Below are 57,671 nucleotides of genomic sequence, written 5' to 3'. Positions count from 1 at the left end.
AGTTCTCGCGGCAGCGCGGGCTCGCCGCCGACGGCCGCTGCAAGGCGTACGCGGGGGCCGCCGACGGCACCGGCTGGGCCGAGGGCGTGACCCTGCTCCTCGTCGAACGCCTCGCGGACGCGCGCCGACTCGGCCACGAGGTGCTGGCCGTCGTACGCGGCACGGCGGTCAACCAGGACGGCGCCTCCAACGGGCTGACCGCTCCGAACGGCCCGTCACAGCAGCGGGTGATCCGGCAGGCGCTCGCCAACGCCGGGCTCGCGCCCTCGGAGGTGGACGCCGTCGAGGGGCACGGTACCGGCACCACGCTGGGCGACCCGATCGAGGCACAGGCGCTCATCGCCGCGTACGGCCAGGACAGGCCCGGTGAGCGGCCGTTGTGGCTGGGCTCGCTGAAGTCGAACATCGGGCACACCCAGGCGGCGGCCGGAGCGGCCGGGATCATCAAGATGGTGCAGGCGATCCGGCACGGGGTGTTGCCGAGGACGCTGCACGTGGACGAGCCGTCGCCGCACGTGGACTGGTCGGCCGGAGCGGTCGAGCTGCTCACCGAGGCGCGGGAGTGGCCGGACACGGGCGTGCCACGCCGGGCGGGCGTGTCGGCGTTCGGGGTGAGCGGCACCAACGCCCACGTGATCATCGAACAGGCCCCGCCGGGCGAGACGGCACCCGCCCACCGGATCGAGCCGATTCCTCCGAGCGAGACGGCGCACGTCCGGGCCGAGGGGGACCCGTCGTCGGAGGCGGCGCCCGCAGGAGTGGAGCCGTACGGCGGACCGCTGCTCTGGACGGTGTCCGGCAGGACCCCGGAGGCCCTGCACGCCCAGGCCGCCCGCCTGGCGGCCTTCGTCGGGGACTCGGATGAGGCGAGGATTGTCGAGGACCCGAGTGCCTTGGGCAACCTGAGCAAGACGGGCGTCGTCGAGGGCCCGGACGAGACGGGGGCCGGAGTCGCGGCGGGCCCGGACCGGAAGGTCGCGGCCGACCTGGATCGGAAGGTCGTGGCGGACCCGGATCCGAGGGACGTCGGTCTCTCCCTCGCCACTACGCGCTCGGCCTTCGAGCACCGCGCCGTCGTCCTCGCCACCGACGACAGCAGCGACAGCGAGGGCGATGGCGATGGCGGCGGGCTCGTGGCGGGCCTGCGCGCGCTGGCCGCCGGTACCTCCTCGCCGAGGGTCGTACGCGGTGTCGCGGACGCCGACGGCAAGGTGGTGTTCGTCTTCCCCGGGCAGGGTTCCCAGTGGGCGGGGATGGCGGTCGAGCTGCTCGACACCGCACCCGTGTTCGCCCGGCGGCTGGCGGCCTGCGAGGAGGCGCTCTCCCCGTACGTCGACTGGTCGCCCGCCGAGGTCCTGCGCGGGGTGCCGGGCGCGCCGGAGCGGGACCGGGTGGACGTGGTGCAGCCGTTGCTGTGGGCGGTGATGGTGTCGCTCGCCGCCCTCTGGGAGTCCTACGGCGTCCGCCCCGCGGCCGTCGTCGGGCACAGCCAGGGCGAGATCGCCGCGGCGTGCGTGGCGGGGACCCTGTCGCTGGAGGACGCCGCGCGGGTCGTCGCGCTCCGCAGCCGCGCGATCCTGGCCCTCGCCGGGAGCGGCGCCATGGCGTCGGTCGCGCTGCCGCCGGACGAGGTGGAGGCCCGGATCGCCGGGCCCGCGGGCCGCGTCTCGGTGGCCGCCGTCAACGGCCCCTCCCAGGTGGTGATCTCCGGTGATCCCGACACGGTCGCCGGGCTCGTCGACGACTACAAGGCCGGGGGCGTACGGGCCCGGCTCGTCCCGGTGGACTACGCCTCCCACTCCGCGCACGTCGAGCGGATCCGCGCGGAGCTGGGCGAGGCCCTCGCGCCCGTCCGGCCGCGCGCCGGGGAGGTGCCGATCCTGTCGACCGTCACCGGGGACTGGATCGGCACGACACCGATGGACGCGGACTACTGGTACGCGAACCTCCGCGAGCGGGTCCGGTTCGAGGAGGCCGTCCGCGCGCTGGCCGAGCAGGGACACGACGTGTTCATCGAGATCAGCCCCCACCCGGTGCTGACCTCGGGCATCCAGGAGACCCTCGACACCGCCGCGCCGGGCGCGGTCGTGGCGGGCTCGCTGCGCCGCGACCAGGGCGGCCTCGACCGGTTCCTCACCTCCCTGGCGGAGGTGTACGTACGGGGTGTCCCGGTGGACTGGCGGGCGGTGTATCCCGGTGCCCGCCGGGTGCCGCTGCCGACCTACGCCTTCCGCCGCCGCCGTTTCTGGCTCGACGCCGCGCCCACCGGGGGCAGGCCGGTCCAGGAGGTGCCCGTGGCGGAACCGGTGACCAGCTCGACCAGGTCGATCGCCACGCTGGCCGGAACCGAACTCGACGAGGCCCTGGTCGAGCTGGTCCGCACCGAGTCCGCCGTCGTCCTGGGACACGACGGCGCGAGCGCCATCGACCTCGGGAAGGCGTTCAGGGAGCTCGGCCTGGACTCGCTGACGGCCGTCGACCTGCGCAACCGCCTCGGCGCGGCCACCGGCCTGCGGCTGCCCGCGACCCTGGTCTTCGACTACCCGACACCCGCCGCGATCGCCGGATACCTCAGGAACGAGCTGTCGTCGCCGGGGGAGGCCGTCCGCTTCCCCTCCGCCTCGGCCTCGCTCGACTACCTGGAGACGGTGTTCTCCTCCGGTGCCGGGGACGCCCCCGAGCACGCGGAACTCCTCACCAGGATGCGGTCCCTGCTCGACCGGTGGGGAACGGCCACGCCGCCCCCGGTCGCGGGCGTCGACCTCGACTCCGCGACCGACGAGGAGCTGTTCCGGCTTCTCGATCAAGACATCGACTCCCTGTGACGCTGAGGAGCACATCCGCCATGGCCGACGAGAAACTTCGCGAATACCTGAAACGCGCGATCGCCGACGTCCAGAACCTGCGAGGCCGCCTCCACGAGGTCGAGTCGGGACGCAGGGAGCCGATCGCGATCGTCGGGATGGCGTGCCGCTTCCCCGGTGGTGTGAACTCGCCGCGGGATCTGTGGGACCTGGTCGCCGAGGGGCGGGACGCGGTGTCGGAGTTCCCGTCCGACCGGGGCTGGGACCTGGAGGGCCTGTACGACCCCGACCCGGACCACCCCGGCACGTCGTACACCCGGCACGGCGGGTTCCTGAGCGATGTCGCGGGCTTCGACGCGGAGTTCTTCGGGATCTCGCCGCGTGAGGCGCTGGCGACCGACCCGCAGCAGCGGCTGCTCCTGGAGAGCGCCTGGGAGGCGTTCGAGCACGCCGGAATCGACCCGGCTCCGCTCCGGGGGAGCCGGACGGCGGTGTTCGCGGGGCTCGCGGGCGGCGACTACGGCGCCGGTCCCGGCGCGCCCGAGGAGTTGGAAGGTCACCTGGGCATCGGCACGCTGCGCAGCGTGGCGTCGGGGCGGATCGCGTACTCGTTCGGGTTCGAGGGTCCCGCTGTCACGGTGGACACGGCGTGTTCGTCGTCGCTGGTGGCGTTGCATCTGGCGGTGCAGTCGCTGCGTGCGGGCGAGTCCGACCTGGCTTTGGCCGGAGGCGTCTCGGTGATGGCGTCGCCGCAGGGGTTCGTGGAGTTCTCCCGCCAGCGCGGCCTGTCGGTGGACGGCCGCTGCAAGGCGTTCGCCCAGGCGGCGGACGGCACGAGCTGGGCCGAGGGTGTCGGTTTCCTGTTGGTGGAGCGGTTGTCGGACGCGCGGCGGCTGGGTCATGAGGTGCTGGCTGTTGTCCGGGGTTCGGCGGTGAATCAGGACGGTGCTTCGAACGGTTTGACGGCTCCGAATGGTCCGTCGCAGCAGCGGGTGATCCGTCAGGCGTTGGCGGGTGCGGGGTTGTCGGCGTCGGAGGTGGACCTGGTCGAGGCGCACGGTACCGGTACGACGCTGGGTGACCCGATCGAGGCGCAGGCGATCATCGCGACGTACGGGCAGGGGCGGCCGGTCGATCGGCCGTTGTGGTTGGGGTCGTTGAAGTCGAACATCGGTCATGCGCAGGCGGCGGCCGGGGTGGGGGGTGTGATCAAGCTTGTTCAGGCGATTCGGTATGGGGTGTTGCCCAGGACGTTGCATGTGGACGAGCCGTCGGCGCACGTGGACTGGTCGGCCGGTTCGGTCGAGCTGCTGACCGAGGCGCGGGAGTGGCCGGACACGGGCGTGCCACGTCGGGCGGGGGTGTCGGCGTTCGGGGTGAGCGGCACCAACGCCCACGTGATCATCGAGCAGGCCCCGGAGGAGCCTGTTCCGGCTGTTTCCGGTTCTGTGCCGGCCGGGGTGGTGCCGTGGGTGGTGTCGGGTCGGTCGGTGGCGGGGTTGCGGGGTCAGGCGGCTCGGCTGGCCGAGTTCGTGAAGGCCGATCCTCGTCTCGATGTGGGGGATGTGGGGTATTCGCTGGCGCGTGGTCGGGGGGTGCTGGAGGAGCGGGCGGTGGTCGTGGCCGCTGATGTCGCGGATCTGGTCGCGGGGTTGGAGGCGTTGGCGGCGGGCGAACCGTCGGCAGGGGTGGCCCAGGGTCGGGCCGGGGGTGGGCTGGCGTTCCTGTTCACCGGTCAGGGCAGTCAGCGCGAGGGGATGGGTCGGGAACTGTATGGGCGGTTCCCGGTGTTCGCGGCTGCGTTCGATGAGGTGGTCGCCGAGCTGGATCGTCACCTGGATGGGGTCTCTGTCCGGGAGGTGGTGTTCGGCGAGACCGGGTTGCTGGATCGGACGGTGTTCACCCAGTCGGGGTTGTTCGCGGTGCAGGTGGGGTTGTTCCGTCTGCTGGAGTCGTGGGGTGTTGCCCCTGACCACCTGGCCGGTCATTCGATCGGGGAGGTGTCGGGGGCTTATCTGGCCGGGGTGTGGTCGCTGGAGGATGCGGCGAAGGTGGTGGCGGCTCGTGGTCGGTTGATGCAGGGGTTGCCTGCCGGCGGGGCGATGGCCGCGATCGAGGCCGGTGAGCACGAGGTTCTGGACGCGCTGGCGGGTCTGGACGAGGCGGATGGGCCGGATGCCTCTCATGCCTGGCCGGGCCGGGTGGGGATCGCTGCGGTGAACGGTCCGTCTGCGGTGGTGGTCTCGGGGGACGAAGACCTCGTCTCGACCGTGGCGGATGGGTTCGTCCGGCAGGGGCGGCGGGTTCGGCGGTTGACGGTGAGTCACGCGTTTCACTCGGCGCGGATGGAGCCGATGCTCGACGACTTCCGCCAGGTCCTGGAGAAGGTGACGTTCAACGAGCCGCGGATCCCGCTGGTGTCGACGTTGACCGGGCGGCTCGCGACGGGGCAGGAGCTCAGGGATCCGGAGTATTGGGTGCGGCAAGTTCGGGAGCCGGTCCGGTTCGCCGACGCGGTGAGCGCCCTGGACGCGGCCGGGGTGACGACGTTCCTGGAGCTGGGCCCCGATGGGGTGCTGTCGGCCATGGCTCGGCAGTCCCTTCCCGATTCGCGGGTGGTGGTGCCGGTGTTGCGCAAGGACCGGCCCGAGGAGGTGACCGCGCTCCTGGCCCTCGGACAGGCCCACGTCCACGGCAGCCCGATCGACTGGGAGACGGTCTTCCCCGGCGCGAACAGGGTCGACCTGCCCACCTACGCCTTCCAGCATCGGCGTTACTGGCTCGACCCCGTGTCGCCGGGAGCGGGAGACGTGTCCGGTCTGGGGCTGGCCCCCGCGAATCATCCGCTGCTGGGCGCCACGGTGGCGTTCGCCGACGCCGACGCGACCCTGCTGGCGGGACGGCTCTCGCTGCGGACCCATCCCTGGCTGGCCGACCACGCGGTCATGGGCACCGTCATCGTGCCGGGCACCGCGCTCGTGGAGCTCGCCATCCGGGCCGGTGACGAGGTCGGTCTCGACACCCTGGACGAGCTGGTGATCGAGGCACCCCTCGTGGTCCCCGAACGCGGGGCCGTGCACGTCCAGGTGGCCGTGGGAGCGACCGGCCGTGAGAGCCCGCTCGATCACGCGATCCGCCGCCCCGTGGCCGTGTACTCGCGTCCCGCCGAGGCCGGGGGAGAGGCGGAATGGACGCGGCACGCCGCCGGGTTCCTCACCACACCGTCCCGCGAGGAGGAGAAGGCCCCGCTGGAGGTGTGGCCGCCCGACGGCGCGGTACCCGTCGAGATCGACGACGTCTACCCGGTACTCGCCGAGGCGGGGCTGTCGTACGGGCCCGCCTTCCAGGGGTTGAGAGCGGCCTGGCGCGCGGAGAACGCGTTCTTCGCCGAGGTCGAGCTCCCCGACCCGCAGCGGGCGGACGCCGGGCTGTTCGGGGTCCATCCCGCCCTGCTCGACGCGGCGCTGCACATCGCGGCCCACCACGGGCTGCGCGACAGCCCGCCCGGCCAGAACCGCCTGCCCTTCGCCTACAGCGGCGTACGGCTGCACGCCTCGGGGGCGGCGGCGCTGCGCGTCCGGTTGACGCTGCACAGCGAGGACGAGCTGTCCCTGTACGCCGCCGACGCCTCGGGGGCCCCGGTGGCGAGCGTCGAGTCCCTCAGGGCCCGGCTGATCTCGGCCGGGCAGCTCCGGGCCGTCCGGCCCGCCGAGCGCGACGCGCTGTTCCAGGTGACCTGGGCGGAGACGGACACCGCGACCCCCGGGGCGGGCCGGGAAACCGATGTCGTCCTCGTCTCGGGAACGGAGTTCGAGCCCGCCGACCCGTCCGTCGCCGCGCACGACCAGGTGAACCGGGTGCTCGGCCTGTTGCAGGAGTGGCTCTCTCGAAGCCCCGAAGACCCCGAGCGGCCGGAGTCGTCGCGGCTCGTCGTCGTGACCCGAGACGCGGTCTCCACGTCCGCGGAAGAGAGCCCCGATCCCGCGACGGCGCCGATCTGGGGACTGGTCGGATCGGCCCAGGCCGAGCATCCCGGCCGGATCGTCGTCGTCGACGTCACGGACGTCTCACCGGATGCCGTACGGGAGGCGGTGGCCGCCGCCCTCGGCTCCGGTGAACCGCGGGTGGCCGTACGGAACGGGAAGGTGCTCGTCCCCCGGCTCGCCCGCGTGGCCGCGTCCGAGGGCGAAGGGCGGGAATGGGACCCCGAGGGGACCGTACTGATCACCGGCGGCACGGGTGCCCTGGCGGGCGAGCTCGCCCGGCACCTGGTGGCCGTACGCGGAGTCCGTCATCTGGTGCTCGTGGGCAGGCGGGGCCTGCGGGCTCCCGGGGTCGCCGAGCTCGTCGGGGAACTGACCGGGTTCGGCGCGCGGGTCATCGTCGCGGCGGCCGACGCCGCCGACCGGGACGCCCTCGCCGAGGTGCTGGCCGCGATCCCGGAGGCGCATCCGCTGACGGCGGTCGTGCACACCTCCGGTGTCGTCGACGACGGCGTGGTCACCTCGCTCACACCGGACCGCGTCGACGCCGTGCTGCGGCCCAAGGTCGACGCCGCCTGGAACCTGCACGAGCTGACCCGCGACCACGACCTGGCCGCCTTCGTCCTCTACTCGTCCGTCGCGGGGATCCTCGGCGGGCCTGGGCAGGGGAGTTACGCGGCGGCCAACACCTTCCTGGACGCGCTGGCCGCGCACCGCAGGGTCCTCGGGCTGCCCGCGCTGTCACTGGCCTGGGGCATGTGGGCGCGGCCGAGCGGTGTCACCGCGCACCTGACCGACGCCGACCGCGCCCGCGCGGCGCGCGCCGGGGTCCGCCCCCTGACCACCGCCGACGGGCTGGCCCTGTTCGAGGCGGCGCTGCGGTTCGACCCCGCTCCCACCCCCGGCACCCCCACCTCCTCCGGTCCCGCGCTGCTCGTCCCCGCACCGCTGGACCTCGCCGCTCTGCGGGCGGGCGGAGCGCAGCCGCCCCCGCTGCTGCGCGGCCTGGTCAGGCCACAGCGGCGAGCGGCCAGGACCTCCTCGGCGACCGGTCCCGCGCTGGCGTACCGTCTGGCGAGGCTGCCCGAGGAGCAGCGGGCGGGGGCCGTGCTCGACGTGGTCACGGCGGAGGTGGCGGCGGTCCTGGGCACGTCGGCCGGGTCCGTCGCGCCGGAACGCCCGTTCAACGACCTCGGCCTGGACTCGCTCACCGCCGTCGAGCTGCGCAACCGGCTCGACGCGCTGACCGGCCTGCGGCTGCCCGCGACGGTCACGTTCGACCATCCCACGCCCGAGGCGCTCACCGGCTACCTGCTGCCCGAACTCGCGAACGTCATCAAACCGGGCGAGTCCGGCGAACCTGTCGGTTCCGCCGGTTCCACGGGTTCCACGGGTTCCACGGGTTCCGCGAGGGGCGAGGGGGCCGGGGCGGTACGGCAGGGGCCGCTGTCCGACCTCTACCGCCAGTTGTGCGGCCGAGGCGAGTTCGCCGCCGCGGCCGAGCTGATCGGTGTGGTCTCCCACCTGCGGTCGAGCTTCGGACCGGCGGAGGCCGCCGAGCACGCCGTCGCGCCGATCCGGCTGGCCTCCGGCGACGCGCCGGTCTCGCTGATCTGCTTCCCCGCCGTCAGCGCCATCTCCGGCCCGCACGAGTACGCCCGCTTCGGCCACGCCATGCGCGGTGAGCGGGACGTCCACGTGGTGCCCTCACCCGGGTACGCGCCGGACGACCTCCTCCCGGACAGTGAGGAGACGTTCGTCCGGATGCACGCCGACGCCGTGGAGAAGCTGATCGGAGACGGCCCGTTCGTGATCCTCGGCCGGTCCATGGGCGGCTGCGTCGCGCACTCGGTGGCGGCCGAGCTGGAGAACCGGGGCACCCCGGCGGCCGGGCTGGTGCTGATCGACTCCTACCCGATCGAGAGCCCGACGCTGGAGGGCATGCGGGACTGGTGGCTCGCCGCGATGCTCACCGGGATGGTGGAGCGCATCGAGCGCTACCGGATGGTCTGGAGCGACGCGAGCCTCACCACCATGGGCGCGTACGGCCGGATCCTGGCCGGTTGGCAGCCCAAGCCGATCGACGCCAGGACCCTGGTCGTCCGGGCGCGGGAACCGCTGCGCGGAACCGTCGTGGACCCCACGGGACGGTTCGACTGGCGGGCCTTCTGGCCGTTGCCGCACGAGACCGCCGACGTGCCCGGCGACCATTTCACCGTGCTCGAAGAGCACTCGGAGACGACGGTGGCGGCGGTCCGCGAGTGGATCGACGCGCTCGTCCCGTCCGGGAAATCCACGGAGCCGGCGGAGCCCACGGATTCCACGAACTCCACGGGCTCCACGAATTCCACCGATCCAACAGAACCCACCGATTCCACAGAATCCACCGAGTCCACAGAACCCACAGAACCCACAGAACCCACAGAGAAGAGGGGCGCATGAGTGTTCAGGTCGTGGTCGTCACCGGTGCCGCGTCCGGCATCGGAAGAGCGACCGCGGAGCTGTTCGCCGACAGGGGAGCCAAGGTCGTCGCCGTCGACGTGGCGAGGGAGGGGCTGGAGAAGCTCTCCGCCGTTCACGGCGTCGTCCCGCTCGTCGGCGACGTGTCCACGGAGGAGACCAACGCCGCCATGGTCGACCTCGCCGTCCGCGAGTTCGGGAGGCTGGACGCGGTCGTGCTCAACGCCGGAATCGGCGGCGCCGGACCCCTGGAGTCACCGGGCGCCATCGACCGCTTTGACCGGATCCTCGCTGTCAACGTACGAGGCGTGGCGCTGGGCATCCGGGCCTCGCTGCCGGCCCTGCGGGCGGCGGGCGGCGGCTCGATCGTGGCGACCTCGTCGGTCTCGGGGCTCGGCGGCGACCCGGCCACCTGGGCGTACAACGCGGCCAAGGCGGCGGTGATCAACCTGGTGCGCGGCGCGGCGATCGACTACGCGATCGAGAACATCAGGGTCAACGCCATCGCGCCCGGGGGGACGGCGACCGCGATGACCGCGGGCGTGCTCTCACACCCGACGCTCGGCCCGGCCGTGACCGGCCGCATCCCGCAGCGACGCTGGGCGGATCCGCGCGAGCAGGCCGAGGTCATCTGGTTCCTGGCCTCGCCCGCGGCGTCGTACGTCACCGGCGTCACCGTCCCCGTCGACGGCGGCCTCAGCGCCAACAACGGCATCCTCCTCCCGCCCGCCTTCCCGGGCGACGCCCCCAGATAAGACGCCTCGGATAAGACGCCTCCAGACAAGACGCGCCCGACCCGGACAAGACGCACCCAGACAAGGAGTCCCGTGATGAGCACGGAAACGAACACCGGCACGAGCCCCCGTACGGACACGGAGGCGAACAAGGAGGTCGCCCGGCGCCTCTACGAGGAGCTGATCACCCTGCGGCGCCCGGAGCTGCTGGAGGAGATCATCGCCGAGGACGCCGTCGACGAGACGGTGCCGCCCGGAGCCGGGCCCGGTGGCAGGGAGGACTTCCGCGCTCACATCCAGGGCGTCTGGGAGACCGTCGAGGACGTCAAGGCGACCGTCACCGACCTGATCGCGGAAGGCGACCGGGTGGTGGTCTTCTGGCGGATCGAGGGCGTGCACCGCGCCCCGCTGTTCGGCGCCCCCGCGAGCGGGCGGCATTTCATCGGAAACAGCGTCAGCCGGATAACGTTCAGGGACGGGAAGATCGTACGGTACAACGTTCTCCCGGACCGTCTCGGTATCCTCCAGCAGATTTCCTGAGCGGGCGGCGAGAAATGGATGAATTGTCACTGGAGGATGTCTCCGGAATTCGCGGGACGCTCGCGTTGTTCTCCCACGTCTTCGACAACGCGGAGGTCGCCGACCTCGGCAGGGTGTTCACCGGCGACGCGGTGATCGAGCTGAGGAGGGGGGCGGGGCGTGTCGTGCGCGGGCTGCCCGCCATCGGGGAGTTCGCGCTGAGCCTGCGTCCGCACGGGCCTGACCACCAGACTCTCGACTCGCACATCTTCGTGGACGGCGAGGGCGTCGTCCGTGCGCGGAGCCGCTATCTCGCGGTTCTTCCCGACGGGAGCGTGCACAACGGCGACTACCTCGACGTCCTGCAGCGCACGCCGGAGGGGTGGCGCATCGAGCTGCGCGTGTCCGTTCCCCGGTATCCGCTGGCCGAAGGAGTTTTCCGCTAGGGGTTGACAGGGGTGTTTCCACCGCGACCCCCGGTTTAACCTTTCGGCGAAAGTGAATTCCCTTCATTCTGGTATCAACCCGCCGGAGCGGTGAAATGCACGTGCGCAGAATATTCGGGCTGTCGCGAACCGGAACGCGAACCGAATCGCAATCCGGAATGCGAACCGGATCACGAGCCGGAACGCGAGTCGGAACGCGAGCCGAATCGCGAGTCGGAACGCGGGCCGGCATCGGAGTGATGGCGAGCGCCGTGCTCCTGCTGGCGGCCTGCGGTTCCCCCGCCGCCTCCTCCGGCGGTACGAACGAGGCGGGCGGCGGGAGCGGTGGGAGCGGCTCGGTGGCGGAGGCTCCCGTCAAGGGAGGGTCGCTGACCTTCGCGGCCGACACCGAGCCGGTCTCCTTCGACATCCACGTCAGCTCGCAGGACATCACGGGGGCGATCCTCCGCAACGTCTTCGACTCGCTGGTCGCCGAGGACGCCTCCGGTAAGTTCCACCCGTGGCTCGCCGAGTCGTGGGAGGTGGCGCCCGACCTGAAGAGTTACACCTTCCGGCTGCGCAAGGGGGTCACGTTCCACGACGGCACCCCCTTCGACGCCGAGGCGGTGAAGGTCAACTTCGACCGCATCGCCGACCCCGCGACCAAGTCGCAGCTCGCCTCCAACCTCCTGGGCCCGTACACCGGGACCACGGTCGTCGACCCGCTCACGGTGAAGGTCGGGTTCTCCGCGCCCTTCGCCCCGTTCCTGCAGGCCGCCAGCACGGCCTACCTCGGCTTCTACTCGCCGAAGACGATCGCGGCCAACGCGGCCACGCTCGGCTCGGGCGGGCCGGTCGGCGTCGGTACGGGACCGTTCGTGTTCACCGGCTACACCAAGGGCCAGGAGGCGGTCCTGACCAGGAACACCGCCTACGCCTGGGCGCCGAAGACCGGCGGCCACACCGGGCCCGCCTACCTCGACAAGCTGACCGTGCGCTTCCTGCCGGAGGCCTCGGTCCGGGTCGGCTCGCTGAACAGCCGCCAGATCGACGTCGCCGCCGCGATCCCCCCGGCCAACGCGAAGGCCGTCGAGGCCAACGCCAACCTCGCACTCCTCAAGACCGACTATCCAGGAGGCAACTACAGCATCTACCTGAACACCTCCAAACCTCCCCTCAACGACGAGAAGGTCCGCAAGGCCCTCCAGCGGGGAATCGACGTCGAGACCAACGTCAAGGCGCTCTACTTCGGCCAGTTCAAGAGAGCGTGGAGCCCGCTGGCGCCGACCACCCCCGGCTACAACGCGGCGCTGGAGAACAGCTGGCCCTACGACCAGGCGCTGGCCGGAAAGCTGCTCGACGAGGCCGGCTGGACCGGCCGGGACGCGGACGGCTACCGCACCAAGGACGGCAAGCGCCTCGTCGTCGACTGGCCGCTGCTGCCCGCCCAGTACGTGCGCGACCAGCGCGACATCCTCGGCCAGGCCTTCCAGGCCGACCTCAAGAAGATCGGCGTCGAGGTCGTCCGCCCCCAGGCCGACATCGGCACCTACCTCGACCGGGTCTACGGCGGCAAGGCCGACATGGCCGACTACAGCTGGTCGCGCTTCGAGCCGGACGTGCTGTGGCTCCTGTTCAACGGCGCCAGCAAGCCCCAGAAGGGCGGCCAGAACGCCACGTTCCTCGACGACCGCGACCTGACCGCGTGGACCGACCAGGGCCGGGCCACCCTCGACGAAACTGTCAGGAAGGACGTGTACGGCAAGACCCAGCAGCGCGCCGTCGACCTCGCGCTGGTGATCCCCGTCTACACCCAGTCGCAGGTGCTCGGCCTGGGCAAGCAGGTGCGCGGGCTCACGCTCGACGCCAACGCCTGGCCGCTGTTCTACGACGTGTGGCTCGCCAAGACGGCACAGTGACCACTCCTACAGAGAAAACCGGTCCTACAGAGAAAACCGGAAAAGTCAGGAGGAGCGGGCGGGGCGGCGGCCCGGTGAGAACGCTCGCCGGGCGGCTGGTGGCAGGGCTCGCGGTGCTCTACGGCGCCGCGACCCTCGCCTTCGTCGCCCTCCAGCTCATCCCCGGAGACCCCGTCGCGACCCTGCTGGGACCGGCCACCACCGCGTCGGAGGAGGTCAGGGAGCGCATCAGGACCGAGTTCGGGTTCGACCGTCCGGTGCTCCTGCAGTATCTCGGCTACCTGGGCAGGGTCGTCACCGGCGACCTGGGCTCGTCGTATCAGCTCCAGCGGCCGGTCCGGCAGCTGATCGGCGACCAGCTCGGCGCCACCGTGCAGCTCGCCGTCGCCGCGATCGCCCTCGCCGTCCTGATCGCCCTGGTGTCGGCGGTGACGACGGCCGGGCGGCGTCGCGGGGTGCGGGCCGCGGCGACGGCCTGGGAGCTGGTGGCGGTCTCGCTGCCCTCGTACTGGCTGGGCATCCTGCTGCTGACCGCGTTCTCCTTCCAGCTCCAGCTCTTTCCCGTCGTCGGCGCGCAGGACCTGGCGGCGCTGGTGCTGCCCGCGCTCACGCTGGCCCTGCCGATCGCCGGTGTCCTCGCGCAGGTGCTGCGCGAGGGGCTGGAGGCCGCGCTGGCGCAGCCGTTCGCGGTCACCGCCAGGGCGCGGGGGCTGAGCCAGACGGCGGTCCGGCTGCGTCACGCGCTCCGGCACGCGGCGATACCGCTCGCCACCCTCACCGGGTGGCTCGTCGGGACGCTGCTCGGCGGCGCGGTGCTGGTGGAGACGGTCTTCGGCCGGTCGGGCATCGGCGCGCTCACCCTGCAGGCGGTGGGCAACAAGGACATGCCGGTGGTGATGGGCGTGGTGCTGCTGTCGGCCTTCGTGTTCGTCCTCATCTCCACCGCCGTCGACCTCCTGTACGCGGTCATCGACCCGCGGCTGCGGGCCGGGTGATCGCGTGACCGTGCTCCCCGGCCTTCCCGGACTCCCCGGCCGCGCCCTCGCCCGTCCCCCCGCCCGCTCGCGGTTCGCCGTCCGGCGCTGGTCGCCGGTGGCCGCCTGGGCCGTGCTCGTCCCGATCCTGGTGGCCGCCGTCGTACCGGAGGCGCTGACCGCGTCCTCGCCGATCACCATCGATCCCGTGAACGCCCTGCTGCCGCCCGGTGGCGAGCACTGGTTCGGCACCGACCAGCTCGGCCGTGACCTGTTCACCCGGGTCGTGCACGGCGCGCGGCCGTCGCTACTCCTCGGGCTGGGCGCGACCTGCCTCGCCGTCGCCGGGGGAGCGGTGTTCGGCCTCGCCGCCGCGCTGGGCGGGCGGGTGGCGGACCAGGCCGTCATGCGCGTGGCCGACATCCTGCTCTCGCTGCCCCAGCTCCTGGTCGCGCTGCTCGTGATCACCGTACTGGGCGGCGGGACCGCCAACGTGGTGCTCGCCATCGCCATCGCCTTCACCCCCGGGTACGCGCGGATCGTCCGCGCCGAGGCCTTGGTGGTGCGCCGGTCGGGGTACGTCGAGGCGGCCCGAGGGCTCGGGCTGCGGCGATCGACGCTGGTCGCGCGGCACATCCTGCCCAACGCCCTGGGCCCGCTGCTGGTGCTGGCCACCGTCGGCTTCGGCACGGCGCTCATCGCCGGATCCGGGCTGAGCTTCCTCGGCTTCGGCACCCAGCCGCCCGCGCCGGAATGGGGGGCGATGCTCTCGGAGGGCCGTGACTTCCTGGAGACGGCGTGGTGGATCGGGGTGTTCCCCGGGGCGGCCATCACGGCCACGGTGATCGCGGTGAACGTGATCGGCCGCTCCGCCCAGCGCCGCTTCACCAGGAGGACCCCGTGACCGCCTTTCCGTGCCGTCCCGCGCTGTTCCATCGGGAGGGCGGTGCTCGTCTTCCTGCACTGTTCCACCGGGAGGGCACCGTGATCGCCCCCCGGTTCCGTACCGCGAGGAGGACGCCGTGATCGTGGTCGAGGGCCTCGACGTCGTCTTTCACCTCGACGGCGAGCGGATCCACGCGGTACGGGACGTGTCGTTCACGGTCGCGCCCGGCGAGTGCCTGGCCATCGTGGGGGAGTCGGGCTCCGGCAAGAGCGTCACCGCGCGCACGCTCGTCGGCCTGGCCGGGGACCGGGCGTCGGTCAGCGCCCGCGAGCTCACCTTCGAGGGCGAGGACCTGACGACCCTGACCGAGCCGGGCTGGCGCGCGGTCCGGGGCCGCCGGATCGGCCTGGTGCTCCAGGACGCGCTGGTGTCGCTGGACCCGCTCAGGACCGTCGGAGCCGAGGTCGCCGAGACGCTGCGCGTCCACCGGGTCGTGGACCGGGCCGGTGTCGGCGGGCGGGTGCTCTCGCTGCTGGCCGACGCGGGCATCCCCGACGCGGACCGGCGCGCGCGCCAGTACCCGCACGAGCTCTCCGGCGGCCTCCGGCAGCGGGCGCTCATCGCGTCCGTGCTCGCCGCCGGGCCGCGCCTGCTCGTGGCCGACGAACCCACCACCGCGCTGGACGTCACCGTGCAGGCGCAGATCCTCGCGCTGCTGCGCGGGCTGAAGGAGAGCGGCACCGCCCTCCTGCTGATCAGCCACGACCTGGCCGTCGTGGCCGAACTCGCCGACCGGATCGCCGTCATGTACGACGGGCTCGTCGTCGAGGAGGGCCCCGCCGCCCGGGTCCTCGGCGACCCCCGGCACCCGTACACCCGGGCGCTCATCGCCGCCGTGCCCGCCGCCCACGCGAAGGGCACGCCGCTGTCGGCCGTGGCGGCGGCCCGGCCCGCACCGGGCCCGGACGGGTGTCCGTACGCCGCCCGCTGCGCGCACGCCGACCAGCAGTGCCGCGACAAGCTCCCCGACCCGGTCGAGGTCGGGCCGGTGAGGTCTGGGCCGGTGAGGGCCGGGGCGGTGGGGGGCGGGTCGGGCGGGGCCGGGCCGGTGGAGGTCGGGGGCGGACATCGGGCGCTGTGCTGGTATCCCGAGTCACGCGACCCCGAGCCCGTCAGGGTCGGCGTGACGCGAGAAGAACCCCGCGCGAAGGAGGGGGCCGTGGTGCTCGCGGCCGAAGGCGTCTCCAAGCGGTTCCGCACCCCGGACGGGGGCTGGCACGACGCGGTCAGGGAGGTGTCGTTCCAGCTCAGGGCGGGGGAGACGCTGGGCGTGGTCGGCGAGTCCGGATCGGGCAAGACGACGGCCGCCCGCATCGCGCTCGGCCTGCTGGAACCCGACGAGGGCGTCGTACGGCTCGGCGGCGAGCCGTGGAGCGGCGTGCCCGAGCGCGTGCGCAGGACGAGGCGGCGCCGGATCCAGGCCGTCTACCAGGATCCGCTCGGCTCGTTCGACCCCCGCCACACGGTCGGCCGCGTCGTCGGCGAGGCGGTGGCCCTGACCGGGGCCCGGCGCGAGGAGCGCCGCCGCCGGGTCGCCGAGCTGCTCGACCAGGTCGGGCTGCCGGTGACGACGCTGGGACGGTATCCGCGCGAGCTGTCCGGCGGCCAGCGGCAGCGGGTCGCCATCGCCCGCGCGCTGGCCCCGTCCCCCGAGGTGATCGTCTGCGACGAGCCGGTTTCGGCGCTCGACGTCTCGATCCAGGCGCAGATCCTCGACCTGCTCGCCGACCTGCGGCGCGACCTGGCGGTGGCCATGCTGTTCATCTCGCACGACCTGGGCGTCATCCACCACGTCAGTGACCGGATCGCGGTGATGAAGGACGGGCGGATCGTCGAGACGGGAGACGTCGCGGACGTCTTCGCGGCCCCCGCCGAGCCGTACACCAGAGAACTGCTCGCCGCGGTTCCCACCCTCGCACCGGAGGGGAACCGACGCTGACGATCACCATCGAGGTAGCGCCGGACCTCCGATCCCCGCTGCTGCGACCGGCCCGGCTGCCGGACGAGGGATCGGCGGTCCCGGCGCGCGAACCCGGCGGCAACGGCGTCACTGCGGCGTACGAATTCGACGGCGGGGGCGTCACCGTGGCGCGCGAATCCGACGGCGGTGGTGTCATCGTGGCGCGTGGCCGGATCGGTGGGTCGCCGGTGTCGGCGTGTGGCCATGACGGACCGGGGAGGCGAGTTCACCGGGACTCTCGCGGTGCCGTGGCCATCGCCGACTCCCGTCAGCTCGACGGCACCCTCCGGTAGGCGCTGAGCACCTGGAGGGCCCGCAGGGTCTCGACCCCCCGGTACTCCAGGCTGGCGGCCGCGCCGGGAGGCTCCCAGGTGATGGCCCATCCTCCGTCGGGCCGCTGGTCGGCCGCCAGCCGGTCGAGGTGGCCCTCGATCACCTCGTCGGAGAACAACCGGCGCCAGCGGCTGTCGGGGTGGGGAGCGAGGTGCAGGGGAGTGATCCCGTACCCCGGATCGGCGGGGTCGCTCCGGTACATCCGCAGCTGAGGGAGCCACTCGCCCACCCGCTCGGCGAGGCGTTCGGCCCGATCGCGATCCGGGACGTGTTCGAGGAACACGAGCGTCTCGGACATGGCGTGCGCGTCGTCGGGGAAGCCCTTCTCCAGGGCCGACCAGCACCAGTCGGTGGCCAGGGTGAGCCACGGATGCTCCACGCCCATCCGGTGCAGCAGCCCGGCCAGCCCGGCGGTCGGGTTCAGCCCCGGCGTGTAGGTCCACTCCGACCAGTGCGCGGCCCTCGGGTAGGCCTCCATGACCGGCAGCGAGAGCGGCACCGCCCCGTCGGACGTGGCGACCGTCGCCAGCCAGTCGCACGCCTCCGGAACCAGCGGGCCGGTCGCCGGCACACCGGCCGCCAGCAGTGTCTGGAACGCGACCTCCACGTCGATGGGCAGGCTGTCGGAGCAGCGCTTGTCGGGTTCGAGACCGTGGCCGAAGCCGCCGTCCGCGTTGCGGTAGCCGCGCAGGGCGTCCACCACCCCGGTGGCGGGCGCCCCCTGGAAGAGGGTGGCGAACAGGCGGCGTTCGAGCAGGCGCCCCTCGCGAAGGATGAAGGCCCGAGCGGTGTCGAGAATGCTGTCACTCATGGTGTCCCATGCTGCTGGACACTCGTCCCGGTTGTCTTGCAGGAATCAGACACCGCCCCCGAGCCCGGATCCGCCCCCAGCGCTGGCCCTGGCTCGTCCAGAACCGATCGGGGCGGGTCGGAGCGGGCAGGGGCCGGGCCCCGAGGGCCGGGCCCCGAGGGTCGGGGCTCGGGGTCGAGACCGGTCACACGTTCGCCGCCGTCGTTCCCGGCCCCGCTGCCGTTCTCGGGCCTGCGGTCGTATCCGGACCCGCTGCCGTCTCCGGGCCCGCTGCCGTTTCCCGGTCCGATGCCGTACGCGGCGGTGGCGGCGGGGCCGTCACTGTGCGCGGCGCGGCCGGTCCGGCTGCCAGAGGGGTTCGCCGGACTCCCGGACCTCCCCGTCGGCGCCGAAGATCAGGAACCGGTCGAAGTCGTCGGCGAACCACCGGTCGTGGGTGACGGCGAGGACGGTGCCGGAGAAGGAGGCGAGGCCGTCCTGGAGGGCCTGCGCGCTGGCCAGGTCGAGGTTGTCGGTCGGCTCGTCGAGCAGCAGCATGGTGGCCCCTGACAGTTCGAGCAGCAGGATCTGCAGGCGTGCCTGCTGGCCGCCGGAGAGGGTCTCGAAGGGCTGGCGGCCGGCCGGGGCGAGCTCGTAGCGGGCGAGGGAGGCCATGGCGTCGTTGAGCGTGAGCGACCCGGCGGCCGTGACGATGTCGGCCGGAGCCCGCCCGGCCAGGTCGGGCCGGGCGTGCGTCTGGACGAAGTGGCCGGGCACGACCCTGGCCCCGAGCTCCACGGTGCCCCGGTGGCGTACCGGCGCGGGCGACCCGGGGGCCGGAGAGAGCGCGCCGCTCCCCGATTCGGCCAGCAGCCGCAGGAAGTGGGACTTGCCGGAACCGTTCGGGCCGAGGATCGCCACCCGCTCCCCGTAGTGGATCTCAAGGTCGAACGGCTCCGTCAGGCCGGTCAGCTCCAGGCCGGTGCAGGTGAGCGCGCGCTTGCCGGTACGGCCACCGCTGAGGCGCATCCGGACGTTCTGCTCCTTGGGCGCGCTCTCGGGCGGGCCCGCCTCCTCGAACCTGCCCAGCCGGGTCTGCGCGGCCCGGTAGGCGGAGGCGACGGAGTCGTTGTTGGTGGCCTTCTGGCGCAGGGTGTGGACCAGCTTCCTGAGGCGGGCGTGCTCCTCGTCCCAGCGGCGGCGGCGTTCGTGCAGGCGCTCGTTGCGGTCGAGGCGGGCCTGGGCGTAGGTGGCGAAGCTCCCGCCGTGGGTCCACACCCCGCGTGACTCCACGGTGATGACGCGGGTGGCCGTGTTGGCGATCAGCCGTCGGTCGTGGGAGACGAGCAGGACGGTCTTGCGGGTGGCCTCCAACTGCTCCTCCAGCCACTGCTTGCCGGAGACGTCCAGGTAGTTGTCGGGCTCGTCGAGCAGCAGGACCTGGTCGGGGCCGCGCAGGAGCGCCTCCAGCGCGAGCCTTTTCTGCTCGCCGCCCGACAGCGTGCCGACGTCACGGCCCGCCACCCGCTCGTATCCGGCACCCATGGCCGAGGTGGTGCAGGCGCTCCAGGTGACCTCGATGTCGTAGCCGCCCGCGTCGGCGTAGTCGCCGAGGGCGCGGGCGTAGGCGAGCTGGGTCTCCTCCAGGTCGCGTTCCCCCATCGCGCGCTCGGCCCGCTCCAGCTCGGCGGTCGCGGCGCGTACGCGTTCCGGGGCGACCGCCAGCAGCAGCTCGCGTACGGTCAGGCCCCCGCGGAGGCCCCCGATGAACTGGCGCATCACGCCGAGCCCGCCGGACGCGGTGATCCGCCCGGAGGAGGGGGAGAGGTCACCGGCGATCAGCCGTATCAGGGTGGTCTTTCCCGCGCCGTTGGGGCCGACCAGTGCCGCGACGACGCCGTCGCCGACGCGGAAGGACACCTCGTTGAGCAGCAGCCGCCCGTCCGGCAGCACGTAGGTCAGCTCGTCGGCCTCGACATGTCCCACGGTGGGGTCCCCTCGAAAGTGGCGGTCCTCTCGCGTTGCCGAGAAACCGCAGCTAGAACATTGGTCATACACTATGAACATTGATCGGACCGTTTCTCAAGCCATTAGGATCTCCGGAGTGGGAGAGACGGGGGTCGGAGGATCGTGAGCGCTACGCCGGGCAGGAGAACGCGGCGCCAGAGCGGTGAGGCGGCGCCGGGGGTGTGGCTGCGCCCCCCGCGCGCGGGCCGGGCCGAGCCGGTCGTCACCCTCGGGCGGATCGTGGCGGCGGCCGTGGAGCTGCTGGACGAGGAGGGGGCCGGCCGGCTGACCATGCGCCGCCTCGCCGAGCGGCTGGAGACGGCCGCGACCACGCTCTACCTGCACGTCGAGACCAAGGACGACGTGCTGGACCTCGCGCTCGACGCCGTGTTCGGCGAGGTGCCCGTCCCGCCGGGAGCCGGGAGCGCGTGGCGCGACGACGCGATGTCCGGGAAGGTACCGCCCGGGAAGGTGTCCGGGAAGGTGGCCGCCCGGCCGGGAGCGGGGTGCGCGTGGCGTGACGACGCCGTCGCCCTGATCACCGGCTGGCGCGCCACCATGCTGCGCCACCCGTGGTCGGTGACGGTGCTGGACCGTCCCCTGCTGGGCCCCAACGCCCTGGCCCGCACCGAGTACCTGCACGCCGTGCTGGCGGGCGCGGGTCTCACCGGTCCCCGTCTGACCGCCGCCGCGTACGCCCTGGCCAACTACGTCATCGGTTCCGCGACGATGCAGGTCGCCGGTGCCGGGTACGGCGAGGCCGAGTGGAAGCGGGCCGCCGACCTGCACGTGCGGACCCGCCGCGAGCTGTATCCGACGCTCGCCGCGCACGGGTCCCCGATCGGCAACGACTGGGACCCGGTGTTCGCCGCCGGGCTGGACTACCTGCTGGACGGCATCGAGTCGCGGATCCGGTGAGGGCGGGTCTCACGCCACAAAGTCGTTAATCTACAATGTAAAGGCATCTGTCCGGATTTAGGATCATTCGACAGACGAACCCCTCAACCCCCTCGACAGCGCCCTCGCGCGGATTCCCGTTCATCTCGCGGAGAGAGCCGGCACCCGCAGCCGGTACACGCGCCGGTACGCGTGGTCGGCACCCGCAGCCGGCCGCGCGGGCCGGTACGCTCGCGGCCGGGAAGGGAGGCGGGATGCTCTTCGCCGTCGCGGCCGTGTTCGGGCTCACCTGGTGGCTCGGGTGTTACGTGATCGCGCGGGACCCCCGGGAGCGCGGGCCGAGGCGGGCCGGGCTGGGGCTGCTGGCCTACGCCGCCGCGCTCGCGATCGCCCAGGTGCTCACCGACGTGCCGGGTCCCGCGACGGAGGTGCTGGGCGCCGTCGAGACCACGCTGGTCCACCTGCCTGCGCTGCTCTGGACGGGGGCCGTGCTGACCCTCGTTCCCGGAGGCGAACGGCTGGACCGGGTCTGGTCCAGAGGGCTCGTACCCCTCACGCTCGTGGCGTTCGCATGGCTTCTGGTGTCCGGCCTGGGGCCGGGGGTGAGCCTCGCGGCGCGGGTGGTGACCGGGGTGTTGCTGCTGGGGCCGCTGGCCGGGGTGCTGGTGCTGCTCGTGCGGGCCAGGCCGCCGAGGGTCGGTTGGCTGGCGGCGGTCGCCACGCTGTTCTTCGGGCTGGGGGCCGCGCTGCTCATGTTCCCGCTGTTCGGCCCGCCCGGCCTGCTCTCCGTCGTCGCCGTGGACGTGGACATGGTCCTGCTGGGGGTGGCGATCGCGATGTCCAGCGCGTTCCAGGCGGGTGAGGCGCTCTGGCGCGACATGCTGCGCTCCCTGCTGGGGGCGGCGGCCGTGGCCGTCGCGTCCGGCGGCCAGGTCGTGCTGGCCGTCGTGCTCGGCGAGCCCACGCCCGCCCTGTCGGCGCTGCTGTTCGGGGTGATCGCGGTGGCCGTCGCCGTGCAGACGCTGGCCGGTCCGGTGCACCGGGCGCTGGACCGGATCGCCTTTCCCGGTGATCCGGGGATCCGCCGCGAGCGGGCCGAGCTGCGCGAGACGTCCGAGGCGTTGCCGCGCCGTGAGCAGGGTCCGCCGCCGCCGGACGAGGCGGAGTTCGTCCGGCTGACGCGGCGTGCCCTGGCCGGTTACGGCGATCTGGGCAAGCTCGCGGGCAGCCCGCTCGCGAACCTGCCGGTGATCGAGGCGCGGATCACCGGTGACATCCCGCTGGAGCGGGCGGCCGAGCTGAAGCACCTGCTGCTGGAGAGTATCCAGCGGCTCAAGCCTCGCGACGGTGAGTTCGGCACCAGCGAGGAGTGGCGGTTCTACAACGTGTTGTATTTCCCGTATGTCCGGGGGCTGCGTCCTTACCGGCGCGGGGCGGGGCGTGACGGGCTCACGGCCGCCGAGCGGCAGGCGTTCGACTGGTTCGTCCGGGAGGTTCCCGAACGTACGCTCTACAACTGGCAGAACGCGGCGGCCAAGCTCGTCGCCGACGATCTCCGCAGGGAGAACTGGCAGTGAATGGCAGTGCCATGTCTGCAGATGGCAGTGGGTGAGGCGGTGTGCTGGGTGCGTCGGAGCCCCCGACGCCTTCCGTGAAGCCGGAAGCCGGTCTATACGGTTTTCCGCCGATCGGGATTCGACGCCTTTGGCTTCCGTGAAGCGGAAACCGGCATCTTCAGAATTCAGAAGGAGACACCGATGAGCACGACCACTCTCGCCGCCCGCCGTACCCCCCTGCTGACCCGTGTGCTGTGGGCGGACGCCTTCCTCACCGGAGGGTTCGCGCTCGTCCTCGCGGTCGCGGCGACGCCGCTCGCCGAGTTGTTCGCCCTCCCTGAGCCGTTGGTCCGCTGGGCCGGGATCGGTTTGCTGCCGGTCGCGGCGTTCATCGCCTACCTGGTCACCCGCCCGGTCCCGCCCCGGGGAGGTGTCTGGGCGCTGATCGTCCTCAACGCGCTGTGGACCGTGGACAGCGTCTTCCTGCTGTTCACCGGCTGGGTGGACCCCAACCCGCTGGGCGTCGCCTTCGTCCTGGCCCAGGCCCTCCTGGTCGGTGTCCTCGCCGAGCTCCAGTACGTCGGGCTGCGCCGCGCCTGACCTCGCGCCTGACCTCACGCCGTCGAGGAGTCCAGTCGTCGAGGGTCCCGCCGTCCTGGGTACGGGCGGCGGGGCCTTTTCGGCTCACCCGATGCGGATGACGTGTTTGCCGCGTACGCCGCCGGCCTCCAGTGCCCGGTGGGCCTCGGCGATGTCGGCGAGGGGGTGGATCGTGTCGACGACCGGCCGCAGGGCGCCGTTCTCCGCCAGCCGGGTCAGGTCGGCGAGGAGCCGGTGGGTGGGGTTGCCGCTGAAGAACCGCACGCGTCGCGTGCCGAAGACGGTGGACGCGAGGATGTACGACAGGGACGAGAGCATGTGCCGGGAGTCGAAGGTGATCGACACCATCCGTCCTCCCGGTGCCAGGAGCCTGCGGAAGGCGCCGAGCTCGGTGCCGATCGCGGTGTCGAGGACGACGTCGAAGGGGCCGAGGTCGGCCGGGCCGGTGGTCGCGTAGTCGAAGACCTCGTGGGCGCCGAGGTCCCGTACGAAGCCGAGGTTCCGCGCCCCGGCGAGCGCGGTGACGTGCGCGCCGTACGCCCGCCCGAGCTGGACGGCGACGCTGCCGACCCCGCCGCTCGCGCCCCGCACGAGCAGCCGCTCGCCCGCCCTGAGGCGGGCCTTGTCGCGCAGGGCGGTGATCGACGTCGTGCCTCCGGCGAGCAGGCTCACGGCCTGGGCCGGGTCGAGCCCCGCCGGGGCGAGGGCGAGCTGCCGGGGGCGGACGGCCACGAACTCGGCGATGCTCCCGAAGGACGCCCTGGGCAGCAGTCCCCACACCCGGTCGCCCACCATGAGGCCGGGCATGGGGGAGCCCAGGGCGGCGACCTCGCCGGCGAAGTCGATCCCCGTGCCCTGCGGGAAGCGCCGCCCCGTGATCAGCCGGACCTTCCCCGCCCGGCCGAGGAGCTCTCCTCCGTTCACGCTGGCGGCGTGAACGCGGACCAGGACCTCACCCGGTCCCGCGACCGGCTTGGGCAACGTGCCCTCGTACAGCACCTCCGGCGGGCCGTACCTGTCGTACCGGGCCGCGCGCATCTCGCTCACTGTCCTCGTCGTCCAATCCGCCCGGCCGGTCGCCGGGCTTCCGTATGGTCGTGATGTCGGTCGGGTCCCCCGGCGGCGCGTCGCGAAGGCGGGCGGGCAGGCGTCCGGGCGCCTCGCCGATCGGGTGAGGGCGCGGGCCGTGCCCACCGTCGTGCTCCCGTGGCACGCGCCGGCCGTCGTCCTCCCGTGGCCGCGATGGCCGTCATCGCCCGGGGCGGGCTCCGCACTCCTGGGAAAAGCAGGCGGTTGTTTCCACGTATCGCCAGGTTAACCCGCTAAACGGAGAGGACGCTCCATTTGAGCTAATGTGAGAGACATGTCGATTCGTTCCTCTCGGATACCGCGTCCCGCGGACACGTCCGGGCTCCGCGTGGACGCGCTGCACAACCGCGACCGCATCCTCAGGGCCGCCCGGGAGGCGTTCGCCACGCTCGGGATCGGCGTGCCGATGGCCGCCGTCGCCCGCCGGGCCGGTGTCGGGGTGGCCACGCTCTACCGGCGCTTTCCGACCCGGGAGTCGCTGATCACCGAGGTGTTCGCCGACCAGATGGAGGCGTGCGTGTCGGTCGTCGACGACGCCCTCGCCGACCCCGACCCGTGGCGCGGATTCCGTACGGTCATCGAGAAGGTGTGCGCCATGCAGGCCGCCGACCGGGGATTCACCGCGGCGTTCCTGACGGCCTTCCCCGACGCGGTCGACCACGAGCGGGAGCGCGTCCGCGCCGAGCGGGGCTTCGCCGAGCTGACACGGCGGGCCAAGGCCGCCGGACGCCTGCGCGCCGACTTCGAGCAGGCGGACCTCACGCTGGTGCTCATGGCCAACGGCGGCATCGTCGCCGAATCCGCCGAGGACGCGCTCACGGCGTCGCGCAGGCTCGTCGCCTACCTGCTCCGGTCGTTCCAGGCCGATCCCCTCGACGGGGACGTTCCCCTGCCACCGGCGCCCCCGTTCGGGCTACGCCACATGCGCGGCTTCCCACCGGCGCGTTCGGCCGGATAGCAGGCGTTCCGCCAGGTGGGTGGCGGGTACGCGAAGCCGTACTGCGACGGGCTCTGCGTCACGAGGGGATCACCCGGCGTCCCCTTCCCCCGGCCGTCGGCCACCTATCGTCGCAGGACCGGTTGTCCGCGGAAGTGCCCCTGGCTCATCGATCGCTCACCGTCTCCGAAACCATCGCCGCCAGGACGAGCGTCTGGCGTACTCCGCCCAGTGGGCGTGCTCGGAGCGGGCGGCCAGCGTGTCGGGGTGTTCGGGTCCCAGGAGCCGCTCGATCACCGGCACCAGCACCGCCAACTGGTCCCGGGCGTCGACCGTGCTCCCCGTCTGACCCGTCAAGGAGGCGAAGGAGAAACGGGCGGCCAGCGTAGTGGGGTGTTCGGGGCCCAGGACCCGTTCGACCACCGGCACCAGCACCGCCAGCTGGTCCATCCCGCCGGCCGGATCGCCCGCCTCGCTCATCCGCACGGCCAGATGGAGGCGACCGTTCAGCGTGGACAGGTGCTCATGGCCCAGCACCCGCTTGAGCACCGGTATCAGCATCGTGAACCGGTATCGGGCGCCGGCCGCGTCTCCGGCCTCTCCCGTCCAGCGGGCCAGGCTGAAGCGGGTGCCCAGCGTGGCGGGGTGCTCAGGGCCCATGACCTGCTCGAGTACCGGTACCAGTGTCGCTGATCGGTCCCGGGCGCCGGGCGCGTCCCCCGCTTCTCCCACCCAGTCGGCGAGAGCACCGCGGACCTCCAGGGCGGCGGGGTGCTCGGGGCCCCGTGCTCGTTCGACCAGGGGGAGCAGCGCCGTGAACCGGTTTCGGGCGTCGGCCGGGTCACCGCTTTCTCCGCTCCAGCGGGCAAGGTTGACGCGGGCGTTCAAGGTGGTGAGGTGCTCGCGGCCCAGAGCTCGCTCCAGCACCGGTATCAGCGCCGTGAAGCGGTCCCGGGTCTCGGTGGCCGGGGCCCCCGCCTCCCCCGTCCACACGACGAGGTTGGCGCGGGCGTTCAGGGTGATGGAGTGCTCAGGGCCCAGGGTCCGCTCCAGCATCGGTATCAGCGCCGTGGACCGGTCCCGGGCCTCGGTGGCGTTTCCCGCTGATCCGACCAGGCTGGCGAGGTTGACGCGGACGTCCAGCGTGGTGGGGTGGTCCGGTCCCAGCAGCCGTTCGATCGTCGGTTCCAGTTCCGTCAATCGGGTTCGGGCTTCGGCGATGTCTCCTGTCGCTCCGACCAGGGAGGCGAGGTCGGCGTGGGCGGTCAAGGTGTCGGCGTGTTCGGGGCCCAGGGTGTCGAGCGTGACGGCGTGGCGCCGGTGTTGCAGGGAAAGGGCCGTGCGGTATTCCCCCCTGTCGTGCAGGTACTCGATGACAGAGCCCATGGCGGGGGAGTCGGGCGCCAGGACGGCGTGGGCGTGCGCGAGCAGGCTCGCGTAGACCGGCCAGGAGGAGGGGTGGCCGGAGTCGGAGGGGAGTGCCGCCCGCAGCAGGGCGGCGGCGGTGGCTTGGCAGGCGGAGTGCTCGTCCTCGGTCAGTCCGGCCACGATGACGGCTTGGACCTGGCGGTGCACCCTCACCAGCAGCCCATCCGGCGACCGATCGATCACGCCGTAGGAGACCAGCCGGTCGAGTGCGCCGTCCAGGGCGTTCTCCTCGGCGTCCTGGAGCCCGTTCAGCACCGAGCGCGGCAGGTCCTCGGGCGCGTAGCAGGCCAGTACTCTCAGCGCCCGCATCGCCAGAGGCGAGGTGTGCTCGATCCGTGGGCACGTCAGCGCCCATACCCGGGCCACCGCTCCGCCGGCTTCCGGGCTTCCTCCCGCGGGGGCGCGCAGCAGGTGCAGGTAGCCGGCCAGGCTCACACCGGGGGTGTTGACGATGTAGGCACCGGCCTGCCGGAGCGCCGGCTGTGATCCTTCCAGCTCCGCGGCCAGTTGCTCGGCCTGTTCCTCGGCCTGGGCGCGGTCGGGGCCGGCCGCGGCACCGATCGTGGACAGCACCAGTTTCACCGCGTCCGCGGGGGACAAGGAAGTCAGCACCCTGCAACCTTGTCGCCCAAGGACGACAGCCCACCACGATGTCGCATATCCGTTATCTCCCTCGCCCCACTCGCCGGTGTGAACCGGGCCGACGTGGTGGCCCGCCGTCCCGCCGCCGCAGCCAAGGCGGTCCGCGACGTCACGCACACCCGGGCGGTCGCATATCCGCAGCCGTCGGCGAAGACGACGTGGACCACTCCACCCGACGCGGTGATCGAGCAGCCCCCGGGCACCTGGTTCCCGCCTCTTCCGTCACGCATCCGAACGCGCCGGGTCCGGCCGCACCGGGACCGCTTGGCGCGACTTTTTCTCGCGGACGCTCATCATGGACGCATGGATCGAGTCCTGGCCCAAGACGCGAAGGGGAACGCGTTGACGGCGTTCCTGCCGGTCGCACGCGTTACCGATGTGCCGGCCGCACATGTCGCCGACCTGCCGGCCGCGCGCGGTGCCGGGGTGCCGGACGACGTGCCGATGCCCGCGGCTTTGGTCGCGGTCTGGTGCGGGCGGCACCTGCTGCTGGTCTTCGACCGCTTCCGCGGGGAGTGGGAGCTGCCGGGCGGCAGGATCGATCCCGGCGAGACACCTGTCCAGGCCGCCGTACGGGAACTCCACGAGGAGAGCGGCCTGCACCTGCCCACCCTCACCCTCGCCGGGTACGCGCGCTTCCGGCTTGTCGACCCACCACGCGACGAGTACGCCGCGATCTACACCGCTCACGTCCCCGCCCTCCACCACGCCTTCACCCCCAACCAGGAGATCAGCGCCATCTGCTGGTGGGACACCGCCGAGGCTCCGCCCGGCGGCACCCAGATCATCGACGCGACCCTGGCACGACACACCTACCTCCGGCACGCGGGCGACTGACTCACCACAGCAAGACGTAAGACGTAATAGGAGGGGCCGCCCCCTCGCGTCGACCGGCCGGGCATTCCCGGACCCGCGCGAAGGCCCGGGATCGGCCCGGGTGAAACGGCGGGTCCGGCTGCCGAAACACCTGTTGACACCGTGGTTCGGGAAGATCAGCCTTGTGGCGTGGATTCTGACGGTGTGATCTCCCTGCGACCCGATCTCGAGCTGCCCGGTGCCGGGATCGACGATCCGCCCCCGGTGTCACCGGCGCGGTCGCCGGCCGGTCCGGGAGCGGGGGTGGACGATCTGCCACGGCGTTCGGTTGTGGTGGAGTTCTGCGGTGCGCGGGGTGGGGTGGCGCCGCTGACGTGGGGGCAGGCGTCGATCTGGCGGTTGACGTCGTGGCGGGGGGAGGGGGATCCGTATTTCAACATGCCGTGGGTGTTGCCGGTGTACGGCAGGCGTGATCTTGACGCGGTGCTGGGGGTGGTACGGCGGCTGCTGGAGCGGCATGAGACGTTGCGGACGAACTTCCGGCCGGGGGCCGGGGGCATGGAGCAGCATGTGGCACGTTCCGGGCGGCTGGTGGTGGGGGTCGTCGAGGGCGGGGATGCCAGGCCGATGACGCTGGCGCGGCGGGTGGCGGTGGGGTTGGCGGGGGAGGTGTTCGATTACGCCGGGGAGCTGCCGGTGCGGTGTGCGGTGGTGATGGTGGGGGGCAGGCCGCGGGCGGTGGCGTTCGGGCTGTCGCACCTGGCCGCTGACGGGGGTGCGCTGGATCTGCTGGCGGCCGATTGGCGGGACCTTCTGGCCGGGGTGGCGGGGCCGGGGCCGGGGTGGCAGCCGATGGATCAGGCGCGGTTCGAGCGGGAGGGGCCGGGAGCGGAGCGGGGGGAGCGGGCGTTTAAGCATTGGCGGGGGGTGCTGGAGGAGGCGCCGCGGTCGATGTTCGACTACCCGCCAGCGGTGGGGGAGGTGCCGCGGTTTGTGCGGGTGGGGATGGAGTCGGTGGCGCTGGGGGTGGCCGCTCAGGTGCTGGCGGTGCGGTGGGGGGTGAGCTCGGCCAGTGTGCTGACGGTCGCGAGCGCGGTGTTGTTGTCGGTGCTGACCGGGCATCGTCGGGTGGTGATGCAGTTGATCGCGGCCAACCGGCACGACGCGCGGATCGGCGGGCTGGTGGGCCCGGCCGCCCAGGACGGCGTCTTCCTGCTGGAGCTGCCTGCCGACGGCACCCTGGCCGAGACCACCCGGGTCGGGCACCGCCAGGCGCTCACCGCCTACCGGCACGCGCTCTACGAACCGCTGAGGCTGATGGCGATGCGCGAGGAGCTCGGCCGCGAGCGAGGCGGGCCCATCGACCTGTCGGCCTACTTCAACGACACGCGAGGCGGCGGCGACTGGCCGGATCTGCCCGCGGTGGAGCCGCCGGGGGACCCGGCCGCGATCGCGGCCCTCACCGCGCGGACCACCTTCTCCGTGGTCGGCTCCTGGGAGCACGTCGACGCCACCACGGCGCAATTCATCACCGGTCAGGCCAGGGACGCCTGCGAGCTTCACTTGCTGGCCGACACGGCGTACCTGCCCCGGAGCACGGTGTACGCGTTGCTGCGCGGGATGGAGACCCTGCTGGTGCGCGCCGTCGCCGAGGACGTCCCGCTCGACGCCGTTGCCGGGCTGTGCGGCATCACCCCGGCCGAGCGGCCCCCGGCCGGGAACGTTCCCGGACCGGGCCACGGCTCGTCGTCCGGTCGGGAGCCCCTGCCCTCCCCGGCCACACCGGCCTGAAAGGGGCCGCGCATACGCCGGGGTACGCCGGGTCAGGGGCCGCACATACGCCGGGGTACGCCGGGTCAGGCGATGGCGACGGCGGGAGGGAAGCGTTCCCAGACCCGGTGCTGCCCCAGCAGCCGGACGATCCCCTCCAGCGCCCTGTCACCACCGCCGTTACCGTCACCGTCGCCGTCGTCGCCGGTGACGAGCACGCCGGGCGCCGAGGTGTCGATTCCCGCGGCGCCGAGCGCCCGCCCGGCGTCCCCCCACCCGCCGAGCGGCTTGGCGTGGCGGAACGCCTCGGCGAGCATCAGCAGCACCCGCGGGTCGACGCCCGCCGCGACGGGCAGGCCACCGCCCGCCTTGGCGTCCCGGGCGCCGTAGGCGTCCTTGCCCGGCGCGGGCGCACCGGCCAGCAGCAGGGCGTCGAACTCGACGGAGCGGGCCGTGGCGAAGGTGCGCTGCACGGTGACGGGATCGGCGCCTCCCGCTCCGAGCAGGCCGCCCGCCGGGGCGATGACCAGCGGCACCATGCCGCCGTCCAGGATCGTCCGGCGTACGGCGCGTACGGCGTCCAGGTCGCTGTTCTCGTCGGCGACGATGCCGATGACCCGGCCGACGGTGGGCCAGGTCCGCCCGAGCTGGGAGAGCGCGATGCTGGGCTCGACCGGCGGCAGCGGTCCCGCTGGAGCCGGTGCCGGCAGGCCCAGCCCTTGGGCCACCTGCCCGCACAGGTACGGGTCGATCTCGGCCAGCACCGTCAGGACGCGCTCCTTGATCGGCTGCTCGTAGACCTTGCCGAGCTCGAAGGTGTACGCGGCGATGACGTGCTCGCGCTCCACCGGCGTCAGGCTCAGCCAGAACTGGCGGGGCTGGCTGAAGTGGTCGGCGAACGACGCCGGAGCCTCACGCACCTTCCTCGCAGCGGGCACCTGGACGGGCGTTTCCACATATCCGCCCTCGCCTGCCCCGGCGAAGAAGGGGCAGCCGCCGTCCAGGGAGTTGGGCTTGTAGGGGGCGACGCCGGAGTGCACCGCCGTCTGGTGCCGGCCGTCACGCAGCATGTCGTTGACCGGGGCGTGCGGGCGGTTGATCGGGATCTGCGCGAAGTTGGGACCGCCCAGTCGGCTGATCTGGGTGTCCAGGTACGAGAACATGCGCCCCGCGAGCAGCGGGTCGTCGGTGGCGTCGATGCCGGGCACCAGGTGGCCGGTGTGGAAGGCGACCTGCTCGGTCTCGGCGAAGTAGTTGCCCGGGTTGGCGTTCAGGGTGAGCAGGCCGACCGGCTGGACCGGGGCCAGCTCCTCGGGCACGATCTTCGTGGCGTCCAGCAGGTCGATCCCCTCGAAGGTCTGCTCGGGGGTGTCGGGGAAGACCTGGATGCCCAGCTCCCACTGCGGGTAGGCGCCCGACTCGATCGCGTCGGCCAGGTCGCGCCGGTGGAAGTCCGGGTCCACGCCGCTGATCAGCTGCGCCTCCTCCCACACCAGCGAGTGCACCCCGGCCTTGGGCTTCCAGTGGAACTTCACCAGCGTGGTGGCGCCTTCGGCGTCGACCAGCCGGAAGGTGTGGACGCCGAAGCCCTCCATCGTCCGGTACGAGCGCGGGATGCCCCGGTCGGACATGTTCCAGATGGTGTGGTGGGTGGCCTCGGTGTGCAGGGAGACGAAGTCCCAGAAGGTGTCGTGCGCGCTCTGGGCCTGGGGGATCTCCCGGTCCGGGTGCGGCTTGGCCGCGTGGATGACGTCGGGGAACTTGATCGCGTCCTGGATGAAGAACACCGGGATGTTGTTGCCCACCAGGTCGAAGACGCCCTCATCGGTGTAGAACTTCGTGGCGAAGCCCCGCGTGTCGCGTACCGTGTCCGCCGATCCCCGCGACCCGAGCACGGTCGAGAAACGCACGAAGACGGGGGTCTCGGCACCTTGGGCGAGGAACGCCGCCCTGGTCACCGCGGAGGCCGTGCCGTAGGCGTGGAAGACGCCGTGCGCGGCGGCGCCGCGGGCGTGCACGACGCGCTCGGGGATACGCTCGTGGTCGAAGTGCGTGATCTTCTCGCGCAGGTGGTGGTCCTGCAGCAGCACCGGACCCCGGGGACCTGCCTTGAGCGAGTGGTCGGTGTCGGGCAGCCGTGTTCCCTGGGCCGTCGTCAGATACTCGCCGCCCTGCGCCAGCGCCGCCTGCGGCACGTCGGTGGGCTGCCCGGTGGGGGTGAACGGATCCGGCCCCCTCTGGTCGTGGCCGGGCGGCGCGGGAGGCCGGGGCTCGGTCGGCTCCTCCAGCGACGGTGTCACGCTTCCCGGCTTGCCGGGGATCACGCCGGACGGCCTGCCGGACACGGCGTCGGTCAGCCTGTCGATGATCTTCTCGACCGTTTCCTTCACCGGGTGGGACTCCTTCATCGTTTCTCCCCCTTGAGGCACGGCGACGGCGGACCCGTCACCGTCGTCAAGAGCCGGAACCGGGCACGGGCGGCCGGAACGCCGGCGGCCGTCGGTGGCCCTCGGTGGCGCCGCGCCGTGTCACCGCCGTGTCTCCGCCGTGTCCCCACTGCACCACGCGGGACGGCGGGCGACCCGGCTCCGCCTCACCTGTTGATCATCACGTCAAAATCTCTTGGGCAACCGGTGGGGCTTGAGGGGGAGCGTCCAGGACGGGGTCAGGGGACGACGGCGGCCACGGCGGCCACGATCGACTGGGGGTCCGTCGGCACGGGTCTCCCCTCGACGAGGACGGTCGGCGTGGCGCTCACCCCCCGCTCGACGGCCTTCCGCGTCACGTACGCGGTCCAGTCGAGGTAGGTGCCGCCGCGCACGCACTCGCCGAACGCCGGGCCGGTGAGCCCGGCCGGGCCGCCGAGCTCGACCAGCTCGTCGTCGGTGAGTCCCGGCCCTCCCTCGGGAGGCTGGCCGGCGAAGAGAGCGCGGGCGTACTCGACGAACCTCCCGCCGTCCGAGGCGCAACCGGAGGCCGCCGACGCGCGGGTGGAGTACTCGTCGGCCGACAGCCTGTCCAGGAAGCCCATCGGGTGACATACCAGGCTGATCGTCCGGTCCTTCACCATCCCGTTCAGCGCCGGTCCGGACGCCTGCTCGAACGACTTGCAGAACGGGCACAGGAAGTCGACGTAGACGTCGACGGTGACCGGGCCCGTACCGACGATGATGCCGTCCCCGTCGGCGGAGGCACCGGCCGGCACCCGGACGGGCGCCGTCGCCCGCTGTGGTCGCGCGCTCATGAGGTCCTCCTCGCGATACCCGGGGAGAGACCCGGACCCGTGCGCCCGAGAACTCCCCTGTTCCTACCCACCCCCTGGTCGCGGCAGCTTAAGAACGGTCAAAGCCGGGATCACGGATCGGGCTTCGCGGCGCTCCCGGCACCGGCCGCCCCACCGGCCCTCTCCGCCCTCCTCGGCCCTCCTCGGCCTTCTCCGGCTCTCTTCGGCCCGGGAACCTTGAGCCCCTCTCCGGCCCCTCCGGCTTCTCCGGTTCTCTCCGGCCTAGGGATCCTTGGGCTCCTCTCCGGCCCGGAACCCCGCCCAGGCCGCACCGTCTTGAAAGCCCGCCCAGCCTGAAGACCCAACCGTCTTGAAGACCCACCCGGCTTGAGAACCTGCGCGGCCTGAAAACCCGTGCGGCCTGAAAACCCGTGCGAACCCTCCGGCTCGGAAACCCGTTTGTCATCGGCACCGTCCTCCCGGGAGGATCAGGTTCCCATGAGCCGTCCCGTCATCTCCGAGATCCCGGCCGGCCCCGTGGCCGTCCCCGCCGTCGTCGCGGCGCTCGCCGGCGGCGACACCGTCACCCCGGTGTGGCGCAACGAGCTCGGCGGCCTGACGTTCCGCCTCGAAGACGGGCACGGTGTCACCAGATACGCCAAATGGGTCCCCACCGGCACCCCGGAGATCGACCTCCCCGGCGAGGCGGAGCGCTTGATCTGGGCGCGGCGATGGGCGGCCGTCCCGAGGGTCGTCGAGCACGGCACGGACGCCGACGGCGCGTGGCTGGTCACGGCGGCGGTTCCCGGCCGCTCGGCGGTGGACCCCCGGTGGAGCGCCGACCCGGCGACCGCGGCGGCCGCGATCGGCCGGGGGCTGCGCCTGCTCCACGACGCCCTGCCCGTCGACCTGTGCCCGTACGACTGGAGTGTCGGCCGGCGGCTCGTCCGTGCCGACGAGCGCATCGCCGACGGCGAGGGGCCTGCCGAGTGGTTCCCCGAGCACCGGCACCTGGGGGTCGCGGAGGCGCGGGCCCGCATCGGCGAGCCGCCCCCCGTCGACCGCCTCGTCGTCTGTCACGGGGACGCGTGCGTCCCCAACACCCTGCTGCACGACGACGGCACGTTCGCCGCGCACGTCGACCTGGGGTCGCTCGGGGTGGCCGACCGGTGGGCGGACCTCGCGGTCGCGGCGTGGAGCATGGACTGGAACTACGGCCCGGGATACGACGGCGTCGTGTACGACGCGTACGGGATCGTCCCGGACCCGGAGCGCCTCGCCTACTACCGCCTGCTCTGGGACATGGCCTGAGCGGCTGACCGGTCGCCCCGGTGGGCGCCCGTGCGCTCCGCCGTCCGCGACGGGCCGGGAGCGCCGGACCCGCGCGGCCGGGGGAGCGGAGGTCGTGGACAACCCGTGAGGCGGATGAACGGCACGCCCGAGTACGTCGCCTCGGCCACCCCGCGGGACCCCGAGCGGAACGCCGCCGCCTCACGCGCCCGCGGACCACCAGGCATGGATCAACCGGCGTCGGTCCGCGCGGATCACGTGCCCGCGCGGGCGCGGGCCATCAGGCATGGATCAACCGGCGTCGGTCCGCGCGGATCACGTGCCCGCGCGGGCGCGGGCCATCAGGCATGGATCAACCGGCGTCGGTCCGCGCGGATCACGTGCCCGCGCGGGCGCGGGCCACCAGGTCGCGGGCGGCCTCCGGCCAGCCGGGGAGGTCGAACACGAAGCCCGCGCCGAGCAGCCGGCCCGGCACGACCCGGCGGCTCTTCAGCAGCAGCTCGGTGTCGCCGCGCAGCGCGAACGCGCCGAGCTCGGCCATCCATCTCGTGGCGGGCAGCCCCACCCGCACGCCCGCCGCGTCGCGCAGGCCCGCCATGAACGCGCGGTACGGCAGCGGGTCGGGCGAGGCGAGGTTGACCGGTCCCGCGAGCCCGTCGTGGGCCAGCAGGAACTCGACCGCCCGGACGAAGTCGCGGTCGTGGATCCAGGACATGTACTGCCGGCCACCGGCGACCGGCCCGCCGAGGCCCCACCTGGTCATGCGCCACAGCTGGTCGAACGCGCCGCCCCGGCCGGGGGCCATCACCATGCTCGTGCGCAGCGCGACCCTGCGGGTGTCCGGGACCGGCGCCTCGGACAGCGCGCGTTCCCACTCGCGCGCGATGTCGACGCTGAAGGCCCAGTAGGCCGGTACGCCGTCCTCGGTGCCGCCGATGACCCCCGTCGCCTCGTCGTTGGCCCGGTCGTGGCTGTGCGCGTAGATCGTGGCGGTGCTCATCTGCAGCCACACCCGCGGCGGCCTGGCCGCCCCGGCGATCGCCGTCCCCACGGCGGTGGCGGAGTCCACCCGCGAGGCCATCATCTCCCGCAGGTTGGACGCGGTGTAGCGGCAGTTCACGCTGCGCCCGGCCAGATTGATCACCGCGTCGGCGCCGTCGACCTCGGCCGCCCACTCCCCGGCGGACCGCCCGTCCCACGGCACCGTACGGGCACCGGGCACCCGGGTGTCCGCGCGCCGGCTGACGACGACCACCTCGTGGCCCGCGCGCCCGAGGGCGCCGGCGAGCAGGAGTCCCAGATGCCCTGTGCCACCCGGTATGACGATCTTCACGGTGCCCCCCGCTCCCGGCCGGTCGTCCACGTCGATCGTCGTCAGCTTCGCACGCGGCGGAACGCCGCCCGCCACCGGGTGCCACCGGCGTCGTGACCCGTCACATCGCCTAGCGGACGGAGCAGATCGCGGACCCGATCACCGCCGTCACCGCCTCCGGGTGCGATATCAGGGTCAGGTGCGAGCCGCCGCGGAACTCGGTGACCTTCGAGCGCGCCCGGTGGGCCATGAGCCGCTGCGAGGACGGGGTGATGATCCGGTCACCGGTGCTGATGAAATACCAGGAGGGGATCGTCTTCCACGCCGCGGCCCTCGACGGCGTCGAGAACGCGCTGGTCGAGGCGGGACGCTGGGAGGCCCACAGGCGTACGGCGGTGTCCCGGGGCAGGTCCGAGGCGAACGAGCGGACGAAGGTGTCCCGCTTGAGGTAGAGGTCCGTCGCTCCCCGGGGCGCTCCCGGGTAGGACACCGTGTCGTAGAGGGAGGCGGGGTCCGCGGAGAGGGCGGAGCCTCGGCCGCTGAGTCCGCCGGTGGTCTCCCCGGTGTCGGGCGCCGCCGCGTCGACGTACACCAGGGCCTTGACGTTCGGGACGTCCGCCGCGGCGTTCGTGATCACCGAGCCCCCGTAGGAGTGCCCGACGAGCACGATCGGGCCGGAGACGGTTCGCAGGAAGTCGGCGACGAACGCGGCGTCGCCGACGAGGTCCCGGAGCGGGTTGGCGACGGCCCGCGCGACGTAGCCCGCCCGGTGCAGGGAGTCCACCTCGCCGGCCCAGCTGGAGGTGCCGGCCCAGGCGCCGTGCACCATGACGACCGTGGGCTTGACGTGGCCCGGCGACCGGCAGGGCAACGGGTCGGCCGCGAGCGCCGCCTTGCTCGTTGTGGCCGCCGTAGCCGTAGCCGTAGCCGTAGCCGCTGTGGTCGTCGCGGCCGTCGTGGTCGTCCAGGCGCCGGTCTCCGGCGGCGCTGGCGCGGACGCGGTGACGGCGGCGAGTGCCACCGCGGGCGCGATCCCCCTGAACCGTCGGCGGATGCGTGCGGATCTCATCTCTCTCCCCCTTGGCGTGACGAGTGATCTTCAGGTTCCGGCGGGCGGCACCCGGCGTCCCCCCGCCGTGTCCCGGCCCCGCCGGGAAAGGGGGGCCGGTCTCGCCGGGGCGCCCGTTCCGTCCCCCGGGCCCGGCGGGTGAGCAGCGCCGCGTCGGCGACGCCGGTGTCGGCGAGAGCGACGACCCGGGTACGGGGGTGGGCGGCTTGGGCGATCCCGGCGAGGACGTCCCCGGGAGGCGTCTGGACGAACAGGGTCGTGCCGAGCTCCCCGAGCAGGGCGATGACGTCACGCCACCTCACCGTGGTGGCGACGCCCCGGGCGAGGTCGTCGAGGACGGCGCCGGGGTCGCGCAGGAGACGTCCCGTGGCGCCGCCCAGATAGGGGACGTCGAGAGGGCGCCGGGGGATCCCGGCGAGGTGGTCCGCCATGGCGTCGGCGACGTGGCCGAGCAGCGGGCAGTGCGAGGGGACGGCGATGTCCAGGCGCCGCACGCGCCGGGCCCCCGCCCGGCCGGCCGCCGCGCCGAGGCGTTCCAGGGCGCGGTCGCCGCCGGCGACCACGACCTGCTCGTCGGTGTCGACGACGGCGAGGTAGACCGGGTCGTCGCCGGTGGTGACCGACTCGATCACCCGCCGGGCCTGGGGCACGGTCAGCCCGAGAACGGCCGCCATGCCGTACCCGCGAGGATGGGCGTCGCGCATCAGCTCGCCGCGACGGCGTACGGCCGTGAGGGCCTCGGCGAAGGTGAGGACCCCGGCCGCGACGGCGGCCGGGAACGCCCCGGCGGAGTGCCCGGCCACGGCGTCGGGAACGGCGCCCGCACAGGCGAGGGCGCGGGTCGCGGCGACCCCGGCGACGCAGAGCGCGACCTGCGTGGTGACCGTGGACGCCAGCGCCCGCGCGCCGTCCCGCCGGGACGAGCCGGGCAGGATCCGCTCGGCCTCGGCGCGGGTCGCGGCGACGGCCGGATGATCGGGCAGGTCGCGGAGCATCCCGGGCCGCTGGGTGCCCTGGCCGGGGTAGAGGAACGCGACGCTCATACGAGGATCCACGGGTCGTCCACCAGGCGGGGGCCGTGGTCGGTACGGGCCATGACGGGGCCTCCGGTGCGCGCCCACTCGACGAGGCCGACCCCGCCGGACGGCGTCTCCAGCTGGCAGTCGACCCTGCCGGGGAGCGCGCCGAAAACGGCCGTCAGCCGGGCCGCCAGGGCCCGGTCCAGCCTGCGCGGTGCCCGGATCAGCAGGTCCAGGTCGCTTCCGGGGTGGGTGGCGGGCTTCCCGGTGGCCAGCTCGAAGCCGACCCCGCCGATCGGGCCCCAGGCGGCGTCGGCCTCCAGCTCACCGGCGAGCAGGAGGGTGACGGCGGAGAGGGTGACGGCGAGCAGGGGGAGCCAGGGCCGCCGCTCCCTCAGTGCCTCGGGCGGTACGGAGCGGGTGACCGCGTCGCGGGGCACGAGGGCGGCGTGGCGCTGCCACCGCTCGGGCCCGCGGATGCCCACCGGGACCAGGCCGGGCGGGTGCGGTGCCCGCCGTACGACACCCCAGGGGCAGGCGGCGATCGACGCGGGCACCCACCCCGGGGGCGTGTCCCCGAGCGCGGTTCCGGAGAGGGGCGTGTCCCCGAGCGCGGTTCCGGAGAGGGGCGCGTTCCCGCGTGCGGCTCCGGAGAGGGACGTGTCCCCGAGTGCGGCGGCTCCGGAGAGCCGCAGCAGGTCGTGCGGGCGCGCGGTCACCTCCATTGTGTGGCGAGCGCCTCGTGGACGCGGCGGGAGGCCGCGCGGGTGCGCCGCGCGGCGGGCGAGGTGAGCCGGTCGCTCAGGTCACGGGGACCGTGACGGGCCCGTCCGACGGCGGCGGTGAGCGCGTCCCGCACCTTCCCCGCGTCCGCGCGGGTCGGGTCGGCGGCGTTCTCGACGTCCAGGAGCTCGTCGCACAGGCCGAGTTTCGCCCAGTCGGTGATGTCGTACGACAGCGGGGGGACGCGCCGTGCCAGCTCGTCGAGCTCGTCGACGGTCCGGCGGGTCACCCGCGCGGCGGCCTTCCTGTGCATGGCGTGCACCACCACGCCGGGGTCGTCGAGCGCCAGGATGCGGCCGGCCTGCGCGCCGTGCGCCAGGAACCCGCCGGACAGCGCCGTGCCCACGATGAGGGTGACCAGAGGGTGCCCCGCCGTGCGGGCGCGGACGTAGGCGTCCACCGCGACGGCGAGGGCGTGGTGGAGGCCGAGCACCTCCTCGACGCGCCCGTACGCCTGGCTGGGCACGTCGACGACGGCGACGATCGGGCGGCGGCGGTCGTCGGGCAGGTGTTCGTCGGCGGTGACGACCTCGGTCACCGCCTCGGCGAGGGCGAGCCCCTCACGGAGGCCGACCTCGCCCTCGCGGGCCCGGTGGTACGGGCTCCGGGGGTCCGGCACGACGGCGATCAGGCGGGCGACGTCGTCCCCCAGGGTGGCGTCCGCCGTGATCACGGACGGGACCACGTCGCTCACGTCGCCGTCGGCGAGCGCCCGCGTCCAGCTCCGGCCCCGGCTCGCTCCCCGTCCCTCCCCGGCGTCACGGTCTTCTTCCCGCGGCACGGCCCCCCGAGGCGCGGCTCCCTGAACTGCGGGCTCCTGGGGTCTGGCTTCCTGGGATCCGGTCTCCTGGGATCCGGCTTCTTGAGACGCGGCCCTTGGCGGTGCGGCCTCCGACGGTGTGGTCCTCGGTGATACGGCCTCCCGCGACACCGCCTCCCGCGGCACCGTCTTTTGCGGCACGGCACTCTCGGGCGCGGCCTCGTGCGTCGTTGTCTCGTGCGCCAGGGCTTTCGCCCAGACGGCCGCGAGGTCGGCGGGTTCCGGCGGGTCGGCCGGGTCGACGGCCCGGAGGCGGGCCCGCAGCTCGCCGATCCGCTGGGAGCGGTGCTCGGCGGGCACGCCCCGCCCCACCGCGTCGATCACGGCGGACCGCACGGCGGTGACGTCGTCGAGGACGAGCGCGTCGGCCAGCGCGGTCCCGGTGCGCTGCGTGCCACCGTCGATCGACCAGATCAGCGGGTGGTCGGAGGCGTCGAACTCGGCGACACCGGCCTCCGACTCGATCACCTCGGGACCGTCGAGCCCGAGACGGCCCTCCCTGGTCATGATCAGCCTCGTGCACAGCCCGGCGGCGATGCTCATGCCGCCGAAGCAGCCCAGCGCTCCGGCGATGACGCCGACGACGGGCTGGAGGGCGCGCAGCTCCAGCAGCGCGGAGCACACCTCCGCGATCGTGGCCAGGCCCAGATTGGCCTCCTGCAGGCGTACGCCCCCGGTCTCCAGCAGCAGGATCGCGGCCGTCGGGGTGCCGTCGCGGCTGTCGGCGGCGGCGAGGGAGAGCGCGGCGGCGATCTTCGCGCCGGAGACCTCGCCGATGCCGCCGCCCTGGAAGGCCTGCTCGACGCCGATCACGACCGCGGGCCGCCCGCCGAGCCTCCCCTTGACCACGACGACGCCGTCGTCGGCCTGCGGGACGACACCCTGGGGTTCCAGCCAGGGTGACTCGATCCGGTCGAAGGGACCGCACAGCTCGCGGGCGGTCCCGGTGTCCAGCAGCGCGACGGCGCGCGCCCGCGCGTCCAGCTCTATGAAGCCGGTACGGGCGAGCAGCGCGTTCCAATCCGGCGGGTCCGGCGGGTCCGGCGGGTCCGGTCGGTCCGGCCGGATGCCCTGTGACGACGTCATGCCCTGCCCTCCTCGATGGCCTGCCGCAGACGCAGGGTGACCACGCCGGGTGTCGCCCCGAAGTCGTTGAGCTCGAAGCTCGCGGCGACCCCGTGGCGGGCGAAGAACCGCTCCAGCACGGTCCGCCACACCGTGTCGAACCCGTCGACGCTGGTGCGCACGCGCACCCGGGCGACGGCGGACGGCTCCGGGGTCATCAGGACCTCCAGATCCCCCGAACCGACCACCCCGACGTGCGCCCGCCGGGCGGGCGGCCGGTCGGCGGGGAACTCGTAGTTCAGCGTCTGCACGTGAGCACCTTCCGTTCGGCCCGGGTGACGGGATCCGGCCACGGCACCATGTCGAGGAAGAGCGCGGCGGCCAGCAGGTCGGCGCTCCCGCCCGGCGACAGCCGCCGCGCGGCGCACCGCTCGTCCAGCTCGGCGAGGGCCGCGCGGCCGCGCGCCGTACCCGAGCCTCCCTCGGCCAGGACGCGCTCGGCACCGGACCGCACGACGCGCAGGCCGTCGAGGCCGCCCCGGTGCAGGACGCAGGTGTCGTCCAGGAGGCTCATCACCGCCAGCAACGCGTCCAGCCGGGCCACCTCCTCGGCGGCCCCGGCCGCCCTGGCCCGGCGCAGCCACGGCAGGGCGACCCCGACGACGTGCGGGAAGGCGGCCTCGGCCTCCCCGCGGGCACCGCTCGCCCCGTACCGCCGCCGGGCCCGCTCACCGTGGGAGGGCGCTCCCGCAGGGAGGTGCCGGTCGGGGAGGGCGGCCAGCCGGGCCGCCCGGACGGCGGCCTCCCGTGCGTCGGCGGCGCCGGCGGCGGTGGCGACCAGCAGCCCGAGCGCCCACAGTGCCCCGCGATGCGTGTTCACCCCGCGCGTGGCCCGCAGCATGGCCGCCTCGCCCGCGCGGCCGAGCCTGCCCAGCTCCTCCCGGAGCCCGATCCCGAAGGCCGTCCGCTCCGCCGCCTCGGCGAGGGAGCGGAACGTGGGGCGCAGCGCCCGCGCGGAGGCGAGGAGGAGCGGCAGGTCCAGGTCGTCGTGCGCGCCGCGTCCACGGCGGTCGGCCAGCCCCGGCTTGGGGCTCAGGCACGCCTCCCGGCGCAGTGCCCGGACGGCCAGGCCGGCGAGCAGGGCCGGCGTCCGCCGCCTCGCCGCGAGCCCGTCGCCGATGGCGGTCATCGGCGGATCACCAGGTCCGGAACCGGGCGGGCGGATCGTACAGGCCGCCGGACCAGGCGATGAGGTCCTCGATGCTGCGGGCCGCCAGCAGGGAGCGGTCCGCCCTGCGGACGTCGACCTTGAGGTCCTCCGGCAGGGCCACCAGGCCGTCGCGGCGCAGCTCCTCCACCCGCCGCTCGGCGATGTCGCGGCCGACCGGGGTGGCGCCCGCGACCGCGGCCACCGCCTCGCGCCGCTCGGCCGGGCCCTCGGCCCTGTAGAGGTAGGCCACCCCCTCCTCGGTCACCACGTGGCTGACGTCGTCGCCGTAGATCATGACCGGTGGGATGGGCATGCCGGCGTCCTCGCCCACCTGGATCGCGTCCAGCGACTCCACGAACGCCGGGACGCCGCCGGAGCGGAAGGTCTGGGTGATCTGCACGACGAGCTTGCGGCCCCGGGGCGCGGACGCCCCACCGGCCGGCAGGCTCAGCCAGGCGGGGGAGGCGTGCCTGCGGCCGTGCGGATCGTGCCCCATGTTGGGCGCCCCGCCGAAACCGGTGAGCCTGCTCTCGGTGACCGTCGAGGAGTTGGCGTCGGCGTCGATCTGCAGCGACGACCCGATGAACATGTCCACGGCGTACTGGCCCGCGAGCTGGCACAGCACCCGGTTCGATCGCAGCGACCCGTCCCTGCCGGTGAAGAAAACGTCCGGGCGGGCGGCGACGTAGCGCTCCGTGCCGGGTTCCCCGCCGAAGCAGTGCACCGACTCGACCCAGCCGCTCTCGATCGCGGGGATGAGCGTCGGGTGCGGGTTGAGCGTCCAGTGCTTGCAGATCTTCCCGCGCAGGCCCAGCTCCTCGCCGTACGTGGGCAGGATGAGCTCGATCGCCGCGGTGTCGAAGCCGATCCCGTGGTTCAGCGTGGTCACGCCGTGCCGCTCGTAGATCCCGCGCAGCGCCAGCATGGCCATCAGGATCTCCACCCGGCCGATCTGTCGGGGATCGCGGGTGAACAGCGGCTCCAGCGCGAACGGCCGGGGGCTCTCCACGACCAGGTCCACCCAGTCGCCGGGGATGTCCACCCGGGTGACCCTGTCCACCAGCTCGTTCACCTGGACCAGGATCACACCGTCGTGGAACGCGGTCGCCTCGGCGATGGTCGGGGTGTCCTCGGTGCCGGGCCCGGTGTAGAGGTTCCCCTCCCGGTCGGCCTGCTCGGCGCAGAGCAGCGCGACGTCCGGGGTGAGGTCGACGAACATCCGCGCGTACAGCTCGACATAGGTGTGGATCGCGCCGACCTCGACCGTGCCGTCGGCGAGTAGCTGCGCCATGCGCACGCTCTGCGGGCCGGCGTAGGAGAAGTCGAGGCGGTGGGCCACCCCGCGCTCGAAGACGTCGAGGTGCTCGCGCAGGCTGATCGAGGAGATCAGCAGATGGAGGTCGTGCACCACCTTCGGATCGCACCCGGCCAGCGCCCCGGCGAGGAAGTCGGCCTGCTTCTGGTTGTCGCCCTCCAGCGCGACCCGGTCGCCCGGCCGCAGCAACGCCTGCAGGGCGTCGCGCGTCCGCCCGGTGTCCAGGACCCGGCCCGAGGTGCCCGAGGTGCCCGGGGCGGTCGAGGTGCTCGTGAGGAAGGGCCGCACCGCTTCCAGCCGCTCGCGTTTCGCGGTCCTCCGCCGCGTCCAGTCCCGGGGTACCACCTTCGTGAGTGCCATCGCCTGCCCCCAATTAAGGTCTTTGGGGCTAATACCTCACAAAGAATAAGAATTAACTCAAATCATATTAAAGCGTCACAGTCGGTGGCCGGGGTTCGGTATGGGTCCGGCATTCTTCGCCGCCGGGGGAGGGTCCCTGACGCGTCGCGAGCCTCTTCACGGGTCGCGGGCTTCTTCATAGGGTGCGGGCTTTTTCATAGGGTGCGGGCTCGCTCGCACGTCGCGGGCTCCCACGGATCGACGGATTTCCCAGGTCGACGGCCTTCAGAGATCGAGGACGACCTTGCCGGGAACGCGGCGGGCGAGCAGCGCCTCGGCCAGGGTACGGCCGTGCTCGCCCAGGGCGCGGCGGGGCTGGGAGACCTTCGTCTGCAGGGTGTTGGCCGGATCGCCGGGCGGATTCGTCCCCCACAGGTCGTCCGCGAGCCGGTCGGCCGACACCGGGCGGCCCTCGTGGGCCAGCAGGTCGGCGAGGAGCGCGCGGACCTTCGGCTCGGGGATCCGCACGGGGCGCCCGTCGGCGCCCCACACGGAAAGCGGGCCCAGAACTCCGAATCTCACCGGATCACGCTATCCCCGGCCGACCGCCGGGCCGACCTCCGACCAACCTTCGGCCGACTTCCGATCAACCCCCTGGGCCGACTGGGCCGACCTCCGGCCGACCCCGCGCCCACCGGCCGATCGTGCGCGGCGCCTGGCGGGCCGTTCAACCGGACCGTCCAACCAGGCCGTTCAGCCGGACTGTTCAACCAGGCCGTTCAACCGGACCGTTCAACCAGGCCGTTCAACCGGACTGTTCAGCCGGACCGTTCGACCGGGCCTTTCAGCCGCGTCGTTCAGCCGGGCCGTTCAGCCGGGCCGTTCAGCCGGGCCGTTCAGCCGGGTCGCAGGTCCGGGGGCGGGTCGGACGGCGGTTCGAATCCGCCCGTCAGGACGGGACGCTTGGGGAGGACCCCGTCACCCGAGGAGCGGCCCGTCAGGCGGCGGCGCAGCCAGGGGGTGAGGTGCGCCGAGGCCCAGCGGAGGTCGGCGAGCAGCGGCGGCCTGGTCGCGGGCGGGCCGGGAGGGGGCGGGGGAGGGGTGGCCGCGCGGCCGAGCGCGGCCAGGACCTGGTCGGCGACCCGGCGATGGCCCAGCGGGTTGAGGTGCAGGCGATCGGAGCTCCACAGTCCGTGGTCGTCGAACGCCCGGTCGCCGAACAGGTCGACCAGGTAGGCCCCGTTCCGCTCGGCCACCTCCGTGACCAGCTCGTTCATCGCGACGATGCGGGGACGCAGCACGTGGGGCAGCGGGAGCCGGACGCTCAGGTCGGGGAAGGTGAAGAGCAGCACGTCCGCGCCGGACGCGCGCAGGCGGGCGACCACCTCGCCGAAGCGGTCGCGCATCGTGGTCAGGTCGAAGCCGCGCCACAGCGCGTCGTTGCCGCCTGCGGCGATGCTGACGAGTGACGGGCTCATCGCGATCGCCACCTCGACCTGCTGCGCGACGACGTCGTCGAACCTGCGCCCCCGGATGGCCAGGTTCGCGTAGCCGAAGCCCGGCGCGTCGAGGTCCGCCGCCACGAGATCCGCCCACCCGCGGAACGTGCCGTCGGGACGCGGGTCGCCGACGCCTTCGGTGAAACTGTCGCCGAGCGCGACGTAGCCGAAATCCGTCACGGGGTCCGCCGAGGGGAACGTCCGAGGGGAGTGACCGGCTTCCGGCGGACCGGCGCGCCGCCGGTGGCAGTGGCCGTGACGGTGGCCGTGGCGGTGGCGGCGACCTTCCTCAGGGGGTCACCCGCCCGCCGGTCGAGTTCGAGAATGTCCATGCGGGTCATCCTAGAAGTGGCCGTGACCTCGCCCCGGGGCGGGGGACGGCCGCTCGTGCCGTCCCAGACGTAGATCTTTCCCACCGGGTGAGCCGTCCCGGTGTCGCGCGCGGTTGAGCGATGCCGGGCGCGGAATGATGGTCGGTGAGTTCGCCTGACCGTTGACGGGAGCCATGGATGCAGATCGGCGTTGTCTTTCCGCAGACCGAGATCGGCGCGGACGCGGGCGCGGTGCGCGCCTACGCGCAGGGGGCCGAAGAGCTCGGGTTCCGGCACCTGATGGCCTACGACCACGTCGTCGGTGCCGACCCCGAGGTTCACCAGGGCTGGAAGGGCGTCTACGACATCGAGTCGACGTTCCACGAACCGATGGTCCTCTTCGGGTACCTCGCCGCGCTGACCTCGCTGGAACTCGTCGCCGCGATCATCATCCTGCCCCAGCGGCAGACGGTCCTGGTGGCCAAACAGGCGGCGGAGGTGGACCTGCTCACCGGCGGCCGGTTGCGGCTGGGCGTGGGGCTGGGATGGAACCAGGTCGAGTACGAGGCCCTCGGCCAGGACTTCGGCACCCGGGGCAGGCGCGCCGAGGAGCAGGTGGAGCTGATGCGCCGGCTGTGGACCGAGCGGTCGGTCACCTTCGAGGGCACCTTCGACCGGGTCACCGGAGCGGGGCTGGCACCGCTGCCGGTGCAGCGGCCGATCCCGCTCTGGTTCGGCGCGCAGTCTCCTCCGGCGTACCGGCGGGCCGGACGGCTGGCCGACGGCTGGTTCCCGCAGGTGCCTCCCGGCCCGAAGCTGGACGAGGCGAGGGCGACGGTCGAGGAGGCCGCCGTACAGGCGGGGCGCGACCCGTCGGCGCTCGGCATGGAAGGCCGGGTGAGCTGGACGGGCGACGCGGACGAGGTGGGCGACCAGGCCCGCCGGTGGCGGGAGGCGGGTGCCACCCACCTCGCCGTCAACACCATGAAGGCGGGACTGGGCTCGGTCGACGACCACCTGGCCGCGCTGGCGACCGTGGCCGACACGCTCGGACTGCGAAAGGGCTGACCGCCTGACGGGCGGGGCCCCGCGGACCTCGTCCTCGCCCGTGGGTGGTCCGGCGCGGCGGGATCCTGTTCCCGCTCGCGGGTGGTTCAGCGCGGCGGGATCCTGCCGAGGCCGGCGACGACCTCGAAGGCGTGCTCGGGGAACGGGTCGTCGTCGACAGGACGCCAGTCCGCCGCCAGGACCAGTCCCGGTTCGAGGAGTTCGAAGCCTTCGAACAGCTCGCCGACCTCGCGCAAGGTACGGAGCTGCACCGGGTTGCGGGTCTGCTTGTAGACCGCCAGCCCGGCGGACGCCTCGTCCTCCGGCATCGTGTCGGAGCAGGCGTGGGTGAGCCCCAGGTAGCTGCCCGGCGCGAGGGCGTCACGCAGCCGGGCCATGAGGTCGCGCGCGGTGTCCCCGCCGACGAAATGCCATACCGCGACGGTGAACACGCCGATCGGCCGGGTGAAGTCGAGCGTGGCCCGTACCCGGGGATGGTCGAGGATCTCCTGCGGCATGCGCAGGTCCCCGTGGATCGTCAGCACGCCGGAGTCGTCCATCGTCGACTGGTTGTGCGTGACGACCGTCTGGTCGTTGTCGACGTGCACCACGCGGGCGTCCGGGTGGACCCTCCGTACGACCTGGTGGAGGTTCGGGGGAGTGGGCAGGCCGCAGCCGATGTCCAGGAACTGGTCGACACCGGCCTCGGCCATGACCCTGGCGGACCGCAGCAGGAACCCGCGGTTGGCCCGGCACGCGTCGACGACCGTCGGGAAACGGGCCACCAGCATCTTGACGGCCTCCCGGTCCGCCGCGAAGTTCTCCTCGCCGCCGAGCATGACGTCATACATGCGGGCCGCACTCGCCTGTGATGCGTCACTGGGATGGGTCACTGGGCGCCTTCCGGTGGAGGTGTGTGGTCGTCCATGACGTGCACGCGGTCGCAGATCCTCATCAGGAGCGCCGTCGTGTCGCCGCTCTCGCGGGCCGCGACCGAGAGCCGGTCGAACGTGACGGCGTGCTCCTCCCGGAGGGACCGTTCGGCGACCTCGTCCCTCTCCCCGTGCACCGCGATCATCTGGGGCAGGCCGTAACCGCGGCGGAAGATCGTGAAAGGGCCGTACCCGGGGATGAACCGTGAGCCCATCGGATTCACCTGGATGCTGACGCCCTTCGTCTGGGCCGAGGCGGTCAGCGCGATGAGCTGGCGGATGTGCGCGTCCACCCCCGCGATCGGCCGCCACAGCACGGGCTCCTCGATCACGGCCCACAGCACGGGCCGGTCGGCGCCGGAGAGCACCTTCTGGCGGCGCAGCAGCTGCTCCACGCTTCTCTCGACGTGGACGGGCGGGGCCGGGTACCGGCTCATCCGGTAGACGGCCGCCGCGTACTCCGGGGTCTGCAGGAGCGGCGGGATGACGAACGGCTGGTAGGCGCGGATGAGGTCCGCGGTCTGTTCCAGGCGCATCACCACCGCCGCGTCCAGCGGGAGCTCCTTGCTGTCCCACCAGCCCGGCGTGCGCTCGCCGAACGCCACGGACAGCAGCATCTCCTGCTGGTACGGGTCCCTGACCCCGTACAGGGCGAAGAGCGCGCGCAGGTCGTCCCGGCGGAAGCCCCGCTGCCCGGTCTCCATCCGGCTGATCTTCGACTCGCTGGCCCGGATGGCCTTGCCGGCCTCGGCGGCGGTCAGGTTGCACTGGAGCCGGAGCTGCCGGAGCCGGGCACCGACGATCTGGCGCGCCATGTCGCCGGCCTCCGCTTGAGCGCTCACATCCCCTCCGCGTGTCTCCGCCCGCCGGACGATCAGTGGGAGCCCCCGCCCTCTCGACTTGCCACGGCAAGATCACCTAGAAAGTGGAATCGAGGCTATTGCTTGTTTTCTTCTGGTGTCCAGGTATTTCGAATACCGTTCCCCGAAATTTCAAGATCACAAAACTTGCGAAAGGCGCGTCCGGTCAAGGCCCGCCCGCACCGCGTCGCCGAGCGCCGGGGCCCGTTCACGATCATCCTGCCGCCGCCGCCCACGGCGCCGTGAATCAGGGATCGCCGTGGGTCGAGGGCCGCCGTGGGTCGGGGGCGCCGTGGCGGCGGCGATCGCGGTCCGCGTCCCGCTGATCGCCGCCACCATCGTCCCCGGGTCCGCTCAGAGGGCCCTGTCCTCGGCCGTCACCGTCACGCCCGGGTCCGCTCAGGAGCCCCCGCCCTTCGCCGTCGCCCCCTGGTCGGCTCAGGGCGCCCTGAAACTCAGGGTGTAGGGGCCGGAGCCGGCCGAGGCGGTCACCCGGTAGCGGTAGTAGCCGGCCGTCCCGCTGTAGGTGATCGCCGCGTTCGGGCCGGGGCCGTCGGAGGTGGCGACGGTCGCCCAGGCGTCCCTGTCGTTCCACTTCTGCAGGTACAGGTCGAAGTCGGTGCCCTCGGGGCCGTTCAGGCAACCGGAGTGGACCCCCGGCACGTTGGACCGGTAGTAGAGGTTCCCCGGCTGGTACGCCGACCGGCCGGCGGCCAGGGTGCCGGTGTAGGTGCTGGGATAGCCGGTGCAACTGGTCGCGGGGGGCGGCGGGGTGCTCGTGGTGACCACCAGGGTCAGCCCGTAGGCGGTGAGGATCTCGGCGATCGGCTGGAAGTAGGTGGTGCCGCCCTGGCTGCAGTCGCCGGAGCCGCCCGAGGTGACGCCCTGGGCCTGGTCCACGGAGATGAAGGAGCCCCCCGAGTCGCCGGGTTCGGCGCACACGCTGGTGCGGACCAGTTGCGCGACGGTGCCCTGCGGGTAGGTGACGCTGGCGTCGCGCTGCTGGATGAGGCCGCAGTGCCAGTCGGTGGTGGAGCCCGACCGGCAGACCGAGGCGCCCTCGACGGCGGCACGGTCGCCGGCGACGGGCACGGTGCTCCCCTCGCCGTTGTCCACCGTCGGGGTGGCCCTCCAGTTGTCGTTGACGGAGACCCAGGAGTAGTCGCTGCCGGGGAAGGACGACCCCTGGAAGACGCCCTGGGCGGTGCGGTTGAAGCCGGTGGTGGTGGCACCGGCCCTGCCGCAGTGCCCGGCGCTGACGAAACCGTTCTGGGCGCCCTTGCGCACGGAGAAGCCGATCGAGCAGCGGCTGGTGGTGCCGACGTAGTAGGCGGTGCCGCCCACCAGGTCGAACAGGGGCAGGGGGGCCTCGTCGGAGGGCAGCACGATCACCGAGGCGTGGTCCACGTCGGCGCTCAGGACGTAGTTCTGCGCCTGGGCGGGCTCGGGGGCCAGGACGACCACCTTGTTGCGCTTGATGTCGACGTAGCGCACGCTCGACACGAGCGGCCGGGGCGGCAACGCGGCGTCGAGCTTCCTCTTGATCTCCGTCAGTTCCGCCAGCGACTTCGAGACGATCTCGGCCTGGGCGCCCGCGGCGAGGATCATGGGGACGTCGGCGGCGCTGGTGGTCGCCACCACCAGGATGCCCGCGGTCTTCGAGCGAAGCCAGGCGCCGCCGAAGCGGGCACCGAGGCTCTCGCGCAGCCGCTCCGCGATCGGCATCAGGCGGGCCTCGTTGGCCAGGCGGGCCCTGGCCTGCCGGGGAGACAGGTCGAGGTCGCGCTGGACGGCCTCCAGCATGCCCGGCGGCGGTGGCACGGCCAAGGCCCTCGGGACGACCGGCGCGGACACCCCCGCGGGGGCGCTCTCTCGCCGGTCGGCATCGGCGGGAACGGCGGTGAAGGTGAGTGCGATGATCGCCAGGACGCATCCAGCGGTAGCGGCATGCCTGCGGTACATACGATTCATGGGTTTTCTCCTGACCTCGGCTATCGAAGCGTGAGGGGAGATCGCCCCGTACCGCCCGTGGATCATGCGACGGAGCACAGAACACTTTAGATCGGCCGGCGCCGATCGCAGGTGAGGCGGCCGTACGCCACGCGGGCGCTAATTTCCCGCGAGCCCGTCCGGACCATCGCCGTGGATGGAAGCGGCGGCCGTCGCGGGCACCGTAACGAGGCGAGGCGGCGGCCGTCGCGAGCACCGCAGCAGGGGCGAAGCGGCCGTCGCGGGCACCGTAAGGAACAGCGGCCGTCGCGGGCGTCATAACGGGACGAAGGGGCGGCCGGCACACCGGCGGGGCGAAGCGGTGGCGTGTGGGGGACCTGTCGCGGGCGCCGCGAAGGATCGGAGCGGTGGCGCGTGGGGGACCCGCCTCGGGGAGCGTCATGGGGCGGACCGGTGGCGGGCGGAGGCCCGCCACCGGGGGCCGTCACGGATCGGACCGGTGGCGGGCGCGCGACCTGCGGCGGGGGCCGCGACGACCGCGGGAGCTCACGGTCTCACGTTTCCGGTGTGATTAGACCGTAATAAAGAGATCGCTTGACGGCATGGTTGTTAGCGTTCACAGTCTTGTCCAACGCGAGATGAGGAGCGGCCGTGCAGACAAGTGTGGGGCTCCACCCGCCGGTGGCCGCCAAGGCGTCCGGGCCGGCGAGCGTGTCGTGCCGGGCGGTCCGCCGGATGCCCGGCAGGCCTCCGGGCGCGTGCGGGACGGGCATCCGGAAAGCTCGGGGCCGCGACGCGGCGCGGTGCCGGCGTAGCGCCGGGACGGATCCGCGCGGCGGGCGCGCCGGGTGAACGTCTCGCGCGTTCCCTCGATCACCTCGCGGACGGGCGGCACCCGGCCGAGGTAGCCGTCCACTCGGAAGATCGGCGCTGTTCGCGGTCTTCCGCCCAAAATGTTAACGCTCACATAAAGGACACCCCCCATGTTCCGAAAAGTCTCAGCGTTCGTCCTGGCGGGCGTCGTCGCCACGGCGATGACAGGGTGCGGCAGCACGAGCGCGCCGGCCGGTGGCGCGGGCGGCGGTGCCGCCGGCGACGGCAAGATCACGATGGGTTTCTCCCAGGTCGGCGCGGAGAGCGGCTGGCGTACCGCCAACACCAAGTCGGTGCAGGAGTCGGCGAAGACGGCGGGGGTGGAGCTGAAGTTCTCCGACGCCCAGCAGAAGCAGGAGAACCAGATCAAGGCGATCCGCTCCTTCGTCCAGCAGAAGGTCGACGTCATCGCGTTCTCGCCGGTGGTGGAGTCGGGCTGGGACACGGTGCTCAAGGAGGCGCAGAACGCCAAGATCCCGGTGATCCTCACCGACCGGGCGGTCGACTCCACCGACACCACCCTCTACAAGACCTTCCTGGGCTCGGACTTCGTCGAGGAGGGCAAGAAGGCCGGTCAGTGGCTGGTGGAGGAGTACAAGGATTCGGCCGACCCGGTGAACATCGTCGAGCTGCAGGGCACCACCGGCTCGGCGCCGGCCAACGACCGCAAGGCGGGCTTCGCGGAGGTGATCGCGGCCGAGCCGAAGTTCAAGATCGCCGCCTCGCAGACCGGTGACTTCACCCGGGCCAAGGGCAAGGAGGTGATGGAGGCGTTCCTGAAGTCCACCCCGGACATCGACGTGCTGTACGCGCACAACGACGACATGGGACTGGGCGCGATCGAGGCGATCGAGGGCGCGGGCAAGGTGCCGGGCAAGGACATCAAGATCATCACCGTCGACGCGGTGAAGGACGGGATGCAGGCCCTGGCCGACGGGAAGATCAGCTTCATCGTCGAGTGCAGCCCGCTGCTCGGCCCCCAGCTGATGGACCTGGCCAAGAAGGTCGTCGCGGGCGAGCAGGTGCCGGCCCGCGTGGTGACCGAGGAGACCACCTTCACCCAGGAGCAGGCCAAGCAGGCCCTGCCCACCCGCCAGTACTGAGCCGCCCACCCCGGGAAGAGAGGAGCGCGGCATGGACGCACCGGCACCGATCGTACGGATGAGCGGGATCGGCAAACGATTCCCCGGCGTCAAAGCCCTGGACGACGTCGGCTTCCGGCTGCTGCCGGGCGAGGTGCACGCGCTGATGGGAGAGAACGGCGCGGGGAAGTCGACCCTGATCAAGGTCCTCACCGGCGTGTACGGCGTCGACGAGGGCGAGATCGAGCTGGCCGGGGAGCCGGTCGCCTTCTCCGGCCCGTCCGCCGCCCAGCGGGCCGGCATCAGCACGGTCTACCAGGAGGTCAACCTGTGCGGGAACCTCTCGGTGGCGGAGAACATCTTCGTGGGCCGTGAGCCGCGCCGGTTTGGCCGCATCCGGTGGAAGGAGACGCGCCGCCGGGCCGAGGAGCTGATGGGCCGCCTGGACCTGCGCGTCGACGTGTCGGCGCCGCTGGCGTCGTGCTCGCTCGCCGTGCAGCAGATGGTCGCGATCGCCAGGGCGGTCGACGTCGAGGCCAAGGTGCTGATCCTCGACGAGCCGACCTCCAGCCTCGACGCCGGCGAGGTGGCCCAGCTGTTCCGGGTGATGCGCCGGCTGAAGGAGAGGGGCATCGCCATCCTGTTCGTCTCGCACTTCCTCGACCAGGTCTACGAGGTGTCGGACCGCGTGACGGTCCTGCGCGACGGGAGGCTCGTGGGGGAGTACCTCACCCGCGAGCTCCCCCAGGTCGACCTGGTCGCCAAGATGATCGGGCGGGAGCTGGCCGACCTGGAGAGACTCGACGAGAAACCGCCCGCCCGGGTCGCGGAGCCGCTCGTCGAGGCGCACGACCTCGGGCGGGCGGGCGCCGTCGCCCCCTTCACCCTGACCATCAGGGAGGGGGAGGTCGTCGGGCTGGCCGGGCTGCTCGGCTCCGGCCGTACCGAGCTGGCGCGGCTGCTGTTCGGCGCCGACCACGCCGACACCGGCTCGCTGCGGGTCGGCGGCAGGCAGGTCGCGCTGCGCACGCCGCGGGCGGCGATGAACCGGAGGATCGCCTTCTGCTCGGAGAACCGGCGGGCGGAGGGACTCGTCGACGAGCTCACGGTGCGCGAGAACATCGTCCTCGCGCTGCAGGCCGCGCGCGGCTGGAGCAGGCCGCTGTCGCGGCGCAGGCAGGACGAGCTGGTCGCCAAGTACATCGCCACTTTGAACATCCGGCCGGGCGACCCCGAGCAACCGGTCCGCACCCTCAGCGGCGGCAACCAGCAGAAGGTGCTGCTGGCCCGCTGGCTGATCATGGAACCCCGGCTGCTCATCCTCGACGAGCCCACCCGGGGGATCGACGTCGGCGCGAAGGCGGAGATCCAGCGGCTGGTCGCCGAACTGTCCGACGGGGGCATGGCCGTGCTGTTCGTCTCCGCCGAGCTGGAGGAGGTCCTGCGGCTCAGTCACCGGGTCGGGGTGCTGCGCGACCGCACGCTGGTCGCCCAGCTCGACAACGACGACGCCCTCACCACCGACGTCCTGATGCGGAAGATCGCGAGCGGGGCCGCGTCATGACGGCGTTGCTCAGACACCGGCTGCTGTGGCCCGTCGTGATCCTGGTCGCGCTGCTGGCGCTCAACGTGGCGTTCACCGACAACTTCCTGCACGTGCAGATGAGGGACGGGCACCTGTACGGCAGCCTCGTCGACATCCTCCGCTTCGGGGCGCCGCTGATCCTGGTCGCGCTGGGCATGACGCTGGTCATCGCCACCGGCGGCATCGACCTGTCGGTCGGCTCGGTGGTGGCGATCGGCGGGGCGCTGGCCTGCGTGCAGATCAGCGGCCTGGCCGACCAGAACTCCGTCGGCGGCGTGCTGTCGGCGATCGGCGTCACGCTGGCGGTGGCGCTCGCGCTCGGCGCCTGGAACGGGTTCCTGGTGGCCGCCGTCGGCATCCAGCCGATCATCGCGACGCTGATCCTCATGGTCGCGGGACGGGGCCTGGCCCAGCTGATCACCGACGGGCAGATCATCACGGTCAACAGCGTCCCGTACAAGCTGGTCGGCGGCGGTTACTGGCTCACGCTGCCGTTCGGCATCCTTGTCGTGATCGCGCTGACGGCGCTGACCGCCTTCCTCACCCGGAGGCTGGCGCTGGGCATGTTCATCGAGGCGGTCGGCGGCAACGCCGAGGCCAGCAGGCTGTCCGGGATCCGCTCCCGGGGCGTGCTGATCGTGGCGTACACCTTCTGCGGGCTGTGCGCGGGCATCGCCGGGCTGATGATCAGTTCCAACGTCTCCAGCGCGGACGGCAACAACGCCGGGCTGTGGATCGAGCTGGACGCCATCCTGGCCGTCGTCATCGGCGGCACCTCGCTGTCGGGCGGCCGGTTCTCGCTCGGCGGCACCGTGCTGGGGGCGCTGATCATCCAGACCCTGACCACCACGATCTACTCGATCGGCGTGCCGCCGGAGACGACGCTGCTGTTCAAGGCGCTCGTGGTGACGATCGTATGCCTGCTGCAGTCTCCGGCCTTCCGGCGGAAGGCGTTCGGGTGGGGCAGGCGCCCGGCCCCGCCGCCCCACGCTCCGCAGGGTCCTCCGGCGGACGTGGCCACCGGCGAGCAGGCACGGGAAGAGACGGTGAGGAACAGATGACGGGCACCACCCTGACCGGCCCGGCCGGACGGCTCGCGATCCCCCGCAGATACGTCCCGGTCGCGGTGACCGCGGGCCTGCTCGCCGCGATGTTCGCGGCCGGCGGCATCCGGTACGAGGGGTTCGCCAGCGGCCAGGTGATCCTCAACGTCTTCGTCGACAACGCGTTCCTGCTCGTCGTCGGCGTCGGCATGACGTTCGTGATCCTCGCGGGCGGCATCGACCTGTCGGTGGGCGCGGTGGTGGCGCTGTCCACGATGGTCACGGCGAGCCTCGTCACGAACCAGGGCTGGCCGGCGCCGGTGGTGATCGTGCTGGTGCTGGCCATCGGCGCGGCGCTGGGAGCCGGGATGGGGGCGATCATCCACTACTTCCAGGTCCAGCCCTTCATCGCGACCCTCGCCGGGATGTTCCTGGCCCGCGGGCTGTGCTACACGATCGGCACCGACTCGATCCCGATCACCGACGGCGTCTTCACCGCCTTCGCGCAGACCAGGATCGACCTGGGCGGCGAGATGTGGATCTCGCCGAGCGTGGTGATCGCCGCGGTCGTGGTGCTGGTGGCCGCGTACGTGCTGCACCACACGCGGCTGGGCCGCACGGTCTACGCCGTCGGCGGCAGCGAGCAGTCGGCGCTGCTCATGGGCCTTCCGGTGGGCCGGACGAAGATCGCCGTCTACACGATCAGCGGGCTGTGCTCCGCGCTCGGCGGGATCCTGCTGTCGTTCTACATGCTGTCCGGGTACGGGCTGCACGCCGTCGGCATGGAGCTGGACGCCATCGCGGCCGTCGTCATCGGCGGCACGCTGCTCACCGGCGGCTCGGGCTATCTCTTCGGCACCGTGCTGGGCATCCTCGTGCTCGGCCTGACCCAGACGATCATCAGCTTCGAGGGGACCCTCAGCTCCTGGTGGACCAAGATCTTCATCGGCCTGCTGCTGTTCGCGTTCATTTTGCTGCAACGGCTCATCGGCGTCCGGCGGACCTGAGGCGGCACCCGGCCCCGGCCGCTCCCGGGCGTCCCGACCACTCAGCAGGCCTCGCCTCGTCTCGCCTCGTTTCGCACGAGGCGAGACGAGGCCGGCTGGGCGGGAGCGGGTTCCGGGGTGAGCCGTCCGATTCGGCCGTGGCCGTGATGCCGGGACGCCGTGATGTCGGGACGCTGTGACGCCCGGGACGCCGCGATGCCGGGAGGATTCGCCGGGGCGCGGTCAGATGGCGTTGTCAGATGGCGTTGTCCAGCTGTTCGGCCACCTGCTCCAGGCCGCCCTTGATGAGCCGCCCGTACTCGTCGTCGCCCAGCGCGCCGATCCCGGCCCGCGCCTGCCCGAGGTGTTCACGGGCGCGGTCGAGATCGCCCAGCTTGCGGTAGCACTCGCTCAGATTGAGGTGCAGCGACGGATGCAGACCGGCCACCGAGAGCGGCACCCCGGCCTGGCTCACCCGCTCGTCGGTGACCAGCTCGACGGCGGCGAGTGCCCGCAGATCCCACATCAGCTCCTCCTGCACGTCGTCCTGCACGTCGGCCATCGAATGGGCGAGGACGCAGACGTGCAGCGGGTCGCCCTGCTCGCCTCCGATGTCCTCCCAGACCTGCGCGAACAGGTCGCGGGCGGCATCGCGCTGACCCTGGTGGTGGTGCAGCTCCACCCCCTGGCCGATCCTGGTCATGATCGGGTCGGCGGTCATCGGCGGCTCCTTCACCATCGGGGGGCGATCGCGATCACCCTATCCGCCCGACGCAGCTTGACGATCTTCAAGCTTCCGGCCGGCCGGTTCGCCGGACGACCCCGGATGATCCCGGTCGTCCGGGGCGTTGAGCGGGCGTCGGCCGGGTGAGGTGAGCGGGCCTGCGCAAAACACGCTTGCGGAGTCGTCCGGGGTCCTCGGTCACATCGGCCACCTGTGGAAACCTCTCCCGGAGAACCGGCGACGGCCTCCGCTCAGCGGTGACCGGCGGGAGTGGTGCCGAACATCAGGGTGCGCCGCCGGACGTCGTAGAAAACGGTCCCGGCGCTGGACAGCAGAGCCTGGAGATTGCGGGCGTCGTAGGGTTCCAGCGTCAGCACCTCCTCCCAGGCGCCCTGGTCCAGGACGAGTTGCAGGGTGTAGGTGCCGGACTGGCCCGGCTTACCGGCGACCCAGCTGAACTGGTAGTGGCTGAGCTGGCGGACGACGATGCTGTCGTCGGTGACGGGCTGCTTGGGCGTGGTGGCCATGGGCTTCTCCTGGATCGCCGTTCACTGGACGGTGGTGGGAGCGCCTGCGTGACGCCGTCGCCGATCGGCGCGAAGCGCGCGCGGCCGGGCCCCCGCCGGAGAGCGGCTGGGCTCCCCACCGGAGAGATGCCCGCTCATCCACCTGCCACTCCGCGCTGTGACACCACTCTCCTTCAAGATCTTCCCGGTGTGCTTTGCCGATCCCTTGGAACCCGGCGGAACCGGCCGTGGACGCCACGGCGACCCCCGGCCCGGAGAAGGAGACGCCCGGAAGTCCACCGCGTGGGCCACGGTCACCGGCTCCGCGGACCTCGGCGCATCAGCGTCCGGGAGCTCATCGGCCACCCCCGTTGTCCCGGGTGAGGCCAACGCCATGCCGTGGTCACCGGCTCCTCGGCCATCGGCGTATCAGCGTCCGGGAGTTCCTCGGCCACCCCGGTTGTCCTGAACAAGGCCAATGCCATGCCGTACGACACGTCGGCGGGGGTCCCTTTCGGCGCCCTCAGCCGAGCTGCTGAGCAAGTCCGACGATGATGCCCTCGGGGCCGCGGACGTAGCAGAGCCGGTGGCTGTCCTCGTAGCGCGCGAGCTCGCCGACGAGTTCGGCGCCGTGGGCGCGCAGGCGGGCGACGACGTCCTCGATGTCGTCGACGGCGAACATGATGCGACGAATGCCCGGCGTGTTCACCGGCGCGTCCTTCGGCCCGGGGCCGATCGCCTTCGGCGTGCGGAACATCGCCAGCTCGATCCGGCCGTGGCCGTCCGGGGTCCGCAGCATCGCGACCTCCTGCCGGACGTCGTCGATGCCGATGACGCGCTCCACCCAACGTCCCTCGACCGGCGCCCTGCCTTCCAGCTCCATGCCGAGTCCGACGAAGAACGAGACGACGGCGTCGAGGTCGTCGACAACGATGAGGACGTTGTCCATCCGCTGGATCGTCATGCTTGGCCTCCTCGGTGGGACGCGGCCACGGTGGTCGCGTCCCACCCCTGGGACGAAGCCGCCGGGCCGTTCTCGACATTCTCAGCGGCGGCCCTTCACCCCGGAGGGCACGAGAACGGCCCGGTGCGCGCCGGAGCCGCTCCACTCGATCTCGGGCGTCGCGAGCCGGACGTGACAGGCCGGCGACCGATGGCCCTCTCGTCTACACCTGCCTTGTTCCGTCTTCGTCCCGTAGGTATTTGGGCCGACAGCGGGCGCGCATTTCGGCACAGACC

45 protein-coding genes (1 of these 45 running past the window's edge) are annotated in these 57,671 nt (G+C 72.7%); 22 read left to right on the top strand and 23 right to left on the bottom strand.

Translation table 11 applies throughout. The features are described from left to right. The 9 genes from ABT053_RS17970 to ABT053_RS17930 all read left to right on the top strand — a co-directional run. Positions 1–2,825, top strand: the end of a protein-coding gene (locus tag ABT053_RS17970) for a type I polyketide synthase (RefSeq protein ID WP_350970165.1). The gene continues 5,920 nt to the left of window position 1, outside the view; only the last 2,825 of its 8,745 coding nucleotides appear in the window; its start codon lies beyond the left edge, outside the window; its stop codon occupies positions 2,823–2,825. 20 nt (positions 2,826–2,845) lie between these two features. Continuing rightward, on the top strand, positions 2,846–9,229 hold the full coding sequence (locus ABT053_RS17965; protein ID WP_350970164.1) for an SDR family NAD(P)-dependent oxidoreductase: 6,384 nt from the start codon (positions 2,846–2,848) through the stop codon (positions 9,227–9,229). Beyond that, positions 9,226–10,002, top strand: a complete 777-nt coding sequence (locus ABT053_RS17960) for an SDR family NAD(P)-dependent oxidoreductase (RefSeq protein WP_350970163.1) — start codon at positions 9,226–9,228, stop codon at positions 10,000–10,002. The genes ABT053_RS17965 and ABT053_RS17960 overlap by 4 nt, the downstream gene beginning before the upstream one ends. 75 nt (positions 10,003–10,077) lie before the next feature. Then, the gene (locus tag ABT053_RS17955; protein ID WP_350970162.1) at positions 10,078–10,521 is read left to right on the top strand and encodes an ester cyclase; all 444 of its coding nucleotides are present in this window, start codon (positions 10,078–10,080) and stop codon (positions 10,519–10,521) included. A gap of 14 nt (positions 10,522–10,535) precedes the next feature. Then, positions 10,536–10,946, top strand: a complete 411-nt coding sequence (locus tag ABT053_RS17950) for a nuclear transport factor 2 family protein (RefSeq protein WP_350970161.1) — start codon at positions 10,536–10,538, stop codon at positions 10,944–10,946. 239 nt (positions 10,947–11,185) lie between these two features. Further along, complete coding sequence (locus ABT053_RS17945; RefSeq protein ID WP_350970160.1) at positions 11,186–12,844, top strand: ABC transporter substrate-binding protein; 1,659 nt, start codon at positions 11,186–11,188, stop codon at positions 12,842–12,844. Between the two features lie 74 nt (positions 12,845–12,918). After that, complete coding sequence (locus ABT053_RS17940) at positions 12,919–13,839, top strand: ABC transporter permease (protein WP_350970159.1); 921 nt, start codon at positions 12,919–12,921, stop codon at positions 13,837–13,839. Positions 13,840–13,843: 4 nt separating this feature from the next. Continuing rightward, positions 13,844–14,722, top strand: coding sequence for an ABC transporter permease (locus ABT053_RS17935; protein ID WP_350970158.1), 879 nt, complete (start codon positions 13,844–13,846; stop codon positions 14,720–14,722). A 118-nt stretch (positions 14,723–14,840) separates the two neighbouring features. Beyond that, positions 14,841–16,703: an ABC transporter ATP-binding protein gene (locus ABT053_RS17930; protein WP_350970157.1), complete on the top strand. Its 1,863-nt coding sequence runs from the start codon at positions 14,841–14,843 to the stop codon at positions 16,701–16,703. 289 nt (positions 16,704–16,992) lie between these two features. Here ABT053_RS17930 and ABT053_RS17925 read toward each other — a convergent pair whose 3' ends face one another. Both ABT053_RS17925 and ABT053_RS17920 read right to left on the bottom strand, forming a co-directional pair. Continuing rightward, positions 16,993–17,868: a hypothetical protein gene (locus tag ABT053_RS17925; protein ID WP_350970156.1), complete on the bottom strand. Its 876-nt coding sequence runs from the start codon at positions 17,866–17,868 to the stop codon at positions 16,993–16,995. Between the two features lie 318 nt (positions 17,869–18,186). Next, positions 18,187–19,833: an ABC-F family ATP-binding cassette domain-containing protein gene (locus ABT053_RS17920; protein ID WP_350970155.1), complete on the bottom strand. Its 1,647-nt coding sequence runs from the start codon at positions 19,831–19,833 to the stop codon at positions 18,187–18,189. Between the two features lie 144 nt (positions 19,834–19,977). Between ABT053_RS17920 and ABT053_RS17915 the strand changes: the two genes are divergently transcribed. From ABT053_RS17915 to ABT053_RS17905, 3 genes are all read left to right on the top strand, one after another. Next, entirely contained in the window at positions 19,978–20,772 is a 795-nt protein-coding gene (locus ABT053_RS17915; protein WP_350970154.1) for a TetR/AcrR family transcriptional regulator, read from the top strand. Positions 20,773–21,005: 233 nt separating this feature from the next. After that, entirely contained in the window at positions 21,006–22,328 is a 1,323-nt protein-coding gene (locus ABT053_RS17910; protein ID WP_350970153.1) for a hypothetical protein, read from the top strand. Between the two features lie 180 nt (positions 22,329–22,508). Next, the gene (locus ABT053_RS17905) at positions 22,509–22,907 is read left to right on the top strand and encodes a hypothetical protein (protein WP_350970152.1); all 399 of its coding nucleotides are present in this window, start codon (positions 22,509–22,511) and stop codon (positions 22,905–22,907) included. A gap of 84 nt (positions 22,908–22,991) precedes the next feature. On the opposite strand, the gene ABT053_RS17900 is transcribed toward ABT053_RS17905, so the two are convergent. Next, the gene (locus tag ABT053_RS17900; RefSeq protein ID WP_350970315.1) at positions 22,992–23,945 is read right to left on the bottom strand and encodes an NAD(P)-dependent alcohol dehydrogenase; all 954 of its coding nucleotides are present in this window, start codon (positions 23,943–23,945) and stop codon (positions 22,992–22,994) included. Between the two features lie 325 nt (positions 23,946–24,270). On the opposite strand from ABT053_RS17900, the gene ABT053_RS17895 reads away from it, so the two are divergent. Beyond that, entirely contained in the window at positions 24,271–24,954 is a 684-nt protein-coding gene (locus ABT053_RS17895; protein ID WP_350970151.1) for a TetR/AcrR family transcriptional regulator, read from the top strand. Between the two features lie 156 nt (positions 24,955–25,110). On the opposite strand, the gene ABT053_RS17890 is transcribed toward ABT053_RS17895, so the two are convergent. Continuing rightward, entirely contained in the window at positions 25,111–26,973 is a 1,863-nt protein-coding gene (locus ABT053_RS17890; RefSeq protein WP_350970150.1) for a tetratricopeptide repeat-containing protein, read from the bottom strand. A gap of 333 nt (positions 26,974–27,306) precedes the next feature. On the opposite strand from ABT053_RS17890, the gene ABT053_RS17885 reads away from it, so the two are divergent. Further along, positions 27,307–27,840 carry an NUDIX hydrolase gene (locus ABT053_RS17885; protein ID WP_350970149.1) on the top strand — a complete coding sequence of 178 codons (534 nt, stop codon included), beginning with the start codon at positions 27,307–27,309 and terminating at the stop codon, positions 27,838–27,840. A gap of 282 nt (positions 27,841–28,122) precedes the next feature. Beyond that, on the top strand, positions 28,123–29,610 hold the full coding sequence (locus ABT053_RS17880) for a condensation domain-containing protein (RefSeq protein WP_350970148.1): 1,488 nt from the start codon (positions 28,123–28,125) through the stop codon (positions 29,608–29,610). Between the two features lie 65 nt (positions 29,611–29,675). On the opposite strand, the gene ABT053_RS17875 is transcribed toward ABT053_RS17880, so the two are convergent. Both ABT053_RS17875 and ABT053_RS17870 read right to left on the bottom strand, forming a co-directional pair. Beyond that, positions 29,676–31,997 carry a catalase gene (locus ABT053_RS17875; RefSeq protein WP_350970147.1) on the bottom strand — a complete coding sequence of 774 codons (2,322 nt, stop codon included), beginning with the start codon at positions 31,995–31,997 and terminating at the stop codon, positions 29,676–29,678. Between the two features lie 257 nt (positions 31,998–32,254). Continuing rightward, the gene (locus tag ABT053_RS17870; RefSeq protein WP_350970146.1) at positions 32,255–32,833 is read right to left on the bottom strand and encodes a DsbA family protein; all 579 of its coding nucleotides are present in this window, start codon (positions 32,831–32,833) and stop codon (positions 32,255–32,257) included. 477 nt (positions 32,834–33,310) lie between these two features. Between ABT053_RS17870 and ABT053_RS17865 the strand changes: the two genes are divergently transcribed. After that, positions 33,311–34,123, top strand: coding sequence for an aminoglycoside 3'-phosphotransferase (locus tag ABT053_RS17865; protein WP_350970145.1), 813 nt, complete (start codon positions 33,311–33,313; stop codon positions 34,121–34,123). A 355-nt stretch (positions 34,124–34,478) separates the two neighbouring features. Here the strand turns inward: ABT053_RS17865 and ABT053_RS17860 are convergent, their stop codons facing one another. The 11 genes from ABT053_RS17860 to ABT053_RS17810 all read right to left on the bottom strand — a co-directional run bounded on the left by ABT053_RS17860 (position 34,479) and on the right by ABT053_RS17810 (position 44,865). After that, on the bottom strand, positions 34,479–35,435 hold the full coding sequence (locus tag ABT053_RS17860; protein ID WP_350970143.1) for an epimerase: 957 nt from the start codon (positions 35,433–35,435) through the stop codon (positions 34,479–34,481). 109 nt (positions 35,436–35,544) lie between these two features. Continuing rightward, positions 35,545–36,483, bottom strand: coding sequence for an alpha/beta hydrolase (locus ABT053_RS17855; RefSeq protein ID WP_350970142.1), 939 nt, complete (start codon positions 36,481–36,483; stop codon positions 35,545–35,547). Then, the gene (locus ABT053_RS17850) at positions 36,480–37,526 is read right to left on the bottom strand and encodes an ACP S-malonyltransferase (RefSeq protein ID WP_350970141.1); all 1,047 of its coding nucleotides are present in this window, start codon (positions 37,524–37,526) and stop codon (positions 36,480–36,482) included. Before ABT053_RS17850 ends, ABT053_RS17855 begins: the two co-directional genes overlap by 4 nt. Next, a complete protein-coding gene (locus ABT053_RS17845; protein ID WP_350970140.1) occupies positions 37,523–38,221 on the bottom strand; it encodes a malonate decarboxylase holo-ACP synthase in 699 nt (232 codons plus the stop codon). The genes ABT053_RS17850 and ABT053_RS17845 overlap by 4 nt, the downstream gene beginning before the upstream one ends. Further along, positions 38,218–40,191 (bottom strand): biotin-independent malonate decarboxylase subunit beta, encoded by a 1,974-nt coding sequence (locus ABT053_RS17840; protein WP_350970139.1) that lies wholly within the window; start codon positions 40,189–40,191, stop codon positions 38,218–38,220. Before ABT053_RS17840 ends, ABT053_RS17845 begins: the two co-directional genes overlap by 4 nt. After that, a complete protein-coding gene (locus ABT053_RS17835; protein ID WP_350970138.1) occupies positions 40,188–40,481 on the bottom strand; it encodes a malonate decarboxylase subunit delta in 294 nt (97 codons plus the stop codon). Before ABT053_RS17835 ends, ABT053_RS17840 begins: the two co-directional genes overlap by 4 nt. Continuing rightward, entirely contained in the window at positions 40,469–41,359 is an 891-nt protein-coding gene (locus ABT053_RS17830; protein ID WP_350970137.1) for a triphosphoribosyl-dephospho-CoA synthase, read from the bottom strand. Before ABT053_RS17830 ends, ABT053_RS17835 begins: the two co-directional genes overlap by 13 nt. A gap of 7 nt (positions 41,360–41,366) precedes the next feature. After that, complete coding sequence (gene mdcA / locus ABT053_RS17825; RefSeq protein ID WP_350970136.1) at positions 41,367–43,055, bottom strand: malonate decarboxylase subunit alpha; 1,689 nt, start codon at positions 43,053–43,055, stop codon at positions 41,367–41,369. A 264-nt stretch (positions 43,056–43,319) separates the two neighbouring features. Next, the gene (locus ABT053_RS17820) at positions 43,320–43,616 is read right to left on the bottom strand and encodes an AfsR/SARP family transcriptional regulator (protein ID WP_502991794.1); all 297 of its coding nucleotides are present in this window, start codon (positions 43,614–43,616) and stop codon (positions 43,320–43,322) included. 314 nt (positions 43,617–43,930) lie between these two features. Then, on the bottom strand, positions 43,931–44,713 hold the full coding sequence (locus tag ABT053_RS17815) for an SGNH/GDSL hydrolase family protein (protein ID WP_350970135.1): 783 nt from the start codon (positions 44,711–44,713) through the stop codon (positions 43,931–43,933). Beyond that, on the bottom strand, positions 44,710–44,865 hold the full coding sequence (locus ABT053_RS17810; RefSeq protein ID WP_350970134.1) for a hypothetical protein: 156 nt from the start codon (positions 44,863–44,865) through the stop codon (positions 44,710–44,712). The genes ABT053_RS17815 and ABT053_RS17810 overlap by 4 nt, the downstream gene beginning before the upstream one ends. A gap of 177 nt (positions 44,866–45,042) precedes the next feature. Between ABT053_RS17810 and ABT053_RS17805 the strand changes: the two genes are divergently transcribed. Continuing rightward, a complete protein-coding gene (locus tag ABT053_RS17805) occupies positions 45,043–45,912 on the top strand; it encodes an LLM class F420-dependent oxidoreductase (protein WP_350970133.1) in 870 nt (289 codons plus the stop codon). Between the two features lie 86 nt (positions 45,913–45,998). Here the strand turns inward: ABT053_RS17805 and ABT053_RS17800 are convergent, their stop codons facing one another. Both ABT053_RS17800 and ABT053_RS17795 read right to left on the bottom strand, forming a co-directional pair. Then, a complete protein-coding gene (locus tag ABT053_RS17800) occupies positions 45,999–46,784 on the bottom strand; it encodes an SAM-dependent methyltransferase (RefSeq protein WP_350970132.1) in 786 nt (261 codons plus the stop codon). Further along, on the bottom strand, positions 46,781–47,665 hold the full coding sequence (locus ABT053_RS17795) for a helix-turn-helix domain-containing protein (protein ID WP_350970131.1): 885 nt from the start codon (positions 47,663–47,665) through the stop codon (positions 46,781–46,783). The genes ABT053_RS17800 and ABT053_RS17795 overlap by 4 nt, the downstream gene beginning before the upstream one ends. Positions 47,666–47,942: 277 nt before the next feature. Between ABT053_RS17795 and ABT053_RS17790 the strand changes: the two genes are divergently transcribed. After that, the gene (locus ABT053_RS17790) at positions 47,943–48,149 is read left to right on the top strand and encodes a hypothetical protein (protein WP_350970130.1); all 207 of its coding nucleotides are present in this window, start codon (positions 47,943–47,945) and stop codon (positions 48,147–48,149) included. On the opposite strand, the gene ABT053_RS17785 is transcribed toward ABT053_RS17790, so the two are convergent. Then, positions 48,122–49,654 carry an alpha-lytic protease prodomain-containing protein gene (locus ABT053_RS17785; protein ID WP_350970129.1) on the bottom strand — a complete coding sequence of 511 codons (1,533 nt, stop codon included), beginning with the start codon at positions 49,652–49,654 and terminating at the stop codon, positions 48,122–48,124. The two genes, ABT053_RS17790 and ABT053_RS17785, sit on opposite strands and share 28 nt — an antisense overlap. 962 nt (positions 49,655–50,616) lie before the next feature. Between ABT053_RS17785 and ABT053_RS17780 the strand changes: the two genes are divergently transcribed. From ABT053_RS17780 to yjfF, 4 genes are read left to right on the top strand one after another with little or no spacing between them, the layout of a single operon-like run. Further along, positions 50,617–51,609 (top strand): ABC transporter substrate-binding protein, encoded by a 993-nt coding sequence (locus ABT053_RS17780; protein ID WP_350970128.1) that lies wholly within the window; start codon positions 50,617–50,619, stop codon positions 51,607–51,609. 31 nt (positions 51,610–51,640) lie between these two features. Continuing rightward, a complete protein-coding gene (locus ABT053_RS17775; RefSeq protein WP_350970127.1) occupies positions 51,641–53,152 on the top strand; it encodes a sugar ABC transporter ATP-binding protein in 1,512 nt (503 codons plus the stop codon). Then, positions 53,149–54,234 (top strand): ABC transporter permease, encoded by a 1,086-nt coding sequence (locus tag ABT053_RS17770; protein WP_350970126.1) that lies wholly within the window; start codon positions 53,149–53,151, stop codon positions 54,232–54,234. The genes ABT053_RS17775 and ABT053_RS17770 overlap by 4 nt, the downstream gene beginning before the upstream one ends. Then, positions 54,231–55,223: a galactofuranose ABC transporter, permease protein YjfF gene (gene yjfF, locus ABT053_RS17765; protein ID WP_350970125.1), complete on the top strand. Its 993-nt coding sequence runs from the start codon at positions 54,231–54,233 to the stop codon at positions 55,221–55,223. The genes ABT053_RS17770 and yjfF overlap by 4 nt, the downstream gene beginning before the upstream one ends. 235 nt (positions 55,224–55,458) lie before the next feature. Here yjfF and ABT053_RS17760 read toward each other — a convergent pair whose 3' ends face one another. The 3 genes from ABT053_RS17760 to ABT053_RS17750 all read right to left on the bottom strand — a co-directional run bounded on the left by ABT053_RS17760 (position 55,459) and on the right by ABT053_RS17750 (position 57,396). Next, positions 55,459–55,923, bottom strand: a complete 465-nt coding sequence (locus ABT053_RS17760; RefSeq protein WP_350970124.1) for a hypothetical protein — start codon at positions 55,921–55,923, stop codon at positions 55,459–55,461. A gap of 254 nt (positions 55,924–56,177) precedes the next feature. Next, complete coding sequence (locus ABT053_RS17755) at positions 56,178–56,453, bottom strand: hypothetical protein (RefSeq protein ID WP_350970123.1); 276 nt, start codon at positions 56,451–56,453, stop codon at positions 56,178–56,180. 502 nt (positions 56,454–56,955) lie between these two features. Continuing rightward, positions 56,956–57,396 (bottom strand): VOC family protein, encoded by a 441-nt coding sequence (locus ABT053_RS17750; RefSeq protein ID WP_350970122.1) that lies wholly within the window; start codon positions 57,394–57,396, stop codon positions 56,956–56,958. Between the last annotated feature and the right edge of the window lie 275 nt (positions 57,397–57,671).

The sequence above is a fragment of the Streptosporangium sp. NPDC002524 genome, from assembly GCF_040295985.1.
In the GTDB taxonomy this organism is placed as follows: Bacteria; Actinomycetota; Actinomycetes; order Streptosporangiales; family Streptosporangiaceae; genus Streptosporangium.
Note: the sequence above shows the minus strand (reverse complement) of the source record. Positions and strands in the feature narration are given on the sequence as shown.

What these genes read in the sequence shown, in the direction of transcription:
- ABT053_RS17965 (WP_350970164.1), top strand. Translation starts at nt 2,846, where the DNA reads ATGGCCGACGAGAAACTTCGCGAATACCTGAAACGCGCGATCGCCGAC.
- ABT053_RS17960 (WP_350970163.1), top strand. Translation starts at nt 9,226, where the DNA reads ATGAGTGTTCAGGTCGTGGTCGTCACCGGTGCCGCGTCCGGCATCGGA.
- ABT053_RS17955 (WP_350970162.1), top strand. Translation starts at nt 10,078, where the DNA reads ATGAGCACGGAAACGAACACCGGCACGAGCCCCCGTACGGACACGGAG.
- ABT053_RS17950 (WP_350970161.1), top strand. Translation starts at nt 10,536, where the DNA reads ATGGATGAATTGTCACTGGAGGATGTCTCCGGAATTCGCGGGACGCTC.
- ABT053_RS17945 (WP_350970160.1), top strand. Translation starts at nt 11,186, where the DNA reads ATGGCGAGCGCCGTGCTCCTGCTGGCGGCCTGCGGTTCCCCCGCCGCC.
- ABT053_RS17925 (WP_350970156.1), bottom strand. Translation starts at nt 17,868, where the DNA reads ATGAGTGACAGCATTCTCGACACCGCTCGGGCCTTCATCCTTCGCGAG.
- ABT053_RS17910 (WP_350970153.1), top strand. Translation starts at nt 21,006, where the DNA reads ATGCTCTTCGCCGTCGCGGCCGTGTTCGGGCTCACCTGGTGGCTCGGG.
- ABT053_RS17905 (WP_350970152.1), top strand. Translation starts at nt 22,509, where the DNA reads ATGAGCACGACCACTCTCGCCGCCCGCCGTACCCCCCTGCTGACCCGT.
- ABT053_RS17900 (WP_350970315.1), bottom strand. Translation starts at nt 23,945, where the DNA reads ATGCGCGCGGCCCGGTACGACAGGTACGGCCCGCCGGAGGTGCTGTAC.
- ABT053_RS17895 (WP_350970151.1), top strand. Translation starts at nt 24,271, where the DNA reads ATGTCGATTCGTTCCTCTCGGATACCGCGTCCCGCGGACACGTCCGGG.
- ABT053_RS17885 (WP_350970149.1), top strand. Translation starts at nt 27,307, where the DNA reads ATGGATCGAGTCCTGGCCCAAGACGCGAAGGGGAACGCGTTGACGGCG.
- ABT053_RS17875 (WP_350970147.1), bottom strand. Translation starts at nt 31,997, where the DNA reads ATGAAGGAGTCCCACCCGGTGAAGGAAACGGTCGAGAAGATCATCGAC.
- ABT053_RS17870 (WP_350970146.1), bottom strand. Translation starts at nt 32,833, where the DNA reads ATGAGCGCGCGACCACAGCGGGCGACGGCGCCCGTCCGGGTGCCGGCC.
- ABT053_RS17865 (WP_350970145.1), top strand. Translation starts at nt 33,311, where the DNA reads ATGAGCCGTCCCGTCATCTCCGAGATCCCGGCCGGCCCCGTGGCCGTC.
- ABT053_RS17855 (WP_350970142.1), bottom strand. Translation starts at nt 36,483, where the DNA reads ATGAGATCCGCACGCATCCGCCGACGGTTCAGGGGGATCGCGCCCGCG.
- ABT053_RS17850 (WP_350970141.1), bottom strand. Translation starts at nt 37,526, where the DNA reads ATGAGCGTCGCGTTCCTCTACCCCGGCCAGGGCACCCAGCGGCCCGGG.
- ABT053_RS17840 (WP_350970139.1), bottom strand. Translation starts at nt 40,191, where the DNA reads ATGACGTCGTCACAGGGCATCCGGCCGGACCGACCGGACCCGCCGGAC.
- ABT053_RS17830 (WP_350970137.1), bottom strand. Translation starts at nt 41,359, where the DNA reads ATGACCGCCATCGGCGACGGGCTCGCGGCGAGGCGGCGGACGCCGGCC.
- mdcA (WP_350970136.1), bottom strand. Translation starts at nt 43,055, where the DNA reads ATGGCACTCACGAAGGTGGTACCCCGGGACTGGACGCGGCGGAGGACC.
- ABT053_RS17810 (WP_350970134.1), bottom strand. Translation starts at nt 44,865, where the DNA reads ATGGACATTCTCGAACTCGACCGGCGGGCGGGTGACCCCCTGAGGAAG.
- ABT053_RS17805 (WP_350970133.1), top strand. Translation starts at nt 45,043, where the DNA reads ATGCAGATCGGCGTTGTCTTTCCGCAGACCGAGATCGGCGCGGACGCG.
- ABT053_RS17785 (WP_350970129.1), bottom strand. Translation starts at nt 49,654, where the DNA reads ATGAATCGTATGTACCGCAGGCATGCCGCTACCGCTGGATGCGTCCTG.
- ABT053_RS17780 (WP_350970128.1), top strand. Translation starts at nt 50,617, where the DNA reads ATGTTCCGAAAAGTCTCAGCGTTCGTCCTGGCGGGCGTCGTCGCCACG.
- ABT053_RS17775 (WP_350970127.1), top strand. Translation starts at nt 51,641, where the DNA reads ATGGACGCACCGGCACCGATCGTACGGATGAGCGGGATCGGCAAACGA.
- ABT053_RS17770 (WP_350970126.1), top strand. Translation starts at nt 53,149, where the DNA reads ATGACGGCGTTGCTCAGACACCGGCTGCTGTGGCCCGTCGTGATCCTG.
- yjfF (WP_350970125.1), top strand. Translation starts at nt 54,231, where the DNA reads ATGACGGGCACCACCCTGACCGGCCCGGCCGGACGGCTCGCGATCCCC.
- ABT053_RS17760 (WP_350970124.1), bottom strand. Translation starts at nt 55,923, where the DNA reads ATGACCGCCGACCCGATCATGACCAGGATCGGCCAGGGGGTGGAGCTG.
- ABT053_RS17755 (WP_350970123.1), bottom strand. Translation starts at nt 56,453, where the DNA reads ATGGCCACCACGCCCAAGCAGCCCGTCACCGACGACAGCATCGTCGTC.
- ABT053_RS17750 (WP_350970122.1), bottom strand. Translation starts at nt 57,396, where the DNA reads ATGACGATCCAGCGGATGGACAACGTCCTCATCGTTGTCGACGACCTC.